The 57,671-nt window shown below is 47.6% G+C and carries 50 protein-coding genes (2 of these 50 only partly in view); 18 read left to right on the top strand and 32 right to left on the bottom strand.

What is annotated here, in order from left to right; genetic code table 11:
- Positions 1 to 646: the 3' portion of an NAD-dependent epimerase/dehydratase family protein gene (locus D0Y50_RS16120; protein WP_117317943.1), read on the top strand. It extends 167 nt beyond the left edge of the window; only the last 646 of its 813 coding nucleotides appear in the window; the start codon falls outside the window, past its left edge; its stop codon occupies positions 644 to 646.
- On the opposite strand, the gene D0Y50_RS16125 is transcribed toward D0Y50_RS16120, so the two are convergent.
- The 3 genes from D0Y50_RS16125 to D0Y50_RS16135 all read right to left on the bottom strand — a co-directional run bounded on the left by D0Y50_RS16125 (position 647) and on the right by D0Y50_RS16135 (position 3,413).
- Positions 647 to 2,086 carry a sodium-dependent transporter gene (locus D0Y50_RS16125; RefSeq protein WP_117317945.1) on the bottom strand — a complete coding sequence of 480 codons (1,440 nt, stop codon included), beginning with the start codon at positions 2,084 to 2,086 and terminating at the stop codon, positions 647 to 649.
- Between the two features lie 185 nt (positions 2,087 to 2,271).
- A complete protein-coding gene (locus D0Y50_RS16130; protein WP_117317947.1) occupies positions 2,272 to 3,009 on the bottom strand; it encodes an SDR family NAD(P)-dependent oxidoreductase in 738 nt (245 codons plus the stop codon).
- Complete coding sequence (locus tag D0Y50_RS16135; protein WP_117317949.1) at positions 3,006 to 3,413, bottom strand: thiol-disulfide oxidoreductase DCC family protein; 408 nt, start codon at positions 3,411 to 3,413, stop codon at positions 3,006 to 3,008. Before D0Y50_RS16135 ends, D0Y50_RS16130 begins: the two co-directional genes overlap by 4 nt.
- Before the next feature lie 125 nt (positions 3,414 to 3,538).
- Between D0Y50_RS16135 and msrA the strand changes: the two genes are divergently transcribed.
- The gene (gene msrA, locus D0Y50_RS16140; protein WP_117317952.1) at positions 3,539 to 4,081 is read left to right on the top strand and encodes a peptide-methionine (S)-S-oxide reductase MsrA; all 543 of its coding nucleotides are present in this window, start codon (positions 3,539 to 3,541) and stop codon (positions 4,079 to 4,081) included.
- Here the strand turns inward: msrA and D0Y50_RS16145 are convergent.
- Positions 4,078 to 5,244, bottom strand: coding sequence for a hypothetical protein (locus D0Y50_RS16145; RefSeq protein ID WP_117317954.1), 1,167 nt, complete (start codon positions 5,242 to 5,244; stop codon positions 4,078 to 4,080). The genes msrA and D0Y50_RS16145 overlap by 4 nt on opposite strands.
- Before the next feature lie 282 nt (positions 5,245 to 5,526).
- On the opposite strand from D0Y50_RS16145, the gene D0Y50_RS16150 reads away from it, so the two are divergent.
- The 5 genes from D0Y50_RS16150 to D0Y50_RS16170 all read left to right on the top strand — a co-directional run bounded on the left by D0Y50_RS16150 (position 5,527) and on the right by D0Y50_RS16170 (position 10,501).
- Positions 5,527 to 7,419 carry a DUF7800 domain-containing protein gene (locus tag D0Y50_RS16150; protein ID WP_232366288.1) on the top strand — a complete coding sequence of 631 codons (1,893 nt, stop codon included), beginning with the start codon at positions 5,527 to 5,529 and terminating at the stop codon, positions 7,417 to 7,419.
- An 11-nt stretch (positions 7,420 to 7,430) separates the two neighbouring features.
- Complete coding sequence (gene fldB / locus D0Y50_RS16155; protein ID WP_117317956.1) at positions 7,431 to 7,967, top strand: flavodoxin FldB; 537 nt, start codon at positions 7,431 to 7,433, stop codon at positions 7,965 to 7,967.
- Positions 7,968 to 7,969: 2 nt separating this feature from the next.
- The gene (locus tag D0Y50_RS16160) at positions 7,970 to 8,758 is read left to right on the top strand and encodes a CLCA_X family protein (protein WP_117317958.1); all 789 of its coding nucleotides are present in this window, start codon (positions 7,970 to 7,972) and stop codon (positions 8,756 to 8,758) included.
- Between the two features lie 143 nt (positions 8,759 to 8,901).
- Positions 8,902 to 9,309, top strand: a complete 408-nt coding sequence (locus D0Y50_RS16165; protein WP_117317960.1) for an ExbD/TolR family protein — start codon at positions 8,902 to 8,904, stop codon at positions 9,307 to 9,309.
- A 169-nt stretch (positions 9,310 to 9,478) separates the two neighbouring features.
- A complete protein-coding gene (locus D0Y50_RS16170; protein WP_117317962.1) occupies positions 9,479 to 10,501 on the top strand; it encodes a choice-of-anchor A family protein in 1,023 nt (340 codons plus the stop codon).
- On the opposite strand, the gene D0Y50_RS16175 is transcribed toward D0Y50_RS16170, so the two are convergent.
- The 8 genes from D0Y50_RS16175 to D0Y50_RS16210 form a co-directional block, all read right to left on the bottom strand.
- Positions 10,481 to 12,823: a cellulose synthase subunit BcsC-related outer membrane protein gene (locus tag D0Y50_RS16175; RefSeq protein ID WP_117317964.1), complete on the bottom strand. Its 2,343-nt coding sequence runs from the start codon at positions 12,821 to 12,823 to the stop codon at positions 10,481 to 10,483. The two genes, D0Y50_RS16170 and D0Y50_RS16175, sit on opposite strands and share 21 nt — an antisense overlap.
- The gene (locus D0Y50_RS16180) at positions 12,823 to 13,848 is read right to left on the bottom strand and encodes a glycosyl hydrolase family 8 (RefSeq protein WP_170145533.1); all 1,026 of its coding nucleotides are present in this window, start codon (positions 13,846 to 13,848) and stop codon (positions 12,823 to 12,825) included. The genes D0Y50_RS16175 and D0Y50_RS16180 overlap by 1 nt, the downstream gene beginning before the upstream one ends.
- Positions 13,848 to 16,121 (bottom strand): cellulose biosynthesis cyclic di-GMP-binding regulatory protein BcsB, encoded by a 2,274-nt coding sequence (locus D0Y50_RS16185; RefSeq protein WP_117317968.1) that lies wholly within the window; start codon positions 16,119 to 16,121, stop codon positions 13,848 to 13,850. Before D0Y50_RS16185 ends, D0Y50_RS16180 begins: the two co-directional genes overlap by 1 nt.
- A 1-nt stretch (position 16,122) precedes the next feature.
- Positions 16,123 to 18,234 (bottom strand): UDP-forming cellulose synthase catalytic subunit, encoded by a 2,112-nt coding sequence (gene bcsA / locus D0Y50_RS16190; protein WP_117317970.1) that lies wholly within the window; start codon positions 18,232 to 18,234, stop codon positions 16,123 to 16,125.
- 97 nt (positions 18,235 to 18,331) lie between these two features.
- Complete coding sequence (locus D0Y50_RS16195) at positions 18,332 to 18,817, bottom strand: hypothetical protein (protein ID WP_117317973.1); 486 nt, start codon at positions 18,815 to 18,817, stop codon at positions 18,332 to 18,334.
- A gap of 116 nt (positions 18,818 to 18,933) precedes the next feature.
- Complete coding sequence (locus D0Y50_RS16200) at positions 18,934 to 19,449, bottom strand: YgjV family protein (RefSeq protein WP_117317975.1); 516 nt, start codon at positions 19,447 to 19,449, stop codon at positions 18,934 to 18,936.
- Positions 19,450 to 19,645: 196 nt separating this feature from the next.
- Positions 19,646 to 20,320, bottom strand: a complete 675-nt coding sequence (locus tag D0Y50_RS16205) for a tRNA1(Val) (adenine(37)-N6)-methyltransferase (RefSeq protein WP_170145534.1) — start codon at positions 20,318 to 20,320, stop codon at positions 19,646 to 19,648.
- A 57-nt stretch (positions 20,321 to 20,377) separates the two neighbouring features.
- Entirely contained in the window at positions 20,378 to 21,007 is a 630-nt protein-coding gene (locus D0Y50_RS16210; RefSeq protein WP_117317979.1) for an NAD-dependent epimerase/dehydratase family protein, read from the bottom strand.
- Positions 21,008 to 21,062: 55 nt separating this feature from the next.
- On the opposite strand from D0Y50_RS16210, the gene D0Y50_RS16215 reads away from it, so the two are divergent.
- Positions 21,063 to 23,267, top strand: coding sequence for a S9 family peptidase (locus D0Y50_RS16215; RefSeq protein WP_117317981.1), 2,205 nt, complete (start codon positions 21,063 to 21,065; stop codon positions 23,265 to 23,267).
- 52 nt (positions 23,268 to 23,319) lie between these two features.
- Here the strand turns inward: D0Y50_RS16215 and D0Y50_RS16220 are convergent, their stop codons facing one another.
- A complete protein-coding gene (locus tag D0Y50_RS16220) occupies positions 23,320 to 23,691 on the bottom strand; it encodes a PH domain-containing protein (RefSeq protein WP_108568401.1) in 372 nt (123 codons plus the stop codon).
- 489 nt (positions 23,692 to 24,180) lie between these two features.
- On the opposite strand from D0Y50_RS16220, the gene D0Y50_RS16225 reads away from it, so the two are divergent.
- Complete coding sequence (locus D0Y50_RS16225) at positions 24,181 to 25,194, top strand: serine/threonine dehydratase (protein WP_176582461.1); 1,014 nt, start codon at positions 24,181 to 24,183, stop codon at positions 25,192 to 25,194.
- Between the two features lie 22 nt (positions 25,195 to 25,216).
- On the top strand, positions 25,217 to 26,863 hold the full coding sequence (locus D0Y50_RS16230; RefSeq protein WP_408640704.1) for an amidohydrolase: 1,647 nt from the start codon (positions 25,217 to 25,219) through the stop codon (positions 26,861 to 26,863).
- On the opposite strand, the gene D0Y50_RS16235 is transcribed toward D0Y50_RS16230, so the two are convergent.
- The 14 genes from D0Y50_RS16235 to D0Y50_RS16300 all read right to left on the bottom strand — a co-directional run bounded on the left by D0Y50_RS16235 (position 26,848) and on the right by D0Y50_RS16300 (position 39,946).
- Entirely contained in the window at positions 26,848 to 27,948 is a 1,101-nt protein-coding gene (locus D0Y50_RS16235) for an MBL fold metallo-hydrolase (RefSeq protein ID WP_170145535.1), read from the bottom strand. The genes D0Y50_RS16230 and D0Y50_RS16235 overlap by 16 nt on opposite strands.
- 67 nt (positions 27,949 to 28,015) lie before the next feature.
- On the bottom strand, positions 28,016 to 28,876 hold the full coding sequence (locus D0Y50_RS16240) for an MBL fold metallo-hydrolase (RefSeq protein WP_117317990.1): 861 nt from the start codon (positions 28,874 to 28,876) through the stop codon (positions 28,016 to 28,018).
- Between the two features lie 39 nt (positions 28,877 to 28,915).
- Positions 28,916 to 29,176 (bottom strand): DUF1653 domain-containing protein, encoded by a 261-nt coding sequence (locus tag D0Y50_RS16245; protein ID WP_117317992.1) that lies wholly within the window; start codon positions 29,174 to 29,176, stop codon positions 28,916 to 28,918.
- 6 nt (positions 29,177 to 29,182) lie between these two features.
- The gene (gene dinB, locus D0Y50_RS16250) at positions 29,183 to 30,259 is read right to left on the bottom strand and encodes a DNA polymerase IV (protein ID WP_117317994.1); all 1,077 of its coding nucleotides are present in this window, start codon (positions 30,257 to 30,259) and stop codon (positions 29,183 to 29,185) included.
- A 147-nt stretch (positions 30,260 to 30,406) separates the two neighbouring features.
- Positions 30,407 to 30,583: a DUF6435 family protein gene (locus D0Y50_RS16255; protein WP_117317996.1), complete on the bottom strand. Its 177-nt coding sequence runs from the start codon at positions 30,581 to 30,583 to the stop codon at positions 30,407 to 30,409.
- Positions 30,584 to 31,018: 435 nt separating this feature from the next.
- Complete coding sequence (locus tag D0Y50_RS16260; protein WP_117317998.1) at positions 31,019 to 31,522, bottom strand: GAF domain-containing protein; 504 nt, start codon at positions 31,520 to 31,522, stop codon at positions 31,019 to 31,021.
- A 1,272-nt stretch (positions 31,523 to 32,794) separates the two neighbouring features.
- Entirely contained in the window at positions 32,795 to 33,028 is a 234-nt protein-coding gene (gene nqrM / locus D0Y50_RS16265; RefSeq protein WP_117318000.1) for a (Na+)-NQR maturation NqrM, read from the bottom strand.
- 12 nt (positions 33,029 to 33,040) lie between these two features.
- Positions 33,041 to 34,066 carry an FAD:protein FMN transferase gene (locus D0Y50_RS16270; protein WP_117318001.1) on the bottom strand — a complete coding sequence of 342 codons (1,026 nt, stop codon included), beginning with the start codon at positions 34,064 to 34,066 and terminating at the stop codon, positions 33,041 to 33,043.
- 70 nt (positions 34,067 to 34,136) lie between these two features.
- A complete protein-coding gene (gene nqrF / locus D0Y50_RS16275) occupies positions 34,137 to 35,366 on the bottom strand; it encodes an NADH:ubiquinone reductase (Na(+)-transporting) subunit F (RefSeq protein ID WP_117318002.1) in 1,230 nt (409 codons plus the stop codon).
- Positions 35,367 to 35,386: 20 nt separating this feature from the next.
- Positions 35,387 to 35,995: an NADH:ubiquinone reductase (Na(+)-transporting) subunit E gene (gene nqrE / locus D0Y50_RS16280; protein ID WP_108568388.1), complete on the bottom strand. Its 609-nt coding sequence runs from the start codon at positions 35,993 to 35,995 to the stop codon at positions 35,387 to 35,389.
- 3 nt (positions 35,996 to 35,998) lie between these two features.
- The gene (locus D0Y50_RS16285) at positions 35,999 to 36,631 is read right to left on the bottom strand and encodes an NADH:ubiquinone reductase (Na(+)-transporting) subunit D (RefSeq protein WP_108568387.1); all 633 of its coding nucleotides are present in this window, start codon (positions 36,629 to 36,631) and stop codon (positions 35,999 to 36,001) included.
- Positions 36,632 to 36,642: 11 nt separating this feature from the next.
- Positions 36,643 to 37,407 carry a Na(+)-translocating NADH-quinone reductase subunit C gene (locus tag D0Y50_RS16290; RefSeq protein WP_117318003.1) on the bottom strand — a complete coding sequence of 255 codons (765 nt, stop codon included), beginning with the start codon at positions 37,405 to 37,407 and terminating at the stop codon, positions 36,643 to 36,645.
- Entirely contained in the window at positions 37,397 to 38,602 is a 1,206-nt protein-coding gene (locus tag D0Y50_RS16295) for an NADH:ubiquinone reductase (Na(+)-transporting) subunit B (RefSeq protein ID WP_117318004.1), read from the bottom strand. Before D0Y50_RS16295 ends, D0Y50_RS16290 begins: the two co-directional genes overlap by 11 nt.
- A gap of 3 nt (positions 38,603 to 38,605) precedes the next feature.
- The gene (locus tag D0Y50_RS16300) at positions 38,606 to 39,946 is read right to left on the bottom strand and encodes a Na(+)-translocating NADH-quinone reductase subunit A (RefSeq protein ID WP_117318005.1); all 1,341 of its coding nucleotides are present in this window, start codon (positions 39,944 to 39,946) and stop codon (positions 38,606 to 38,608) included.
- 37 nt (positions 39,947 to 39,983) lie between these two features.
- Between D0Y50_RS16300 and D0Y50_RS19605 the strand changes: the two genes are divergently transcribed.
- Positions 39,984 to 40,160: a hypothetical protein gene (locus tag D0Y50_RS19605; protein ID WP_170145536.1), complete on the top strand. Its 177-nt coding sequence runs from the start codon at positions 39,984 to 39,986 to the stop codon at positions 40,158 to 40,160.
- A gap of 229 nt (positions 40,161 to 40,389) precedes the next feature.
- Here D0Y50_RS19605 and fabV read toward each other — a convergent pair whose 3' ends face one another.
- On the bottom strand, positions 40,390 to 41,568 hold the full coding sequence (fabV, locus tag D0Y50_RS16305) for an enoyl-ACP reductase FabV (protein WP_117318006.1): 1,179 nt from the start codon (positions 41,566 to 41,568) through the stop codon (positions 40,390 to 40,392).
- 151 nt (positions 41,569 to 41,719) lie between these two features.
- The gene (locus D0Y50_RS16310; protein WP_108568382.1) at positions 41,720 to 42,340 is read right to left on the bottom strand and encodes an FKBP-type peptidyl-prolyl cis-trans isomerase; all 621 of its coding nucleotides are present in this window, start codon (positions 42,338 to 42,340) and stop codon (positions 41,720 to 41,722) included.
- Between the two features lie 233 nt (positions 42,341 to 42,573).
- Between D0Y50_RS16310 and ppc the strand changes: the two genes are divergently transcribed.
- From ppc to D0Y50_RS16320, 3 genes are all read left to right on the top strand, one after another.
- A complete protein-coding gene (gene ppc, locus D0Y50_RS16315; RefSeq protein ID WP_108568381.1) occupies positions 42,574 to 45,195 on the top strand; it encodes a phosphoenolpyruvate carboxylase in 2,622 nt (873 codons plus the stop codon).
- 241 nt (positions 45,196 to 45,436) lie between these two features.
- Entirely contained in the window at positions 45,437 to 46,105 is a 669-nt protein-coding gene (locus tag D0Y50_RS19805) for a phytochrome family protein (protein ID WP_232366289.1), read from the top strand.
- Positions 46,106 to 46,107: 2 nt separating this feature from the next.
- Positions 46,108 to 48,090 (top strand): hybrid sensor histidine kinase/response regulator, encoded by a 1,983-nt coding sequence (locus D0Y50_RS16320; protein ID WP_232366290.1) that lies wholly within the window; start codon positions 46,108 to 46,110, stop codon positions 48,088 to 48,090.
- An 827-nt stretch (positions 48,091 to 48,917) separates the two neighbouring features.
- On the opposite strand, the gene mdh is transcribed toward D0Y50_RS16320, so the two are convergent.
- Positions 48,918 to 49,856, bottom strand: a complete 939-nt coding sequence (mdh, locus tag D0Y50_RS16330; RefSeq protein ID WP_108568379.1) for a malate dehydrogenase — start codon at positions 49,854 to 49,856, stop codon at positions 48,918 to 48,920.
- 219 nt (positions 49,857 to 50,075) lie between these two features.
- On the opposite strand from mdh, the gene argR reads away from it, so the two are divergent.
- Positions 50,076 to 50,540 carry a transcriptional regulator ArgR gene (argR, locus tag D0Y50_RS16335; RefSeq protein WP_108568457.1) on the top strand — a complete coding sequence of 155 codons (465 nt, stop codon included), beginning with the start codon at positions 50,076 to 50,078 and terminating at the stop codon, positions 50,538 to 50,540.
- An 81-nt stretch (positions 50,541 to 50,621) separates the two neighbouring features.
- On the opposite strand, the gene D0Y50_RS16340 is transcribed toward argR, so the two are convergent.
- Both D0Y50_RS16340 and D0Y50_RS16345 read right to left on the bottom strand, forming a co-directional pair.
- Positions 50,622 to 51,308: a type 1 glutamine amidotransferase domain-containing protein gene (locus D0Y50_RS16340; RefSeq protein WP_108568378.1), complete on the bottom strand. Its 687-nt coding sequence runs from the start codon at positions 51,306 to 51,308 to the stop codon at positions 50,622 to 50,624.
- Positions 51,309 to 51,618: 310 nt separating this feature from the next.
- Positions 51,619 to 54,648, bottom strand: coding sequence for a TonB-dependent receptor (locus D0Y50_RS16345; RefSeq protein WP_117318008.1), 3,030 nt, complete (start codon positions 54,646 to 54,648; stop codon positions 51,619 to 51,621).
- A 568-nt stretch (positions 54,649 to 55,216) separates the two neighbouring features.
- Here D0Y50_RS16345 and D0Y50_RS16350 point away from each other — a divergent pair.
- The 3 genes from D0Y50_RS16350 to udk form a co-directional block, all read left to right on the top strand.
- Complete coding sequence (locus tag D0Y50_RS16350; RefSeq protein WP_232366291.1) at positions 55,217 to 55,927, top strand: phosphate/phosphite/phosphonate ABC transporter substrate-binding protein; 711 nt, start codon at positions 55,217 to 55,219, stop codon at positions 55,925 to 55,927.
- On the top strand, positions 55,920 to 56,885 hold the full coding sequence (locus D0Y50_RS16355) for a hypothetical protein (RefSeq protein ID WP_117318010.1): 966 nt from the start codon (positions 55,920 to 55,922) through the stop codon (positions 56,883 to 56,885). The genes D0Y50_RS16350 and D0Y50_RS16355 overlap by 8 nt, the downstream gene beginning before the upstream one ends.
- Positions 56,886 to 57,067: 182 nt before the next feature.
- Positions 57,068 to 57,671: the 5' portion of a uridine kinase gene (udk, locus tag D0Y50_RS16360; RefSeq protein ID WP_108568374.1), read on the top strand. 20 nt of this gene lie beyond the right edge of the window; 604 of the gene's 624 nt are visible here — the first part of the coding sequence; its start codon is at positions 57,068 to 57,070; the stop codon falls past the right edge of the window.

Genomic DNA, 57,671 nt, shown 5'->3' on the forward strand with positions numbered 1-57,671 from the left:
AGCCCTGGCCCAACACAGTGCCGCTAATCCGGTTATTTTAAATATTCCGCCCGGCGCCAGGAAACGACCGCTGGATAGGGATTTTGTCAGTAATATGCTGGCCCTTATCGATGCCTTCATGGCGGCCGGTTGTACGCAGCTCATTTTTATCAGCACCACCGCCGTGTATGGCGATAAAGAGGGTCTGGTTAATGAAAAGACACGGGTAGATCCGCTTACAGACTCAGCACACGCTCACGTCAAAATAGAGCAGCACATACTAAATCAGTATCCGGCTATTGCGACGATAGTCAGACTGTCTGGATTAATTGACAGCCACCGGCATCCGGTCAATTTTTTAGCGGGACGTCATTTGGATAAGGGTGAGCAGGTGGTAAACCTGGTGCATGAGCAGGATGTTTGCGCGGGTCTGTTCTCGCTGTTAACGAAACCTCAACCAGGTCGAATTTTTCATTTAAGTGCGTTGGAACATCCCAAACGCGGCGATTATTATCCCTGGTGCGCCCACAAAAAGGGGCTTGAAGCCCCTGTTTTTAATTCTGATTTTACCCGCCGTAGCGCAAGTGGCAAACAGATTGATGCTCAGCGAAGCTGGCACGCGCTAGGCATAACTCCCGTTTATCCCAGCCCGTACGATATGCTTTAGCTAAAACATAGCCGTGAGGCCTGAATACAATGAAAAATCAAAATATTTCAGGCACACGGTATTAATAAAAATGACCAGCAGAATAACCGGTATAAAGGTGCCCAGCGACAAGTTTACATAGCTGGCAAACATGCTTCCCTTGTAATTAGGCGCGCCTTCTTCAAGGGCTTCATTAAGGTTATGCCGCTTCCAGCGGTAAATTACAAACATACAAATTAAAAAACCATTAAGCGGTAATATTGTGTCGTAAAACACATCGTATATTACATCAAAGAAGGACTTATCTGCCCCGGCGTAATGGGTGAACAAAGTAAAGTACTCAACAAAGCCAAAAGACAACGCACAAAAGCCGCCCAGTGTGATCATAATGACCCCTAGAACCACCAGCGCCTTTTTGCGGCTAACCCCTTTCTCATCCATCAGTGCGGCCACCGGAACTTCAAAGATAGAGACCAATGAAGTAATGGCGGCGAAAAATACCAACAGGAAAAACAGGCTGGCCACAATTGATGCGCCGATATAGCCGATACTCGCTTGAAGCGCTAAGAATATTTTTGGCAAAAAGGTGAAAATCATGCCAATAGAAGACTCGCTTAATTCCGCTGGATTAGTTTGTGGATTAAACGAAAATATCGCTGGCAGAATCATTAGCCCGGCGGTAAATGCCACTGCGGTATCCGTAATTGCCACTAGCTTGGCGGAATTGGGTACATCAGCATCTTTAGAAATGTAGCTGCCATAGGTTATCAGAATCCCCATACCCAGCGAAAGCGAGAAAAACGCCTGAGACAATGCACCATTGATAACCGAAGCGGTCAGTTTGCTAAAATCCGGTATCAGATAAAAGCGTACCCCCGCCATTGCATTTTCCTGGGTGAGAACAAAACCCACCAGCAACAGCAGCATCAAAAACAAAGAGGGCATTAATAACTTAGCCGCTTTTTCAATTCCTTCTTTTACCCCACCTTGTAATATCAGGTACACAATGCCTGATACCGCTGCCATGTAAATAAACACCTTAGGCGAGTTAATAAAGTTATTGAACGTTTGTGGGTTTGCCAGCACGTCTAAATCACCGGTAACCGCTTCAAACAAGTAGCCAAAGATCCACACGGTAATCACCAGATAGAAGACGGCAATCATGAACGGGGTTAAAATAGATAACCACCCAGCTAACTTCCACGGCGCCGAATTGCCGCTTAACTGACGATAAGTTCCCAGGGGATCCTTACGCGCGCGCCGTCCAACGGTCATTTCTGCCAGCATAACCGGAAGGCAAATAGCAAAAACAAAAATGGCATACATCAATAAAAAAGCGCCGCCACCATTTTTGGCTGCGCCTACCGGAAACCCTACCAGGTTCCCAATTCCCACTGCAGAACCTGCTGCTGCAAGAATAAATCCGATGCGCGATCCGAACTGTTCTCTGGCCCCGCTCATACGCCGCTTCCCCTCAACTTATTGTTATTTGTTGTGTTTTTATCGGTGACTATTTTTTATTCAAACAACGCTAATTAAATGACCGGGGCCCTTAATGCACTGCTTTGTCACCGTTTGGCAAAATGGTAACAGCAGTGTCATAAAAAGTCTTGAGTTTAAGCGTAACTGGGCTGGTGTTGGGCGTATCACCAACTTACCACTTGATGGTCCCAGTCCAAAAAATACGGGCTTTGTTGACTATCAAGGGTGGTCAGTGCACTTAGCAGGCGCTCGGCGGTGTACTGCGCGGTAAAAAGTTTTTCGGGTTTTACATTATGTTGGAACGGTGCCGATAATCCTGTATCAACGGTGCCAGGATGGTAACACAGTAAGCTGGTTGCTTTGGCGCGCCGAGCGTATTCCACCGCGGCCGTTTTCATTAACATATTGAGCGCTGCCTTAGACGCGCGATAGCCGTACCAGCCTCCCAGGCGATTATCACTGATACTGCCTACCCTCGCGCTCAGGCACACCACTTGGCTGGGCGAAGCGCTCATAATAGAAACCAGATGTTTAAGCCATAATGCAGGAATAATACTGTTCACGGTGAAGTAAGCCTGTAACTGCGCCTGGTTAATATCCTCCAGTCGCTTTTCCGGGGCAAGCGTCACATCACCCACCTCACCATGTAATGTGCCTACTGTACAAATGGCCGTTAGCACCCACTCCCCCCCGGCTTCGCGTGCCTGGCAAAACTGTCTGATAGCCTCTTCATCGGCGGTATCCATGCTGACACTGATCACGTTATCAGGTAATCCCGAAGCATTGCCAGCCTGCCGCGATAGCGCATAGACCGTATCTGCAGGCCGCTGCCGAGCTAACTGGCTTACCAGTGCTTGACCAATGCCACCACTGGCACCAATAACAATTGCAATAGCGGTCATGATTTATCGCCGTTTTTAGACGTTGCCGAGGTGTTTCTGGCGTCACAACCGCGCCTCTGGCCCGTTAGCCAGTATGAGATCCGATAGCGATGCCGGGCAAACAAGGTATAGCCATAATCAGCAATCGGTTTGATTATCGGCCAACGTAAAGGGGCGTACAACCAGCCCTTGCCTACCGCTTTCCAGGCAGCATGGGTAGCATCCAGTCCGGTAAGTAAACTGCCATCTGGCAGTTGAACATGAATACGGTTATTTAAAGCTGCCCATTCCAACTGGCCATAACGCTGGGTAAAGTTATCCTGATGGATATCTTCAAATTGGATAACATGATGTTTGTCACAGCGCTTAAGATGAGACATTTCGGTCCGGCATAGCGGACAATGACCATCGTAAAAAATTATCATTCAAGTAGCCGATTGCTGGTGATAAAAATGCTTATTCTATCTATACGCTAAATAATTAACGCTGGATGACTTGAAGTCCGTTTTGCCCGCACCCACTTTGAGAACATCAACGACAGGAGATTTTTATGGCAAATGTACAAACAGCGACCGTTGGCGGCGGCTGCTTCTGGTGTATCGAATCCGCGTTTAATAAAGTGGAAGGGGTAATTAAAGCCACCTCTGGTTACGCTGGCGGCCACGTCGACAACCCTTCCTACGAAGCCGTGTGTAAAGGCGATACGGGCCATGTCGAAGTCGTGAAGGTAGAATTTGACGCTGATCAAATTAGCTACCGTGAGGTACTGGAGATTCTGTTTGCACTACACGATCCCACGCAAGTGAACCGTCAGGGTAATGATGTCGGCCCTCAATACCGAAGCGCCGTGTTTTACCATAACGAGGATCAACGGGCCGAAGCACAACGCATTATCGAACAAATGCGCGAAGACAATGTTTGGCCAGACCCAATCGTAACTGAAATTACACCTTTGAATAACTACACCGACGCCGAAGCGTACCATCAGGATTATTTTACCAATAATCCGCAAAACCAATATTGCGCGATGGTAGTTGCGCCCAAGTTGGCAAAATTTAAGAAAACTTTTGCCTCGCGACTGCGTAAAGATTAATCGGCCGCCGAAGTACCGGGTTGGCTGGTAAACCAGTCAGCCTGAATCGGGGTGGAAAACAGCAGCGGTGCCATTGCTTCATAGCGTTTACGATTAACCGGGCATTGGATGTTCTTCAGATAGTTTACTTTCCACGGATCGTTAATCATCCAGACCGTGTCGTTAATTACCGTTATACCTTCTATCGAGGCATTGTCCATTCGCTCGGTAGCCTCACAGTTTTCCATATCCGCATCGGCCGGTGCCGTGAAGTCCATTTTTACGCGTTTGGCGGGCTGCTCACCCTCGGTATCGATAACCCAAAGTTCGTTATCGTTGCGCGCTATAGCCAGTAAAAAACCATGTTCATCGGCTGCCCGGGTATAATATTCCAGTGCATTAATGGGGTGTGACCCCTCGGTGAAGTGTGGCAACTTCAGCGCTGGGTTGTAGACTTTGGCAAAGTCGGTAGTTTCCCAAAAACCGTCATGCAGTTTTATTGCGAAGATACGCGCGGCGCCAGCGGCGTCTTTTTCCAAACCTAGATAAAGTATATTATCTTTGCCCAGCGCCATACCTTCGATACCATCATTGGGGAAATCACCTACTTCCAGTTTCAGATCAAACTGAAGCGGTCGCACTCGGCCCATTATTACCGAACCATCTTCGTTACGTTCAAGCCTAACCAACAGAGTCGGGTAGTCAGTTGAGCCGGTCGCTTTATAGCGCTGCTGGCAACGTGCTGATAGCGCCCCGGTGCGAGTGGCATCTTCAGTTACGGTATAAAATATATTCGGATCCAGAGGATCTGCAACTAATGCTTCCAAATCAGGTTCACTGGCGAGGTAGGCTGCAAAACAACTGTTTCTAACCTGACTGCCTAAACGCATTTTTTCGGTTCTGGGTAATAGCTGTGCACTGGTGGGATCAATAATATGTAACTGTCGTTGCTGTGCCGGCTGTGCACTGGCATCAGACAGGGTTACCAACTTACCCTGCCAAGCTGACAAACCGGAAGGCTGCGAATCGACCATTAAACTGCCGTCAGACTCTGTTATCCAGCGTCCATCGACCTGCAAAACATCTGCCGCAGGCGTGGTCTGTACTATGTTTTGCTCATTATCCTTTGAACATCCGGTAAGGCTGGCTGCCAAAACCATCAAGAGTGCGGCATGTCGCTTCATATCATCCTAAATCTTTATCAATCTGCATTGAGACTAAAAATAATATCTCGCACTTTGTGTCTCGAAACAAGTCACGGTCAGCCCTAATATTAAGCGGGTTAGCGTATACTTAAACGTAACTGCATACCCGCTAACGATATGAAGTGCCACACTTTGTTGCACTTATCGCCAGTCAATCATGAGGTTTTACGGCATAATAGCGTACCCTCGACTATCTGACCGGCCAGGTTATCGGTAAAATTAGTCTTTGATGCAACGCTTATGGGCACACGTTAAGAGGAATTGGTTATTTCACAAGAAAACTTACCTACCGTCATTGCGGGCCCGTTACTGCGCCATGTTGATGAAACCAGTGTCACTTTGTGGTTGATAACCTCTGTTAAAGCTGCCCCTACTGTGAGCTTGGGACAGCAAACTCTGGCGTTGCCAGCCCAACAGACTTCAACGATACAGGTGGGCCAGCGGGCCTTTATCCAGCTTATACAGCTTACGCCTTCCCGGCCTTTGGTTACTGATACGCTGTATTACTACGCCCTAACATTCGATGAAGCGGCGGTCCAACAGCAGTGGCAACAGGCCAGACAGGATTTACTGTATGACGGACAAGAGCACTTCAGTTTTCGCTATCAGACACAGTTGTCGAATGTGCTGCATGGCTCCTGTCGCAAACCACATCATCCGGTAGATGATGCCCTACAACGGGTGGACGAGTGTATCGCCGCGGAGTTTAGCCAACAGGCAAAGCGGCCCGACATGCTGATTATGTCTGGCGACCAGGTGTATACCGATGACGTGGCCGGCCCCATGCTACAAGCCATCCAGCAGGTTATCGCGCGCCTCGGATTATTCGATGAACCGCTGTCAGGGGCGGTGGTGGATTATGCCAGCGAGCTTGCCGGGCACGAGCACAATTTTTATGAGCGTAATCAAATATTGCCTCAGGTAGATCTGAACACACCATTATCGAAACTGTTTTTCACCGCCAAACGGAAGCCTGTATTTACCTCGGTGAATGCCCACAACCATTTGATCAGTTTGTCGGAAATCATCGCCATGTACATATTGGTGTGGTCAGACGCATTGTGGGCCGGAATAAGCCTGGATGTCAGCGTGGTACCACAGCGCTATCGCGCACAGTTTAGCGAAGAGCAGCAAGCATTGAGGCCTTTTGTAGCGGGTTTAGCCACCATCCGCCGAGCGCTGGCTCATCTGCCGGTTTATATGATTTTTGATGATCATGATGTAACCGATGACTGGAACCTTACCCGTGGTTGGGAAGAAGAAGTCTATGGGCATCCATTATCCCGGCGCATGGTAGGTAATGCGCTGGTGGCTTACTGGCTATGTCAGGGTTGGGGCAATCAGCCGGCAAAATTTGCAGATATACTTTCGCAAGCGGCGACGGTCTTTACATCCGGCGGTTTACAGCAGCAAGATGCTTTTATCGATACCCTGTTTGATTTTGAACAATGGCATTATACGCTGCACACCAGCCCCCCCATCTGTGTATTGGATACCCGAACCCGACGATGGCGTTCTGAATCGAGTCTGAACAAACCTTCCGGCCTGATGGACTGGGAAGCACTGTGTGAATTTCAACAAGATATTATTGGTCAGCAAGCGGTTATTGTCGTGTCAGCGGCGCCTATTTATGGCGTAAAATTTATTGAAGCCATTCAAAAAGTGTTTACCTTTTTTGGCAAGGCTCTCACGGTGGATGCCGAAAACTGGATGGCTCATCGCGGCACTGCTCACGTCATGCTCAATATCTTTCGGCATTACCGTACGCCGCCGGAATTTATTATTTTATCCGGTGATGTGCACTATTCCTTTGTTTACGATGTGCGCCTTCGTTTTAGGCGCAACAGCCCGCATATTACCCAATTTACCTGTAGCGGGTTGAAAAATACTTTTCCAGATGGACTGTTAACCCAGTTGGAACGTTTCAACCGCTATCTATACGGCCCGGATTCACCGCTTAATATTTTTACCCGGCGCCGCAATATGTCGGTTACCGCTCGACCTGTGAGTAAATCAGACACTGATACGTTGCTGAACCATAGCGCGGTGGGACAGCTTATTATTGACCCGCAATCTGATAAGGTCATTTGCAGAGCTTTGTGTGCGGGCTCAGAAACGATAGAATTCACCGCCAAGCAACAAGACCAACAATAAAAGGGAATAACATGAGTGAACCTGCCCTGTCTATCGGCTTATTTTACGGGTCAACAACCTGTTATACCGAAATGGCAGCAGAAAAAATTCAGGCTCAGCTAAATAGCCTGTTTGATGATCAGGTAGTGAGCCTGCATAACATCAAAGACGAACCGTTAAAACACGCCGAGGATTTCGACATTCTGATTTTCGGTATTTCTACCTGGGATTTTGGTGAACTTCAGGAAGATTGGGAGTCGCATTGGGATGAAGTTTATCAGCTGGCCATGCAAGATAAAATAGTCGCGCTATTTGGGCTGGGTGACCAGCTTGGTTATGCTGACTGGTTTCAGGATGCATTGGGCATGTTACACGATGCCCTCGTCGCAGGTGGTGCTAAAATAGTCGGTTACTGGCCAAACCAAGGGTATGATTTTGCTCACTCTAAAGCGCTTACGGCAGATAAAAGCCAGTTTGTAGGATTAAGCCTGGATGATGAGAACCAGTACGATTTGACCGATGAGCGGGTGGAAACCTGGTGTAACCAATTACTTGAAGAACTGAGCTGACGATGTCCGTGCCTGGCCGGCTGCACCGGGAGTTTTACCGTAATGGGGCTTCACATCGCGATGGCGCAGATGTCAGCTTTCAGGATATACGCAAGTTATTCAATTTTTCAGCAATTACTATCGGCCGTTGGGTAACCGCGGCAGAACAACAGGTAGCGGCAAACCTGTTTTTTGATGCGTTGTATGATCTCATCGATATTTTGCAGGTCAATGAGCAGGTCATTTCGTTAAATGGTAGCTTGGCATTAGCCTTTGGAAGTGGCGGCCAGAAACACAGTAGCGCACACTACAACAGCGCCAGGCGGCAACTGGCGCTGGCAAAAAATGCCGGGGGCGGTGCGTTGGCCCACGAGTGGTTTCATGCGTTTGATCACTATATTGCGGGAAAGGTATTTGCCGGCTTAGAGCATGGCCACTTCGCCTCAAAAGCCTGGCTGGATGATGCAGATAAAATCGAACACCCTCTTAATCAACGTTTGTGTGATTGCTTTAAACTGCTGTTTTTGCAGCCTGATGGCAGCCCCAGTGAGTACTTCCAACGCTCGGTAGAAGCCGACCGGGCGCTGCAAATGTTTTATTACGCGATGCCGCAGGAAATGGCAGCCAGAGCCTTTGAAGCCTGTATCCAGGACCATAAAATAAAGAACGCCTTCCTGGTTCAGGGCACAAAAATGTCGCCTGAGGCTAGACTTGGCATTTATCCTCATGGTAATTTGCGTATTCAGGTTAACCAGCAGTTAACGGTTTACTTTAATCTGCTGGGTAAAGCGCTATCCGGTAAACAGGCCTGAACCGTATCGTAGAGGCGCGCAGCCTGGCCTTTGTGGCCGACAACACGTGTTAAACCGGCGCACACTGGTGATTAAAAAACTATATATTTTTATTACAACCAGTATACTAATGCGCTAGAACTTTAGAGAAGAAAGAATACAAGATGAAAAGAAAAAAGCATACATCTGCTGAGGACGAGGCTCAGGTTGACATGACTCCCATGTTGGACATTGTGTTCATCATGTTGATCTTCTTCATTGTTACCACGTCTTTCGTTAAAGAAAAAAGCCTTGACGTAAGCCGCCCTGAAGACAATCAGTCAAACAACAACCAGCCTTCAAAAGCGCTTTCTATCCGTATAGACGAGACCGGCACAATTACAATGGGTGGCCGTGAGGTCGATATCCGTCGGGTTGTGGCGAACGCGCAAACTTATCTGGCTGAAAACAACACCGACACTGCTGCCATTCAAGCTGATGAAAATACAGAAGAAGGTGTAGTAGTTGAAGTAATGAACCAGGTTAAAATAGCGGGTATAGACAAAGTGTCTGTATTGGTTAAAAAAGGCTAAGCCTACGCTGACCCTTTTTAGCTATGAAAAAACGCAGCCTTTTGGCTGCGTTTTTTGTTTGTAGAGTGGATTTTTCGACCCCTAGCGATTAAAATTCAATCAGATGCAGTTCCCGTTTCTTTGATTTGCTTAGTAATTGTTGCCGGGCACGACGGGAGGGAGAGCAGTGATGAAATTCATAAACCAACGGATTGTTACCGTAATCGCAGCCTGTATGGTGTCTTTACCTGCTGTTAGTGCGCCCTTTTACCTAGGTCAGGCTGCCAACTTTAATGCTTATGTATTGGAAAACATGGAAGGCAACGCCTCCGATGTAGAAGGTCGGCTAGCGGTAGGTGGCAATTTAACTCTCGATAACTATGGTCTGGGGTTACAGCTAGCCCCCGATAACCCGCATCCGGTAGTCACCGTAGGCGGTGATGTCAGTATGCGCAATGCCCGAATCTATCATGGTGACGCAGTGGCTGCCGGCGATATAGATATTGATGCCAGTGTGGGCCTGTATGGCACCGATGCTTACCATAATACCCATCAGTTCTATCAGGACAGTAGTTTTGATTTCGCCAGCACCAACGACGAACTTATGTATAAATCATCTTTATGGGGTAGCTATGACGCTACTGCACCCGTTATTGTTGAGGGTGATGGTTCATCGATATGGAACCTGACACTGGCAGGTGATCAGGAAATTAATATATTTTCCATCGATGCCGCCACATTATCAGCATCAGGCAAAGGGATATTTATTGATGTTCCACAAACCAGCTATAACATTATCAATGTGTATGGCGAGTCAGTAGAGTTATTTAATACAGGATTCCATTTAGCTGACGGTAGTAAGTTTCCCGATAACCGACCAGAAGATGGTGCGGCTGGCAGACATGATGGCAGCTATGCTAACAATTTATTGTTTAATTTTGTCAATGCTACCGATTTATCGTTACACGGCATTGGTTTTAAAGGCAGTATTCTGGCGCCATTGGCTGATACATCATTCTTCAATGGGCATATTGATGGCAACTTGATTGTAAAGAATCTAGTTTCTCCTGACGGCGAACAGACCGGACAAATAAATAACTATCGATTTGGCAATATTACTGATATCAGTGAACCAGCTACCCTATCGGTGGCGTTAGGCTTACTAGCCGTATTAGGTCTGCGCCGCCGCTCATTAAAACGCATACCCGGTTGAATGAGATCGATTACGAATTAAAGTGTCGCTGGTAAGCCCCTTAGTGGCACCCGCATGCCACCTTAATTCAATACCAGCCCAGGTACTGCGATATGCCACCGCAAAAGATTGGGTTGCAAAACCGGCTATAGACCAGTGGTTACCCAGCAGGTATTGCCCTTCCAGTGTAAGGTCTGCACTTATACCAGCACTGGTTTGGGCTGCGGTCCAATCACCATTTTGAGTTAGCGGAAACCGATAATACCCTGCTTGCCTGATAGCGTTATAACCTACATTCAGAGCCGCTTTTACCTGTCCAGGCTGCCCTTCCTGCGTCAACAGTTCACTGTATAGCCCAACAGAAAGCAGCATATCAGGACTAAAGTAGCCACCATGGCCACGGGTAAAGCCGCTCGCATTATGCTCAAAGTGCTCAACGCTAACATACGGCCCGACCCGCCAGTAGTCTAACGGCACACTAATGTTAGAAGCAATATCCTGACTTGCATCGAGGCGCAAACTGACATGGCGATTATCAATAACCTTGTCACCGCTATAGCGCTCAATCCTGCCGCTTAGGCTAAGCGCCCATTGAGCTGTTAACAAATGAGAATAAAGACCACGAGCACCGTTTTTATGTACCCCTCCCCAAGCTTGGGGGCTGTTTTCGAACCACGTTGAGCCTTGGCTAAGTAAACTATCCCCCACTCGCTGGCGATATGCCGTTACCGCTAAGGTGGCAGTATCGGTAAACCAAGCCGCGCCTAACTGTCCGGTCAGTCGGGGGGCGACAGGCTGATCTATCAAGCTGTAAGCTATTTCACCATACAAGGTGTGATTTTGCTGTTCATACTTAACATTGGCCATTATTCCGGTATCTTCAAATCCGCTAATACTGCCAAAGTCATCTTGTGTTTGACCCTCACCAAACCACTGGCCGGCATCGGGTATGCCACTGTAAAGCTGCTCATAATCCAGTTGCCCTTGCCACTGTAGCGGCCCGGTTACCTCATTTATGGCTACGTAACCATGAGTTACATCGAAGTTCCCCAGCCCCGCTTCACCACTGCGGCTACGAGCGTCAATACCGGTATACACTGCTAACCGTTGCGGATGCAAAATAGCAACCGCAGCAGGGTTTTGCAGACGCCGCGCCCGTTCAAACTGTTTACGTTGCCACGCTTGGTCAGCAAAGCCACGTCGCACCAGCTTAGCGACCCCGGGATAACGACGCGCAGCCTGCTGCCGCTGTTGGTCACTACTGAGTGATGATACGAGACCTTGTGCGTAGCGTTCATCATCGGGATAGTCTTCCAACAGTTGGGCAAATATCGAGCGCGCGCTGCGCGGTCGGCCGGCCGCTAAATAGGCCCAGCCAAGTAATGCTTGTTCGCCTTCACGCAACGCTCTGCGTTGAGCAATATGCTGGGCGGCCTGGATACTGGCGATGTATTGTTCCGCGGCGTACTCACTAGCTTGGGTCGAGGCCAGTGCGTCGGTACAGAATATGGCTAACGGGGGGCTATTGTCATTCTCACAGGCTAGCTGTTGCGCTTGCTCAGATTGTCCGTTTTGCTGGAGTGCCAACACTTTGCCATAAACAAAGTCGGCCGCAGCAAATCGTTTGTAAGCGACTGAGTATTGCTGGTTGTTGTATGCCTGCCAACCAATGGCTTCAATCGCCCCGGTTATATCGTAGCCAGGATACCGATGAACTAACTCGGCTAAACGCTCAGCATCCGGTTGGGCTGCCGCGTCGCTAACCAGGCCATCTATGCAAGCCTGAATACCGTCACGGACCTTGTCATTTGCGCGTATCAACTGAGCCTGTTCAAACTGTTGTAACGCTTTAGCGTAATATTGTTGTTGATAATACAGCCAGCCTACCTGAATGTAGTAATCTACCCGATTGGCCTGACTTGCCAGGTTGGCCGCCAAAGCTAACGTAGACTCTGCGACTGCTATTTGTTGAGCATGACTTAGCTGACTGAGTTTCCCAAACAGGTGTGCGGCAGTCTCGGTAGTGGCAGCCGGCGAATCTGGGGCAACCTGGAAATTATTGGCACGCTCCACCGTATTAGCGGAAAGCGCGGCCAAGGCTTCACGTAATTCGGAGGCAGGCTGCCATTGCGGATGAGCCTGCTGTAAACGGACCATCTCAGCTTCAGCCAGTGCGTACTGGCGCTGCCGAATATGAAACCAGATACCGGTAGTATCGGGCTGGGTGGAGAATTGCAAAGACGGCAGCGCTGACGATTGGGTGTCATAGTCAGTAATGACTTGCGCCTGACCTACCGGCAAGATAAAAAAACTGCTAACACAGCACCCGGTAATCCACCGCATTACCGGTTATCCTGTAAGCTCAAGTGACTAAGCATTATTAAGCTGGAAGAAAAATAATCTTCGTCATCATCCAGGTTAAGTTGTGGCTTATCGGAAGTATCGCCACTGCGATAATTAACCACCTCAGAGATTGCTCGCATACCGTTGGTCCATCGATAATCCGCTTCGTCGCCGGTAGCCAGGTTAAGCGTGGCGGGTACCACCTGCTGGGTTTGCCAAAACGTTTTGTAAGGTGCCAGCAAAGCGGTGCGGCTTGGATCTTGCCATACCAAATGCAGCGGTATACGACAGGCATTAAATCCGTACACCGTATTCACCGCCCCGGCCACACTCAATTCCCCCTGCTTTAACCACATCCAATCGCCGGGCAAACCCGGGCTACGTTCCGCCACCTGCGCCAGCAAAGCCATTCCGCTTTCGTTTAGTTGTTGCCATACAGGCGCCTCCGTGACCTCATAGAAGTCAGCGAAGGCAGGAAATATCCAATAAGACAGATTCAGCTGGATCGCGTTGTTGTCAACAAAACCCTGCTCAGCGGGTAACAAAAGCGTACGGCCCTGACGCTCTACAATAAGCTTGTTTTCTATTACCGATAAAATGGTCATCGCCTGCTGTTTGTAGGTTGGGCTATCCCATACCTTACTAGCCCGCAACAAAGCCCAAGCAATAAGAATATCACCATCACTGGCATTATTGGGATCATCCACACAGGCTGCATTTTGCTGTGGGCAAGGCCGATATCGCCAGCTGAATAAGCCGTCAGCGCGCTGTAGTGTCTGCTGAGTCCATTGCCAAAGCTCGTCGAAACGAACTTTGTCTCCAGCAGCGGCGGCAAATAGCATTGCATAGCCCTGCCCTTCACTGTGCGATACATTGTCATTACCGGTATCGATGATCCGGCCTTCGCTATAAAACGTTGCCGCGTACCGTTGCCAATCCTGGGCAAAAGGCGTATCGGTACGCTTGTTACAAGCTAACAGCGCGCAACAACCAATTATTACTAACAGGGCTTTTACACTATCCATTACCAATCTTCCGTCACTGCCTGATTGCGGCGTTTTAATAACACTACCGCCAGCCAGGTACATAATACAATCAGGAAGGCCACCGCTATTAGCCAGTACCAAGGATTATTGGACAACCACAAACGCAGCGACAATAAACGGTTATCAGCCTCACCTAATTCAAACTGCGGGGCCACCTGCATGGCAATCAGCGGCTGAGAAGAATTCTCCCAGCTAAAGAAATCTCCCGCTAATTGCCCCCATAGCTCCAGGCTCACTAAATCGTTTATGCGCTCAGTGAGCTGGGCCGGCGTTTGCGCGGCAATTAAGTACAAATTACCTGTACTCTCAGCCAAGGGGTTTTTCCGTGCCAGTAGTACGGCCATATCTCCCAGACTACTCTGCTGATTCGTCACCCCGCTAATTTTTAACGCATCATGACGACGGTTATCGGAAAGCTTATGAATACGATTGTGCAGTTCATTTTGCAATCGGTATGGCCACTGTTTGGTACTGGCCAGCGATGCTTCATAATGGGTCAAAAATTCATCAGACATTGTTTCAGGCGTGGCTAATACCACCGCATCGTCAGTTAGTTGCTTCGGTATATCCGCATACAGGGATAATTCAGGCAGTACTGCTCCGGCCGTTTGAGCTAACTTACCCAACAGAGTAAGCCCCGCCCCGGTTAGGCTCGGTGTACTCAAATACACGCCGGCAGGATGGTTTTGCTGGTAGCGTGCAAAAGGAAAACCTGTATCGCGAAACAATGCCAAACTTGGCTGAGTAGCTACATTGCCCGCTTCGGGTAAGTCAATTGTAGAGGTATTTCTTACCTGGAATACCATGTGTTTACCACCGACATCATCACACGGCTGGCCGGTCAGCGGCGCACGCATATTTACCACAAAATCCAGTAAGTTCAGCCCGCCCTGTAGATGCCTGGCCGGTATCGTAAGCTGATAGCGACGATAAGACTCCCCGTTGACGTTATCCAACGGCCGGCCATGCACCAACTCGTCATTTATCAGAATATTCATCATTGAGCCTGGCCCCAGCGCAGCACCATAGCCAAAATCAAGATTCAGCCTAACACTGGCACTTTCTGGGACATAAAAGTCGGCGGGTAGCAATAATGCTATCTGTTGGGTAAAACTGTCCTCGCCGCGAAACTCGATATTATCCTGGCCCATCTGTGCAAAGCTATAGGTTTGGTCGGGCCGTAATATATGGGCAGCCAATGCCGAGAAAGGTTGTTCGTTAGCCGTACGCTCGACCACAATATCAGCATCGGGATTTAACTCATCATCCATTAATGCAAGCGTAAGCGCCGCGCGGCGCACCTCATCAGCATCGCGTCCGGATACCACCAGCCGTATACCTGCAGCGACTAACTGTTGGTTGTTTACAGTCACCTCCGGGGTAGCTTCGACCCCAATATAAGCGCCGGTGATTTTCGCCTGCGTGGCACCACTAAGATACGGCGCCAGGTTGTCTTTGGTGCCTGCCAGCACATGCAGTGGCTGGGCTGCGCTGGGTTGAGTATACCAACTGCTGTTGTAGTATTGTTGGGTTAGCGTGTCATCCCACTGTGCTTCTCCTGGCAGGGCTGGCAAGGGGGTTTGTGGGGTGACTGAAGTATGGGTTACCTGTAAAGGTACGTACTGATTACGCAGTGCTAACGCCTGGGCTATCAGCGGCAGCGTCTGTTGGGTTACAAGCGGACTGCCTGTTCGGGGTGTCACCATATTTACCGTCCGCTGTCCGCCGATTCCCGGGGCAAACCAACCGGATAAAGCCTTTAGTGACAAGGCCGTCGTAACCGGCTCAGTTGTAATAGTTAATATTGAGTCATGCAGATGAATTTCGCTCCATAACTCTGGTGCATTGCCATCAACACACTGATTAGCATAATGTTGGCTTACCGCTAAAGTAAGATTGTTGAAACCCGGCCGCCAAAGTTCCGCCGGCACCGTAACAGTGGAGGTAGAACGGGTGCGTTGGGGATCAAACTGAATCTGCCCTACAGTGGCATTATTGAAACGGACGTTCAAAATGGAGCGCTTTTCAATAAGCGCGGCTGAACTCACCACTGACAGGGTTATCTGAGAGGCGACGACCTGTTGCCGGCCAGCCAGAGGTATAGACAATGTTTTATCAGCACGTTTGCCTTCGAGCCGTAAAACCGGGTCCTCGGTAGAATAATCAGAGAGTTTGATTTCTGCCACACTACCTGCGTGCGCGCTCAGACAAAATATGATTCCTGCCAGCAGCACCCCGATATTATATTGCATATTATTTTCCCTTCGTTATCACCCACTGCTGCCACAATTCTTTTATTTGCATAGCCATATGTTGGAGCACAGGTCTGAAACTAACCTTCAATACATGTCGCATGCCATACCAATAGGAAATCGGTCGAGTGCGGCGTCGCTGAAAGCTCTTCCAACGCCGACTATCGCCCATAGTATAGGCCACGACATCATCCCAAACCGCATCACTGGTCCGATCAAAACTGAAGCGCACGATACCAGAGAGCGGATCATGGAATAAAACCCAACATGGTATACTGACATTTCGGCCCAGCGAGCGACACCAGCCTATAAGCTTGACCTCGCCCGGCAATGATTGCTGGCGGGCATGAATTTTTGCTTTTCCCCCGCCTAGTGACAAGTCCAGCATACTGCCCACCCAGGCTCGCCCTGCCGAGTCCTGTAGGGTTACTTCATCATTGGCTGGCAAACGCGCTTGCCCCCTTACTTGGCGTTGCTCTATCAGCACACTTAGCACACTGAATAGCAATAATAGATTAAACGTATTCCATAACAACACGATAACCGTTAAATCGCGGGTAAGTGGCTCTGACACCATTTTGTGAAGGCCCACTATAAGCCCTAATACCACCACAGCAATTAGACCATAGAATATGCCGGCCAGAGGTGAAATATACTCACGTACCAAGCTTTCACCTTTGGGGGTTACCACAAAGGACGGCGCGCGTGGGTTCCTGAACACCTTCAGTAAGGCCTTTAATGTAAAAGTACATTGTAAAATTTCATATAATTCAGAAACTAACGGCCATCGGGTGCGGCCGAATAACAGTGTTGAAAGCTGGTAGGTGGCAATGACGTGCGGCACGGTATAAGCCAATATTTCCTGTAGAGATGCGTGGTAAATTTGTAAATCGAACAACAGATAGGTTAATGGCATTAGCAGAAAAATTATTCTGGCAAAGGGAAACAACCAAAATAGTATTGAACTTAGATAGCCCAGCCGCTGAGCCCAATTTAACCCCGCCCCCCGGTAGGGTTTTTTAAGCAGTAAAATTTGCGTCATACCCTGCGCCCAGCGCATCCGCTGCGTAACAAACGCATCGAGCGTTTCGGGGGCCAGCCCGCTGACCATTGGCCGGTTCACGTAAACCGACTCATAACCCATGGCATGCAGGTCATAGGCAGTCTCGGCATCTTCGGTAACGGAGTGGCCCGACAAACCATTGACCCGTTCTAAATGCGTCCGTCGCAACACCGCAGCCGAGCCACAGAAGAAAGAAGCATTCCAGAAATCCAGACCTCTTTGGATGGTCCCGTAGAACATATCGTTTTCCGATGGCATACGGGTGAAGGCTGAAAAGTAATTACGCTCCACCGGATCAGGGTTCGCCATAAAATGCGGCGTTTGAACCAGAAACACTTTTTCATTATCGATTAACCATGGCACGGTGCGTTCTAAAAAATCTGCCGTGGGGACATGGTCCGCATCTAAAATGACAATAAGATCACTGAAGGTATGCGGTAGTGCGCTGTTGATATTGCCGGCTTTGGCATTTACGTTTTCATCGCGGGTGTGGTAGCACACGCCAAGTTGCTGGCACATTGCGCGTAAGGTTTGCTGGCGCACCCGCGCCTTACGCGCGGCAAGGGCATTAGGCTGATGCTGTTTTTGCCGTGTCCCCCCATCATCCAGCAAGTGAATGTGCAACTTATGTTCAGGGTAATGAAGCTGTAACGCCGCACGTAGCGTGACCTCAAGGATATCAGCATCTTCGTTGTAGGTGGGCACAAAGACATCAACGCTGGGCAATTCGGCAGAGGTATAGCCAGCTAAATCCCGCTCGGGTCGGCTGAGAGGAAAAATGTTTACAATACAGCTGATAATATGGGTTATCGAAGCATACACCTCGGCCAGATAAAGTACCCATGCCGCTGCCAGCGACCACCATTCAACGGCATTAAGGGTGAAGAAGCCGCGCCACAATATGTAGCGCACAGTCAGCGCTAGCCCAAGGAGCACGGCTAAAACCCGAAAATAAAGCCGGTACCGATGGAAAAAAGAAGACTCATTGCTGGCGAAATGAATAACGGCAAGGATGGTAAATGCGACAAACAATTGGGCGAATGCATCCATCGGTGCCGCCAGCACTGCCCCCAAAATACACAGGCACAGGAGAAAGAAGCCGCTGTACCCTAAAAACCAACGTTTTGTGGGGCGAGTATTGTTCAAATTAGCGTTCCGTTAGTGACACCTGGGTAACCGCGGTATAAGTGCTACGGTTGATCAAAATCAACGCATCGTCGGTGTATTCCACTTCATGATTACTTTCATAGAATTTTCGTGAGAGTTTGTCCCTATGGCGGCGACACTCTTTACTGAACAATAATATGAATGGCAGAAAACCCATAGTCATCAGTAACAATGTCACCTGCGCAATGAACAGCCAACCAGCAGTGACGGGCGCGACATACAGCGAAAACCCAGTTAATAACGCAAAAACCACTATAATCGCGTACCCGACGGCACGCAATCGCTGTGCACGGTGCAGCTGTTTTTCCGCATCGCGTAATAATCGCAAGCGCGAATTCCAGCGCAGTTCCAAGCTATAGGCACTGGTTTGGCCATTGTGAAGGCGGATTTGTTCACGACCAAACAGCGGGGTTATGTTCGGCTGGGCATAGCGAAAGGCTAAAAGCGCGGTATCATCAGGCGGCATAGCGACATCTCAAGGTCTGTGACCTATGAGTGTATAAAATCAATGTCCGGCGTTAAATCGCACAACAAATACCCGGTTATGCTATAAAATACCGTTTGTATACTTTGGTATAAATTTTACGCTTTTCGCCATACCGGCAATTCACCCGCCTGGTACATTTTAACAAAGATACTGATTAAATTACTGATATTAAAAATAGTTCCAAATATACTGCCGACCGACACGGCATAAATGAGCCCTAGTATTTCGGCCAGTACAAACCATCTTCTTATCTTAGCCGCATCCTGTATTACAATAGACCCGACGGTAAAGATAAGCGACGATGCATAGGCAATAAAAATCATCGGGCCGTGGTGTAATACAAACCATTCAAGCAGTAAAAATACAATGTTTAGGGCAACAAAAAAGTACACTATGGCGTTGTTACGATAACGCAGGGCGATGATATTCCGTATACTGGCCATAGCACACCCCACGCCGGCGGCCATAGCGTCCAGCATAAAAAAATGCAGGCTTACACTGCACAATGCTATTGCCGAAAGAAGCCGATAATGATTAACCTCATTTTGACGATACCCGATAAAATTAAACACTACGGCAATAGCGCCCAACGCTTCTGCAACCAGTTGCATATAATTCCTGCAATAAATAATAAAATAACGGTAAACAAGCCGTTAGGGCTCGCTGATTAGTTACCCACCCTACGTTACAGGCATCGTACCTGGGCAATGTAAAACAATACGTAACCGGGCCGGTTTAGTGCACTGCCATATGTGGTGCCCTAAGCCAATGCGTTGATTTAGTAAACTTCCCATGTTTACGGCCAGTTTAAAACGCCAGATAAAACGGTTGGCATAAGGCTTTGTACTGGTCGGTGTACTGATTCTGGGCGTCGCGAATGTTCAACTCCTCACTACTAAGGCGGTAATGGCGGGCAAAAACGAAGGTCAAAGCAATTACATGGGCCGGCTTTGTGAACGTACTTTTAAGCGCCAACCTGGCTTTTACCGCTAACCCATACTGCGCGGCTACGGCGGTAATTTGGGCTTCCTGTCCGGCCGGGTATAGGCAACTAAAATGTCCTGCCTGGTCCAGTAAGCCAGCTACCGCAGTAAAGAGCTGCGTGGGCGGTAAGGCTGTTTGTTGGCGCGCGGTTTGCCGCTGCTTAGTTTGTGGCAGGTGGCTATGCTCACCCACGCCACTGGAAGTAAAATAAGGGGGGTTACACACAATACTATCGAATTTTTCGCTGCTGGCATACGCGTCCAGCCCACGATGAATAATCCTGATATCTTCCGGCCACGGGCTCTGCGCCACATTTTGCCAACTTTGCTGCACAGCGGGTTCATCTATATCAATACCAATAACCTCGCTGCCCGGGCCGGCGCGCTGACGTAACATCAAACAGAGCAACCCACTGCCACAGCCAATATCAAGGTGCCGCCCGCCCTCGGCTACCGGCGCCCAGCTGCCCAGCACTAAAGAGTCTGTCCCTACTTTCATGGCACACAGGTCATGACCGACAAAAAATTGCTTACACTGAAATCCTTGTGGCATAGGCTAAAACAGCTGTAAGGAGATCATTTTAGCGGCCACTTCACGAGCGTAAACCGGCCGATATTTACTTAATGACCCCACTAATACTCTTCGCAATAGCGGTGCCAATTTCTGACCAAATTCCTCGAGTGGACGCGAAGATGCTCGTGAGCCTAATAAAAGGGAGGGCCGGACCGCGCTGGCGTGCGTAAGTTGAGGCATTCGCATTATGGCGTTTTCCAGTTCGCCTTTAACCCGTAAATAAAACTGTTTGCTATTAGCATTGGCCCCCACACTTGAAATCCACACAAAACCATCGCATCGTTGCGCCCGGCTAAGTTGTGCAGCTACATGTACATATTCAAAATCAACTTTACGAAAAGCAGCCCGGCTTCCAGCCTGTTTTAAGGTAGTGCCTAAACAGCAATACACGTGATTAACATTAAAATAACCCTGATAATCCTGCAGTTGATCGTAATCAATCACCATCGGTTGTAATTTTCTGTCAGGATCATCAAACAGGTTAGCCGCCACCGGACGACGAACCAGACAGATTACAGCGCTATATCGCGCATCTGTTAACAATTGTTGCACCAGTGCTTGGCCAACCAAACCAGTGGCACCAAGAACTAAAGCGGTTTTATTGCCTGTCACCTTGTGTCATCCTTTTAACAACAGATAACTATCACAGCCTAAAGCGTAGATAATAATGAAAAAAGCGTTAATGATTGGAGCCATGATGATGCTCAGCAGCGCCGTATCGGCCAACACACTTACTATAGAACGAATTTTTGAATCCCCTTCTTTGGAAGGTAACGCCCCGCGTAATCTTAAAGTATCTCCTGACGGACAGCGAGTGACATTTCTTAAAGGTAAAGAAACTGACTACGACCAGCTGGATTTGTGGGAATACCATATAGCCTCTGGCACGACACGAATGCTATTCGACTCAGCTGACCTTGCCGCCACCGATGAAGAGTTGTCAGATGAAGAAAAAGCGCGCCGTGAACGCATGCGGCTGTCTGGCAGCGGTATTGTCAGTTATGAGTGGTCACAGGACGGTTCAGCCTTGTTGTTCCCACTTGGAGGTGATGTTTACTATCATAAACTAGGTGAAAAAGGGGCCAAGCAGTTACTCGATACTGACACGTTTGAAACCGATATACGGCTGTCTCCGCAAGGTAATTTCATCTCGTTTATACGCGATCAAAACCTATATATAAAAAATATTAAAACCGGCAAAGAGCAAGCTATCACCACTGAAGGTGGTGGGCCGGTGAAAATGGGTATGGCCGAATTTGTTGCCCAAGAAGAAATGGGCCGCATGACTGGCTACTGGTGGGCCAACGACGAAAGCCATATTGCGTTTACCAAAGTTGATGAAACGCCGGTAGATATTATCACCCGGTCTGAAATTTACGCCAACGAAATCAAAATGATTGAACAGCGCTACCCCATGGCGGGCACAGCGAACGTTGATATAGCGCTAGCCGTACAAAACATCGATACAGGCAAACGCCAGTGGGTCGATTTAGGCAAAGATAAAGATATTTATCTAGCTCGGGTAGACTGGATGCCAGACAATCAAACCCTGACCTACCAGTGGCAAACTCGCGATCAGCAAAAACTGGCATTAAAAGCCTACAATATTGCTACCCAAGACCAGCGAGTGCTACTAACGGAAAACAGCGATACTTGGGTGAATTTGCATGATGATCTGACTTTTTTGGCAGGCGGTGAACAGTTTATCTGGGCCTCTGAGCGCGATGGGTATAAGCACCTGTATCTATTTGATAAAACAGGCTCTCTAATACGACAATTAACTTCTGGTGACTGGGTTGTAGAGGCTGTAGAAGCGGTCGACGAAAAGAATGGAAAAGTTTATTTTACCGGCCGCAAAGACACGCCGCTGGAAAGCCACCTATATCAGGTAGGTATAAAAGGCGGTGAGATAAGCCGTATATCCAAACGTGAAGGCTACCACCATGTCAGTTTTGCCAAAGATGCCTCTATCTACGTTGACCAGTTTTCTACCGCTAACCATCCGGCACAGGTTAGTCTGCATCAGTCTAGCGGTCAGCAAATTACCTGGCTTGAAGAAAACAAGGTAGATGAAAACCACCCCCTATCGCCCTATATGGAAAACTGGCATGAGCCAGAATTTGGCACACTTACCACCGCTGACAATACCACCCTACACTACCGCCTATACAAGCCCGACAATCTGCAGCAAAAGCATCCGGCTATTGTTTACCTGTATGGCGGGCCACATGCTCAGATGGTAACAAACAGCTGGGGCGGCAACCGTGGGCTGCTAATGCAATACTGGGTGAGCCAGGGTTACGTGGTATTCACTATTGATAACCGCGGCTCAAACTACCGTGGGAAGGCATTTGAAGACCCTATCTACAAAAAAATGGGCACTGTGGAAGTAGATGATCAGGTCACTGGGGCTAAATTTTTGCAAAGCCTGCCTTATGTAGATGGTGAGCGAATAGGCGTACACGGCCATAGCTATGGTGGATATATGACATTGATGACTATGTTTAAAGCACCAGACTACTTTAAAGCAGGTGTTTCAGGCGCGCCTGTAACCGACTGGCGTTTATATGATACCCATTATACGGAACGCTACATGGGCAATCCGCAAACAGACGAGAAGGCCTACACCGACTCATCAGTCTTTCCCTACGCCAGCGATTTGCAGGGCGATTTATTGATTTACCATGGCATGGCCGATGATAACGTACTGTTTACTCACAGTACGCGTTTGTACAAGCACCTGCAGGATGAAGCTATTACGTTCGATACCATGGATTATCCAGGTAAAAAACACAGTATCCGGGGTAAACAAACCGGCATTCATTTGTACAAGACTATCACTAATTTCTTCAACCGCACGTTGCAGCCATAGCAATAACACCACAGGGGCCCCAGGCCCCTGTAATTTTTTATCGGGTCAAACCCTAAAACATCATATTGGCCAACGTCTTCTGTACACCGGTAGCAGCTTTTTTACTCAGCTCAACTTTTTGCGCCTCGTCTTGACCGGATACCCATATTCGCAATTCGGAATCCGTATCAAAATGGCCTGCGGTTTCGACACTAAACTGGGTTATCGACTTATAGGGTATAGATAGATAATGGACTTTTCGTCCGCTCAGCCCTTGTTTATCGATAAGAATCACCCGCGCCGAAGTAAATACAATCAAGTCACGGATTAGCCGATAAGCTGTCGTTATATTTTCCGCATCGCCCAGCACCGGCTCAAGCTGTTCGCGAACCTCTTCAATATCGACTTCACTAGCATTACCCATCAGGGTGTCTAACAGTCCCATGGTATTATCCTTTTCATAATTAGCCTGGCTGGGCTCATCTTAGTCCTGTTTGAACCCTTTACGCCACTATCATTTGGTTAAATGCGCTATTCCACCCTAACATACAGGTGGCGCTGATGTGACAATCGGTCTTGCGCCAAAACATGTGCATGGCTTTTAGCGGTTGGTCTTACTTCCGAAGACCTAGAGCCTTTACCTTCCGCTTCATTTTCGCCGGCGTTAGCCTATAGAACTTGGCGGCGCCGCCAGATTTTAACTGCTACCCTGGCGGCGAAACTAGCTGGCCAGAGCGCTGCCCAGGGCATTTATGGCGGGTTTTAAAACCCTCGCTTTATATAGCCACTATATTAGTGTCAACGCGGTTTTGGTTTACCGTGCCGGGCCATTGATAATGCAGGATAAGCCTCGGCCAACGCTTGCACCGCGGGGCTGAAAAGACTATGTTAGGCTGCTTAAAATAAACTCCCGATACAGGTATCCTGACCCTTGATGGCACAGCCAAACTTCGATGATATTCTTGCTGCGGCGCGCCGCCTTGAAGGCAAAGTAAAACGTACACCACTATTGGAATCCTCGCTGCTAAACAAGTGGCTGGGCCATCGCATATTGTTTAAAGCGGAATGCCTACAAACGATCGGCGCCTTTAAGTTGCGCGGCGCCCTTAATGTATTAGCCAAGTGTGCAGAAAACGATTGTCTGCCTACTCGAGTGGTGGCCAATAGTTCTGGTAATCATGCACAGGCTGTCGCCTATGCTGCTACTCTGTTTAAGATTCCGGCTACTATCTTCGCCGCGGACACCATCTCCCCGATTAAAGCAGCGGCAACCCGCAGTTATGGCGCCCAGCTTAAGCTATTCGAGAACCGCGTGTTGGCAGATGCCGCTGTGCAACAGGCGGCTAGCGAGCCAGGTACCTTATGGATTCCGCCGTTTAATGATAACGATGTGATAGCAGGGCAAGGCACGGCAACTTATGAGGCGTTGCAAGATGCCGGACAGGTTGATGCGGTATTTGGCCCCTGTGGCGGTGGTGGTCTGCTTAGCGGAGCACTTATCGCCACCCGGGCGATGCAACCTGAAGCCGTGGTTATTGGCGCCGAACCAGAACAGGCTAATGATGCATCCCGCTCTTTACAAAGCGGAATTATCGAGCATTTGCCTAGACCAGCAAAAACGCTGGCAGACGGCGCCGCCACGCCTAGTGTGGGTGAGCTTACCTTTACCTGGCTACAACAATTGGACGATTTTTACGAAGTTAACGAAGTGCAAATAGCATACTGGACTCAGTGGCTACAACACTTACTAAAAGTACATGTAGAACCTACCAGCGCATTGTCGATGGCAGCAGTTACGGCGTGGGCGGTGGAGAACCCTACGCCCAAAACGGCGTTGGTGATGTTATCTGGCGGCAATATAAGTGCCTCAGGTATGCAACAAATCTGGCAACAGGATTATTTGTTACAACCCCCTAATTTAACTGAACAGGATGATGCGAATGCGTAAGCTTGGACGCTCACTATTGGCTATGGCTATGGCCGCGATAATCAGCGCGCCAGTTAGTGCGGCCAGCTCGGTGCTGGTGAAAAATGTCAATGGCTACACGTTAGACACTAGCGGCAATCTTGTAAGATTTAAAAGATTACTGATAGAAGATGGCAAAGTCGTTACGGTCGATCCAAAGCCGCAGATGGGCACAGACGGCGTACGGGTATTAAATGGCCAGGGCAAAACCTTATTGCCCGGCATGATTGATGCCCATGGTCACCTGCTGGGCCTGGGCAGTAATCTGCTTGAAGTTGATCTGCGTAGCGCCACCAGTGCGGATGATGCTGCCCAGCAGGTTGCCGCCTACGCCTTAGGCCATGGCGAGCAGGCATGGATAACTGGCCGGGGCTGGAACCAGGAACAGTGGCCCGACCGGGCTTTCCCGGTAGCTGCCCAACTGGACAAACATATCAGCGATCGCCCGGTGTGGTTGGCCAGAGTTGATGCCCATGCAGGCTGGGCGAACACCAAAGCTTTAGAACTCGCAGGGATTACCAAAGAAACGCCTGATCCCGAAGGCGGCCAAATTATCCGCGATGAGCAGGGTAATGCTACCGGCGTGTTAATCGACAATGCCAAAGATCTGGTTGAACAGGTGATGCCCACCACCACCACAGCGCAGCTTAGTCAGCAATTAGATGCCGCTTCAGCGCACCTGTTAGCAAATGGCGTCACGGCCATGCACGATGCTGGAATCAGCCATCGGGTATACGACTTTTACCTGGCTAAAGCCGTAGAGGGTGACTTGCAGGTGCGTATTTACGCCATGCTTAGCGCGACGGATCCGGCCCTGGACCAACTTCTTGATAATGGTATCGTACGCGATGCAAACGACTTTTTATTTATTCGCAGCGTTAAAGCTTATGGCGACGGTGCATTAGGCAGCCGCGGTGCCGCCTTACTCGCCCCCTATAGCGATGCTCCTCATCAACAGGGTTTAATGCTAACCCCGCCGGACGCCTTCGCGCCCCTGTTTAATCAAGTTATCCAAGCCGGTTTTCAATTAAACTTCCATGCCATTGGCGATCGGGCTAATCATCTAGCTCTAAACCAATTTGAGCAAACATTTGCTAGCCACGGTGGCGCAGAACTACGCAATCGAATTGAGCACGCGCAGGTAATTGCGCCTGAAGATATTGCTCGATTCGCGCAATTAAGCGTATTGCCTTCGATGCAACCTACCCACGCAACCAGCGATAAAAACATGGCAGAAGATCGTATTGGTAAAAAGCGCATGGAGGGCGCCTATGCATGGCAATCATTACTTAAATCTGGCATTGCTGTGCCGCTGGGGTCTGATTTTCCAGTCGAGCTGGCTAACCCATTTTATGGGCTCCATGCGGCGGTCACCCGGCAAGATCGTAACAACCAGCCGGTTGCCGGCTGGTATCCTCACGAGGCCATGTCTCTCAAGCAGGCGTTTCGGGGCTTTACGCTGGACGCCGCCTATGCTGCCCATATGGAAGAAGCATTAGGCACCCTGACGCCGGGTAAATGGGGCGATTTTATTTTAATCGATCAGGATATTTTTGCCATTGAGCCTCAAGATATCTGGAAAACTAAGGTTCTGGAAACCTGGGTAGCCGGTGAGCAGGTATTCTCCCAACCAGTTCAATCGGTGGATTGAACATAAGGCCGCCACCATTGAGAGGTGGCGGCCGGTTCCGTTGCGCTCATGATTTTACCAAATTGTGGCGTCAATAGGGCAACGCCTTGTTGAGTACTCAGTTGATCAAGGGCCTCAAGGGGGGCATACCAGGCATGAAAGGCCAAATCAAAGGTGCTGTTATGTATCGGTACCAGGTATCGCCCTTTTACATCGTTAAATGCCTGAACAGTTTGCGCAGGCTGCATGTGCACCTGGGGCCAATCTTTCGAATAGGCGCCGCTTTCCATAAATACTGTATCGAAGGGACCATAACGACGGCCAATTTCGGCAAAGCCATCGAAATAGCCAGAGTCTCCGCTAAAATATACCGCCGCGTTTGGCGTACGCACCACCCAAGACCCCCACAACGTACTGTTACGATCGGTAAGAGCCCGGCCGGAAAAGTGATGTGAAGGGGTAAAAACCAAAGTGGTTTGTGCATTAGTGGTGGTTTGCCACCAGTCAAATTGCTGTATCTGGTCTGCGGTAATTCCCCATTCTACCAATTGGGCTTTTACCCCCAGTGGAACATAAAACATTGCAACTTTTGCGGCTAACTGGCGGATTGAGGCTTCATCAAGATGGTCGTAGTGGTTATGCGAGATTAAAACCCCGGCTAAGGGGGGGAGCGCTTCAATACTCAACGCCGGCGCGTGAAACCGCTTTGGGCCCATAAAGCTAAATGGAGAGGCGCGCTCAGAAAACATGGGATCGGTGAGCCAGTATCGACCATCAATTTTAAGCAACACGGTAGAATGGCCTAATTTGACATAAAACACCCCATTGTTAGGTAATGCATCAAGTTGGTGGTGTGTTAAAGGCGTGAGCGGAAGAGGCGCGACAGGGGTCGCCGCGGTTCGCTCTTCGGTCAGACTTCGGTAAAGGATATCGGCCAGTTTTGATCCTGTCTCAGCGGCAATTGGCTGGGTATTTTCAAACACACCTTGCTCATAATGCACAGAGTTAATCGGACCGATATCGGCCGCCGCTAACTGATAGTTAATCCAGCTTAGTGCCGCTGCCGCCCCGGCTATTAAACACAGCAATATAACCAATACTCTCACACTCACCTCATCGGTAACAAAAAAGGGAGCTTAATTGCAGCTCCCGTGTCGTAATTTTGCTGTTTATTTAGCCATTGTACAGGGTATTTATCCATTTCTCCTGGGTGATAAAATCCCATTGCCACGACGCCCACTTTTCTTCCAGACCTTTATCCACGATTTCCTGCGCGGTCGCGCCCTGAGCTTTATGCTTGTCGACATAGGCTTTGGTTTGCTCAATCATTTCCAAAAAGGTTTCATAGTCTGCTTTTTTAGCCAACGGGCCGTGGCCAGGGACGATAATGGTTTTATCATTGGTTTTTTCGATCAGTTGTTTCACCGAGCGGATATAGCCATCGACGGTGCCGCCCGATGCTAAATCAATAAACGGAAAGCGTTCGTTGAAAAATAAATCCCCCGTGTGCAGAACATTAGGTTCTTCAAACCATACCGCTGAATCCCCATCTGTATGGCCTGCAGCTAAGTGCATGATATGCAGAGTTTCGCCATTAAAATGCATTTTGATGCCGTCAGCATAGGTAATAACAGGTAATGCGGCTGGTTTTACCTCACTGTCCTTAGCCAACCGTACACGTACATTGTCATGCGCCACAATAGTGCTATCGGCATGTTGGGAAAACCAGGCATTCGCTCCTGTGTGATCCCCGTGAAAATGTGTATTAATAATAAATTTTGGCGATGCGTTACCCAACTCGCCCAGCGCAGCGGAAATTTTATCTGCCAGCGGCTCAAATTCATCATCAATAATTAACACACCGTCTTTACCTGCCGACACGCCAATATTGCCCCCGGCGCCCTGCAGCATATGCACTGCACCGCGTAATGGCGTGTCTTTAATCTGCACATCGTCAAACTTACCCTGAGCGTGAACACTGGTATGTATCGTCAATGCCAGCACGGCTAACGACATAATACGACCTGTTTTCATGGTGCTTCCTTATCAGTTCATGTGCAAACCATTATGCGGTCATTTATCAAACAGATCATTTAAATTTTCGTTAGTCTCGGGGGCTGGCCCGATATAGCGAAAACGTGGCACCCGCTTGCCATCTCTTTCGACACTCTCCAGAAACATAGTTAATGGCCTGACCCACAGCGCCTGTTCTCCATAACACGGCCGATACAATACCAGAGTGCTTTCATCCTCACTATGGGTAGCCACATCGTATACCATGTACTGATGGCCTTTGTAATGTTCGTATAGTCCCGGTTTAATAGATGCTGTCATAGTAATTTATTGTTCCAATGGTAACGTTAATTGTTCAACCGGCGCGGCATCTGCTAAGCCAATATGCAGGCCCAACAACCGAATACCTCGGCCATTTCCTCGGGCAAAGGCCTCTAATAATAAAGTTTCGAAATACTCAGGGTCGAGCTGATGATGCCGATGCTCTACCGTAGTCAGCTGAAAATCACTGAATTTTAATTTTATCCCCTGGGTACGAATCCGTACCGCCTTCCCTTTTGTGTGTTTATTTTCGTGGGCAGCAATGCGCTCATGAAGTTTCTCTAACAAGGTGGGCATAAATGCCCGACAGGCTTCAAGTGTATGGATATCTTCATTGAGGGTGCGCTCTACACCAATCGATTTGCGCTCTCGAGTGACATTGACTTCACGTTCATCAATACCGTGCGCCCGGTCCCATAACACTGAACCAAATTTACCTAATTCTTTTTGCAAACGTTCGAAGGGATACTTGCGGATATCGGCGCAAGTGGCCAGCCCCATACGCTGCAACTTTTGCATAGTGACTTTGCCCACCCCGGGGATTTTCTCTAATGCCATATTACGTACAAAAGCATCCAGCTTATCCGGGGTAATTACACATATGCCATCTGGCTTATTCTCATCACTGGCAACTTTTGCCACAAACTTACACGACGCTACGCCGGCTGAGGCAGTCAAACCAAGCTCTTGTTTAATACGCTGGCGAATTTCTTCAGCAATAAGCGTGGCACTCCCGCCACAGTGTGCAGAACCAGACACATCCAAAAATGCTTCATCTAATGACAAAGGCTCAATAATATCGGTGTAATCTGCAAAAATCGCGCGTATACGCAACGATTCTTTGACGTAGACATCCATTCGCCCCCTGACCATGACTAAATCCGGGCACAAACGCATTGCATAGGCTGTCGCCATGGCCGAGCGCACCCCGTATTGGCGGGCTGGGTAATTGCAGGTCGAGATGACTCCGCGTTGGTCTGAGCTACCGCCGATAGCCAGCGGTACGTGCTGTAATGACGGATTATCGCGCATCTCTACGGCGGCGTAGAAACAATCCATGTCTACATGAATAATTTTACGCATGGGAAAAGAAAGTACCTGTATACATAAACAGGCGTAGTGTACCGCGTTTCATTCGTTAAATTATAGTGGTGCCAGCATTAAATTTAACCGTTATAGCGCTATGACTCTCCAACTGAAGATTTTGTTGATGGCATCATCAGCCGATTGCTATCGCGGCGCCTTCGACAAAGTTTCAATCTCTGCCCATAGCGCTTCAGCCTCAGCCGTTAGATTTGAATAGGTTTTAATATCACCATTACGCTGCGCGTACATGGCTTGCTCTAATAACGCATCATAACGTTTACGTTGCTTTTTTATCGGGTCACGCCGAAAAAGTGTAAACATAGCGTATCTCCTGGCTATTATCTCAACCAACAGTGTGCGGCCGGCTTGGGCAAAATAACAGTGAAATTGCTGTCATATTGATAACGCCGCTACAAGACCGGTAGTAAATTAGACGCCCCTATCCAAGGCAATGGCGAGCTTCAGTAAGCTAGTAGGTGCACATAGCTAACCTTGAGCAAACTGCACAAGTATCCGGAGCCGGATGTTATCATTCTGCGGCGCTTATTAGGAAAGCTGTATATGAGGACTCAAGTTACTGGCAACTATTGTATAAATGAAAGCTTGCTTGATGTTTTCTTGCGTTGTCTTGGAATGGTAAAGGAATTATTGCAGGCCCAAACCGCTGCTGGCATATAGAAAGTTACGGTTAACAAATCAAATCGCAGACACCATCGTGGCTATTAAAGTACAACGATGGTGCAGCAAATGTTACAGCTACTGCCGTCCAAACTCCTCAGACAACACCAGTTCCTGCTCCACAATTTTGGCGTAATGTTTTATGCGCTGGATATCCTGTTCATCGTAATGTTTTACTTTGTCGTGCAACAGGCAGAATGTCCCCATCTCATATCCTTCGGTAGAATACAAAATGACCCCTGCATAAGAACGAATGAATGGCTCGCCTTTAACCAGCTTATTATTTTTGAAGCGAAAATCTTGGTGGGTGTCAGGCACAATCAAATATTCCTCTTCTGCAATCGCGTAGGTGCAAAAAGAGATATTCCTGGGCGTTTCCCGCTTATCCAGACCTTGGCGCGATTTAAACCATTGCCGATCTTCAGCAATCAGGCTGATAAGCACGGTTTTACACTTAAATTCGGCTTGTGCTTTGCGGGTAATCGCATCAAACCGCTCTTCTGGTGGGGTATCCAGAATGTTTAAATCAAGCAAGGCTTGTAACCGGGCTGCTTCATGGGGAAGTTCAGGTATATTCGCCATAGTGGCTATTCCTACAATAAAAAACGTGAGTCACTGTAAATGGTAAGCTGACTAATATTGTCCCTAAACCGGCCAAAGCCAGTCGCTGCTATAATACTGTACTAATAGCCAGTTAGGCTATGTTTTAATCTGGGTCAAAGTAAAAATAATACCCAATTAACAATAGGTATATACGCAATCTGGCGATACCCTCCAAATAGGGGTCAGGGTGTGGTATTTCGATAACCAGCAGTTTAGCGGTTAAACCTGCCGCATTGAGCTACCCGCCCAGCGACAGTGGGCATGCGCAAAAGCGACCCTTTTTATTATATAGTTAATATAAAGATAGTTTTTACCAATACTGCACTACGATAGCACACCTTGGCACAATAAGATAAAACGCGGTGCTTATAGCAAATAGTTTTGACAATACTAATAATTAAACGAACTTCGCGCACAACGTGGTGCTAGGTAGAGCAGCCAAAAAGAACCATGGTAGACGTGAATTTATAAGGCCCTGAAGCTAGCGTAGCAGTGTATCGAGATACTACGGGGTATGTGTATCGCAATAGTAAATAGCAGTATGAGGGGTCATTAAAGTGGCGCAAAAAGCGTTAATTCAATCAAGCATAAACCTGGCAATCCGTCACATTGGCAGAAGCTAGAATATTCAGGGCCCAGCGCTATTCGCTACACAATGTTAGTTCATCGATGCACTCCAAAAAACAACAGGTTTTGACCTGACTTTGACCCAGATGCCTGCAGTTAGCACGCTGTCGCCGTGAGTGATGTATGTTTTCCGTGCAAAAATATGTCCCAATCAAAGTACCACAGCTGCGATCCGGGGAAAATGTAGAAAGCGCAACGTATAGGGAATGTGGAGAGATACTAAGGCTAATAACATAGCTAGGCACAACATAGCGTCATTTGGCTTAATCGGCTTACTTGGCTCTATCGCAGCGTGGTGTGCTAAATAGCCATACATTCGACTCAGGTACGCCCTGGACCTGCCCTAAAGGGTGTTATGCCTTTTCAAGCTACATCAGGTAAAGCATCAAAGGAGAGAAAAGTAGGCGAAGTAATATGCTTGAAATAAACACAAAGCGGCCTGAGCCGCTGTGTGTTGGATTATAAACTGAAGTTATATGCTTGAAATAAACACAAAGCGGCCTGAGCCGCTGTGTGTTGGATTATAAACTGAAGTTATATGCGAGTGCGATTACACCCAGATAAAGCGCTACGACATTCGCCGAACGGCTTTATTAATCTATTCTAAGCTGCTCACTATAATGCTTACAATATTTGGTTTTCTTTCCACTCGGCTAATTTCTTCTCACGCATCATCGCTTTTTCTTCGCGTGCTTTTTTACGGTCGCAGGGTTCTGGGCAATCACAGGCCTTTTCTATCCCCAAAGCGCCTAACCCACCACAGCTACCGGATATCGTTTTGCGCTGAACCATATAGCCTACGGCCATGGCCAGAACCATTGTCAGAAAGAAAACAAAGGCAAGAATAAATGTACTCATGTTACCACCTCACTAATTTTTAATATCAACAGTGTCGTTAAACGCTGCAGATGTATATTCTTCAAACTCGCCATCCTGGTGTCTGATTAGCAGTACCGCCAGGTTTTCCTGTTCAGCAAGCGCTATGGCGGCGTCCCATCCCATTACTATCAATGCGGTAGCTAACGCATCTGCGGTCATAGATGATGGCGTAACAACAGTAACAGCTACCAAATTGTGCTGAATTGGCTTGCCGGTACGCGGGTCGATTAAATGCGAGTACCTGACCCCGTCTTGTTCATAGTAGTTACGATAATCACCTGATGTTGCTACCGCGTTAGTACCTACCGACAAAATCTTCTGCACTGAGCGATTCCCTGCTACCGGCTTTTCTACTGCTATAAGCCAAGCATCGCCATTACCGCGCTGCCCTTTAACCCGCATTTCACCGCCAATCTCTACCAGATAATCTTCAATACCATGCTCTTCCAGTATCGCGGCAACTTCATCCACCCCATAGCCTTTTGCTATTGTCGACAGATCTACGTATACCAGCGGATGTGATTTACGTAAGCCATCCTCGGTAACCGTTAACTTATCTAAGCCAACGTAGTCGCGAACCTCAGCAATTTGGGCTTCACTAGGTACTTTTTCCGGCCGTTTGTTAGGCCCGAACCCCCACAGGTTGACCAATGGCCCCACAGTGATATCCAGCACCCCTTGACTTAGCTTACCCAGGCGTAATGCCTCGGCTACTACCTTTTGAGTTTCGGCGGATACCGGGTAAGGCTCAGTAAACCGATTTTGATTAAAGCGGGACAATTCAGATTCAGGATCATAGGTCGACATTAGCTGGTTAATCTTCAACAATCGCTCATCAAGCTCTTGCTGCAGATTTTCAACTGGCTGCTCGCCTTCCTTTACCACATATTTAACATTATACGTGGTTCCCATTGTATCGCCATGCAAATGAACTACCGGGAGCTTCTCGCCACCGCATGCAGTTAGCCATAGAACTGCGATAACTAACGCTATTTGCCTTACGCTGTTTTTTACCAAAACGGTACCCTCACACCATCAAAAAAAGGGGCGAATAATCGCCCCTTTGCTCTTTTGTTACTATCAGCTGTTAGCCACCGAAATCATCAAGCATGATGTTTTCGTCTTCAACACCTAAATCTTTCAGCATGTTGATTACCGCCGCATTCATCATAGGAGGCCCACACATGTAGAACTCACAATCTTCTGGCGCCGGGTGATCCTTAAGATAATTCTCCAGCAACACCTGGTGGATAAAGCCGGTGTCCCCTTCCCAGTTATCTTCTGGCTGAGGATCAGACAGGGCAACATGCCAGGTAAAGTTTTCGTTTTCTTCGGCAAGTTCGTCAAAATCTTCTACATAGAACATTTCGCGTAGTGAACGAGCGCCATACCAGAAAGAAATCTTACGGTCTGTTTTCAGCCTACGCAGCTGGTCAAATATGTGCGAACGCATCGGCGCCATACCTGCCCCACCGCCAACGAAAACCATTTCCGCTTCGGTTTCTTTCGCGAAGAACTCTCCAAACGGACCGGAAATTGTTGCTTTGTCGCCCTCTTTCAGGCTCCAGATGTACGATGACATTTTACCCGCAGGCAGACTAAGGTTATTAGGCGGCGGCGTAGCAATACGCACGTTCAGCATAATAATCCCTTCTTCTTCGGGATAGTTAGCCATTGAATAAGCGCGGATCGTTTCTTCATCCACTTTTGATTCAATATCGAAGAAGCCAAAACGTTCCCAGTCACCGCGGAATTTTTCCGGTACTTCAAAATCTTTATACTTAACGTGGTGAGGTGGCGCTTCGATTTGTATATAACCACCAGCCTGGAATGGCACGCTTTCACCATTTGGAATTTTCAGTTTCAGTTCTTTGATGAAAGTGGCTTTGTTATCGTTAGAAATAACTTCACAATCCCACTTCTTGATACCAAACACTTCTTCCGGTAATTCTATATCCATATCTTGCTTAACGGCGACTTGGCAAGAAAGACGGCAACCTTCACGGGCTTCACGCTTCGTAATATGGTCAAGTTCGGTAGGTAGGATTTCACCACCACCAGACTTGATATCTACCCGACACTGACCACAAGAGCCACCGCCACCACAGGCAGAAGATACGAAAATACCTGCTTCTGCTAGCGCACCTAACAGCTTGCCGCCGGGTGAGGTCTTAATTGCTTTTTCAGGATCGTCATTAATCGTAATGGTAACATCACCAGTAGGCACAAGTTTCGACTTGGCGAACATAATGATGAAAACCAGTGCCAGTACGATGACAATAAACATGCCAACGCCCAGGAAAATTTCTACATTCATCTATAAGCTCCTTAGGCCAGTTATAGTGCTATACCAGTGAACGACTGGAAGCCCAGCGCCATCAGACCAGCAATCATGAACACTGCGCCCAAGCCGCGAACACCATTAGGCATATCAGCGTATTTGAGCTTCTCACGGACGGCAGCCAACAGCACAATAGCTAATGCCCAGCCCACACCTGAACCAACACCGTAAACGACACTTTCGGCAAAGTTGTATTCACGTTGTACCGCAAACGCAACACCACCAAAAATGGCGCAGTTAACTGTAATCAGAGGCAAGAAGATACCCAACGCGTTGTACAACGCAGGGAAAAACTTATCTAAGCTCATTTCAAGTATCTGTACTAGTGCGGCAATAACGCCGATAAACGTCAGAAAGTTAAGAAAGCTTAAATCGGCATCAGGAAAACCAGCCCAGGCTAGCGCTCCAGGGGCCAATACATTGACATAAATGATTTGGTTAACCGGTACTGAAATACCCAATACAACAATTACTGCTGCACCCAAACCCATCGCTGTTTTAATTTTTTTCGACACAGCCAGGAATGTACACATGCCTAAAAACAGTGACAGGGCCATGTTCTCAATAAAAATAGAGCGAACAAATAGGGAAATATAATGTTCCACGTCTTACTCCTTAGGCTCTACTTGCTCTGGGCGAATAGTTCGGATTAACCACACCATGCCACCAATTAAGAAGAAAGAGCTAAATGGCAGAATTAACAAGCCATTACCCTGATACCAGCCACCGTTCTGCACTACTGGCAAAATCTCAAAGCCTAAAATAGTACCAAATCCAAACAACTCTTTAATGGTACCGATACAGATAAGGATAAATGAATAACCTAATCCATTACCGATGCCGTCGAGGAAGCTCAGTAGCGGTGGACTTTTCATTGCATAGGCTTCAGCACGGCCCATTACAATACAGTTAGTGATAATCAAGCCTACGAATACCGAAAGCTGTTTAGATACCTCGTAGGTGTAAGCACGAAGGATCTGGTCAACAACGATTACCAGTGAAGCGATAATAGTCATCTGAATGATGATCCGTACGCTTGATGGAATCTGATTACGAATTAACGATATGAATAAGTTTGAAAACGCTACAACGGTGGTAAGTGCGATTGACATTACCAGGGCGGTCTCTAACTTAGTTGTAATTGCTAAGGCTGAACAAATCCCCAATACCTGCAGGGCAATTGGGTTGTTGTCCATAATCGGCCCAAACAGGACCTTTTTCATTTCTTTAGTGTCTGCCACGATAATACCCCTTATGAACGCCAGGCCTGATTCTTCAGGAATGGGCCAAAGCCTTGCTCACCGGCCCAGTAGCGAATGGTGTTCTGTACACCGTTACTCGTCAGTGTCGCACCTGAAAGTGCATCTACTTCGTATGGGTCATCCGGATTGGCGCCTTTTGTTACATCAATAGCAACATCGCCATTTTTGTATAGCTTTTTACCATCCCACTTCGCCTGCCAGCTAGGATTTTGTACTTCACCACCTAGTCCTGGTGTTTCAGCTTGCTGGTAATAGATAAGTTCACGTACTGTTTCGCCGTCGGCATCAACAGCCAAAAAGCCAAACATTAAATCCCACAACCCGCTACCATGAACTGGCATGATAACGCGTGTTACTGCGTCGTTATCGTCTTTTACCAGCCAAACGCTGGCTACATTAGCCCGACGCTGGAAACCAACGTTGCTGTTCACCACACGCTTGCTCATTTCAGATTGTTTAGCCGCTTTGTACATATCATAATCCGGCGCCGGTTGTTCAGTGAACTCACCGGTATCCAAATCAACATAGCGACGCTCTACTTTATTTTCATAAGTATCGCGAATCGTGTCACTGCTCATGCCCATTTCATAAAGGCCGGCAGCAGTTAGAATGTTGGTTTGCTTATCCAGCTCTTTATTAGCCTGCTGAATTTGACGCAAACCTACCGCTGCGCCTGAAACCACAATAGAACATACTAAACAGACAGCAACAACAACACCGACTGTTTTACCAAAAGAGTCTTTCTTAGCTGACACGAGCAACCCTCCGCTTGATATTACTCTGAGCGACAAAATAGTCGAACAAGGGTGCCCACAAGTTAGCAAACAAAATCGCTAACATTACACCTTCAGGAAAGGCGGGGTTGAGCACACGAATCAAAACTGTCATGAAACCGATAAAAATACCGTACCACCACTTTCCTGTATTGGTGAAAGAGGCTGATACCGGGTCGGTTGCCATAAAGAACATACCAAAGGCCAAGCCACCGATAACAAAGTGCCAATGCGCCGGCATCGCAAACATCGCGTTGGTATCGCTACCCACCATATTAAGCAGCGTGGCAAAGAAAGCGGTACCAATTACCACACCAGAGACTATGCGCCAGCTTGCAATACGCATGTACATGATGAACAGGCCACCAATAAGAATAGCCAGCGTAGAGACTTCACCCGCGGAACCAGGAATTGCGCCGAAGAACGAATTCCACCATAACTCCATGTCAGAGTAGTCCATCTCGCCCGCTGCGGCCTTGCTTAACCAGGTTGCACCTGAATAACCATCTGCTGCAACCCATACCTGGTCACCAGAAATTTGCGCTGGATAAGCAAAGTATAAGAATGCCCGACCTGACAGTGCAGGGTTAAGGAAATTACGCCCGGTACCACCAAACACTTCTTTGGCAATAACAACACCAAAGGTAATACCCAGGGCTACCTGCCACAATGGTATGGTTGCCGGTAGCGTTAAGGCAAACAGAACTGACGTTACAAAGAAACCTTCGTTAACTTCGTGCTTACGCACAGAGGCAAACAGCACTTCCCAAAAACCACCTACAATAAATGTAGTGGCATAAATAGGTAGCCAGAAACACGCGCCGTAAAACATCATGGCGCCCCAGCCTGAATCAGGGCCTAGTTCTCCGCCTAATGCAGAAAACAGTACCGCTTGCCATGAGTCTGGTAATGTACCAGCGCCCGCTGCAATCGCTTCGTTAGCCTGAAAACCGATGTTATACATACCGTAAAACATGGCTGGAAAGGTGGCCGCCCACACTAAAATCATAATACGCTTCAGATCGATACTGTCACGTACGTGTGTGCTAGCTTTATTCACTTTACCTGGTGTATAAAAAATGGTCGCAGCGGCTTCATACAACGCATACCATTTTTCGTGTTTGCCACCTGGTTCAAAATTAGGTTCAATTTTTTCCAGATACGCTTTTAAACCCATGACTTAACCCTCTTTCTCAATCGTGGCCAATACGCTGCGCAGAATTGGACCGTAATTGTATTTGCCTGGGCACACATAGGTACACAAAGCCAAATCTTCTTCGTCCAGTTCCAAACAACCCAACTGCTGAGCACTGTCTGTATCACCTGAAATCAGGTCCCTAAGCAATAGCGTAGGAATGATGTCCAGAGGCATAACACGTTCATAATTACCAATTGGCACCATTGAGCGTTCGGAGCCATTTGTGGTAGTGGTCATATCGAACTTTTTATTACCGCCTAAATGGCCCAAGTAAGCACGTGTTACAGAGTGCTTATCAGAGCCTGGCGTAATCCAGCCAAGGAATTTCTTCTCGCGGCCTTCTTTGATAATCGATATTTGTGTATGGAAACGACCCAGGAAGCCATGCACACCCTGAGCAGTAATACCATTGAGCACCGAACCGGAAATAACCCGAACTTCGCCGCCATCAATTTCGTTAGCCGTTAGCTCTTCAATATCAGCACCTAGTAAGGTACGGACCAGACGTGGCTGTTTCGCTGCGGGTCCGCCTAAAGCAACCACGCGTCGGTTGTCCAATTCACCGGTAGTTAATAATGCGCCAATCGCCATCACATCCTGATAATTAAGATGCCAAACGGTTTTTGCGTTACTGACCGCATCCAAATAATGAATATGGGTGCCTGGTAAACCTGCCGGATGTGGACCACCGAATTCAGCCACCTCAACGTTGGCATTACCCGTGGCCACGTCAGAACCCGCTGCTTTACACACAAATACCTTGCCGCCACTTAGTACGGTCAGCGCGTTAAGACCACTAACGAAGTCATCTTGACGCTCTTTGATAATAAGTGTGGGATCAGCCGCCAGTGGATTTGTATCCATGGCGGTGACAAAGATTGAATGCGGGGTTGAACCCAGTGCCGGCGCCTTGCTAAATGGACGTGTGCGCAGCGCAGTCCATAGCCCAGAATCTACCAGTTGCTGTTCAATTGTTTCTCTTGACGCACTGGTAATCTGATCTGCTGCAATTTTTTCAAACGCAACACTCTCGTTACCTTCGATTTTCACTACTACAGACTGAAGAACACGTTTGGCGCCACGGTTAACCTCTACCACTTCGCCGGAAGCTGGCGCAGTGAATTTAACGCCAGGATTCTTTTTATCTTCAAAAAGAATCTGGCCTTTTTTCACTTTGTCACCAACCTGGACGTGCATGGTAGGACGCATACCCACATATTCTTCTCCCAGAACGGCAACGCGCGTCACAGCATTTCCTTCAGAAATTTGCTGCTCTGGCGCCCCCTTGATAGGGAGGTCGAGACCTTTCTTGATTTTTATCATATGTAATCGCACTACTCTAATAGAAGAACCCTTTTGCATGACTGCACAAAAATGTGTCCGCCAGCATGCAAAAAAACTCTTTGTTATCTCGCTTTACTACGCCCGTATGACGCAACATATTGCAAGCTTTGGCGGCAAGCGTAATGACGCCCGCAACCAAGCTAGTGCTGTTGATGTTTTACCTGTAGAGCCGACGTTCAGCCGAACTTGGTAAGCATTATTATCGGGTGCTTTTCAAGGCCGAAGTCGTGATGCGTGGGTAGAATGACCCCCGCCTAATTTCGGGATTTTAACATTATCTACCCGCTTTTCGCTATGCAAATAATGGATAAACCAGAAAATTTGTTGGCAAACCTACAAAACATCTCGCTTATGGATTATACAACACTGTTAGCAAAACGAAAAAAAAGCCGTCATCTATGACGGCTTTTTAATCTATTGCTTTACCAACTGACCTGAGGGTCAACATCGGCATCGTAATCAACGCCATCAATATCAAAACCAAACAGTTTCAAAAATTCATGATGATATCCTGAGTAATCGCTCAGCTGATGGAAATTTTCCTGCGTCACTTGATCCCATAGGGCTTTAATTTTAGCCTGGGTCTCATCATTGGTTTCTTTGCCATCCATACGGAAGCGGTTCGCTTCGTCCAAGGTCGGCGTAGTACCATAAAGACACTGGCTGAACAAACCTTTGATTTGTTCGATACAGCCTTCATGAGTGCCCTCTTCTTTCATTACTTTATAAATCAGTGAAATATACAAAGGCATCACGGGAATGGCTGAACTGGCTTGGGTAACTAATGCTTTAAGAGAAGATACATGGGCTTCTACCAGTAAGTCAGCATGCTTACCAATAATAGCCGCTGCGGCGCGGTCCAGATCTTCTTTAGCTTTACCAATGGTAGCCTGGCCGTAGATAGGCCAGGTTAGTGCTTTACCAATGTAAGTATAAGCGGTGGTTTTACAACCTTGGGCAAGTACCCCAGCGTCTGCCAGTGCATCTAACCATAGTTCCCAGTCTTCCCCACCCATAACTTTAATGGTATCGCGAATCTCTTCATCGCTGGCTGGTTCCAGCGTTATATCGTGGACTTTGTCTTTATCGGTATCATATGTCTTGGTGGTATAAGCTTGCCCTACCGGCTTTAACGTCGACTTGTAGGTAATACCACTGCCCGGTTCTGTACGGCGCGGCGAAGCCAGACTATAAATCACCAGATCGACTTTCCCCATGTGGGCTTTGATGCGCTCGATAGTCTCGGCTTTAAGTTCATTTGAAAACGCATCACCGTTAATTGTATCTGCGTATAAACCCTGCTCATTAGCGAAGCGATGAAACGCCGCTGTATTATACCAACCTGCGGTACCGGTTTTGCGCTCAGTAGGTGCTTTTTCGAAGCAAACACCTAGCGTATTGGCACCGTAACCAAAGGCTGCGGTTATCCGAGATGCCAGACCATAACCGGTGGAGCTGCCAATAATAAGTACATTTTTGGGGCCATCACCGAGCTCGCCTTGTTGACGCACGTAGTCGATTTGTTCTGCTACCGAGGCCTCACAACCCACAGGGTGCGCGTTGGTGCATATAAACCCTCTGACTTTTGGCTTGATAATCATCTTTGTCTATCCTTTGCTATTTGTGCCCGTATTGTAATCATGCTTTTGCTGATAACAACTCTGAACACTTGCCGGCCATTGATTTTTTTGCCCTACCCGCAGGCATCCATACAAAAACGGCCTGGTGATAATGCCAGGCCGCGGGTGCGGTTTACGCTAAAATGTCGAGCAACTCAACATCGAAAACCAGGGTAGTAAATGGTGGGATGGCGCCGCCTGCACCTTGCTCGCCATAAGCAAGTTCGCTAGGTACATACACCTTCCACTTTGAACCGGCAGGCATCATCTGCAATGCTTCGGTCCAGCCTTTTATGACGCCATTAACCGGAAATTCTGCAGGTTGTCCGCGGTCATACGAACTATCAAATACTTTACCGTCGATAAAGGTGCCGTGGTAATGCACGCGCACAGTGCTATCTGCAGCGGGCTTTTCACCGTCACCGGTTTCCAGCACTTCATATTGTAAGCCTGAATCGGTAATTTTCACTTCGCTGCGCTCGGCGTTTTGTTTAAGAAAGGCTTCGCCTTCCTCAATTTGGGCTTTGCTTTCTTCCGCTTTTACGGCCTGCATCCGTTGATGAATTTCACCAAACGCATTACGTAGCGTATTGGTGTCTACTTTGGCGGTATCACCGGTGAACGCATCGCTCAGTCCCTCTAACACAGCATTGATGTCTAAGCCGTCAAACGGATTGGATTTAAGCTGCTCACCCATTTGAAAACCAACCCCATAGCTGGCCTGAGTTTCGACTGTAGTATATTTATCGGACACAGTATCTCCTGAAAGTTAATTACATTTTTTGTTCAAAATTCGACCTTTCGGCGTATACCTTCAAATCGAATTTATATCGCACCTGGCAGTGTAACATACCCTTTATTTACATGCTCTACACAGCACATTAAGGTTTTTAATACGCTGGAAAAGGTGTAATTTATAACTTAAAGACGTTAGACAACAGAATCACCAGACAGTATGGTGATCGGCATGCAAGCAGGAGGATGCCAATGCAATCACACTATGATGCAGAACTAAAAGATACTGTTAGATACCTGGGAAAAGTCCTTGGGGAAACGATCAAAGCGCAACTGGGCGACGAATGGCTGGAGCGGATTGAACAAATTCGTAAAGATGGCCGAGCGTCTTATCAGGGTGATACCGATTGTAGCGAAAATCTGAAACAAACTTTCACATCGTTATCTGATTCTGACCTGTTAACTGTCGGTCGTGCCTTCGCCCAATTTCTGAATTTGGGCAATATCGCTGAACAGGAATATAACAGTGCAATGAATGTCGATGCCTCTATCGACACCCTGTTTAATCATTTAGATAAAGCGGAACTCACCGCTGATAATGTGGCTAAGGCCGTTAGCAAACTCAATATTGATTTAGTGCTGACCGCCCACCCTACTGAAGTTACCCGCCGCACCCTGATACACAAACATAAAGAACTGGCAGATTGTCTGCAATCGGTACATCAGGAAACACTGAGTGATGCTGAACGCAGCCGTATCGAAACGCGGATTGCTGATTTGATTAGCCAGGCCTGGCATACCGAAGAAATTCGTTCCGAACGTCCTACACCAGTGGATGAAGCTCGCTGGGGTTTTTCGGTCATTGAAAATTCGCTATGGGAAGCTGTTCCTGAATTTCTTCGCGAGCTGGATGAACGGTTGCAAAAAGACTACAACATCAGTTTGCCGTTGGATGCCGAACCGGTACAGTTCAGTTCATGGATGGGTGGCGACCGTGATGGCAACCCGTTTGTCACAGCGAAGCTTACCGAGCAGGTATTGTATTTAGCCAGAAAACGCGCGGCGAAGCTGTTTGCTGCAGACTTCGACCGGTTACAGGTTGAGCTGTCGATGTTCGATTGCAGTGAAGCACTGCGCGAACGTGTGGGCGAAGCGAATGAACCTTACCGTGCGCTGCTACGCCCGCTGGTGCGCCGCTTACATATTACCCGCGATGGTATTGCAGATTATCTGGTAGGTAAAAATGTAGACCAAAGCCGCTGGATTGCTGAAAACGACGAACTGCTAGAACCGCTGCTGATGTGTTACGAATCACTGTGCGAATGTGGCATGAAAGTCACTGCTGATGGTTTGTTACTGGATACTATTCGCCGGGTACGTTGTTTTGGGGTGCATTTATTGCGCCTGGATATTCGTCAGGACTCTGAACGCCATGCTGATGTATTGGGCGAAATTACCCGTTATCTTGGTCTAGGTGATTATGCGCAGTGGAACGAAGCCGACAAGCAGGCGTTCCTGCTACGGGAACTGTCGTCAAAACGGCCGTTGTTTCCTGCCCAATGGGGCGCCTCTGACGATGTTAAAGAGGTTCTGGATACGTGTAGAGTTATTGCCAAGCATAATCGCGAAGGTTTCGGCATTTATATTATCTCGATGGCCAGCCAGCCATCCGATGTAATGGCGGTTCAACTGCTGTTACAAGAAGCCGGTGTAGACTGGCCGATGCCGGTAGCCCCTTTGTTTGAAACCCTGGATGATCTTAACAATTCACCAGATGTTATGCGCAATCTGTTGTCGGTGGACTGGTACCGTGGTTATGTGAAGGGCCGTCAGTTTGTCATGATTGGCTATTCTGATTCAGCGAAAGATGCCGGCGCATTGGCGGCAGGCTGGGCGCAGTATGAATCACAGGAAGCCCTGGTCAAATTAGCTGAAGAATTCGGAATTACCCTGACCTTGTTCCATGGCCGTGGTGGCACAATTGGCCGCGGTGGCTTGCCAGCCCATGCAGCCATTTATTCACAGCCGCCAGGGTCACTGGAAGGAGGCTTCCGGGTAACTGAACAGGGTGAAACTATTCGCTATAAGTTTGGCATGCCGAAACTGGCCAAACGCAGCCTGGGAATTTATGCCAGTGCTATAATTGAAGCTGTTTTGTTCCCACCACCGGAGCCAAAGCCTGAATGGCGCGAGTTGATTGGCAATATGGCTGCAAAAGGCCGTGACAATTATCGTCAGACAGTACGTCACGATGAAGACTTTGTTCCCTATTTCAGAGTGGCCACACCAGAACAGGAATTAGGTAAACTGCCATTGGGCAGCCGTCCGTCAAAACGTAAACCGCAAGGGGGCATCGAAAGCTTGCGCGCTATCCCCTGGATTTTCGCCTGGGCTCAAACGCGTTTGGTGTTGCCCTCCTGGTTAGGCGTAATGCGGGCTATTGATGAGGTTAAAGCACAGTCAGATGAAAAAGTGGTAGCAGAGATGTTCGCCGACTGGCCATTTTACCGTTCACGCTTATCAATGTTGGATATGGTTTTCCACAAAGCCGATCCGCGCATCAGCGAAGCGTATGATGAGCGTCTGGTACCTGCCGAGTTGAAGCATTTTGGTAAAGCATTACGCGAAGAGCTTGATGAAAGTATTCAATCACTGCTTAAACTAACCGGCCAACCGGATATTATGCATAAAGACCCGCAGGGCAAAGAGTCCATGAATATTCGGGCTTCGTACCTGCAGCCGCTCCATTATTTGCAGATTGAATTACTGGATCGGGTGCGAAAAGCGGGCGATGAGGTACACAATACTGAGCTTGAACGCGCCATGATGGTCACCATTGCAGGTATTGCGATCGGGATGAGAAATACCGGTTAAACCTATGTGATACCGTTTTAGGGCGTGGTTACTGCCAATTGCCATCATTAAAACCGGTCTTTGGACCGGTTTTTTTATAAATCACTCACCAAACATCTCGCATTCAGTTGAGGCTAGCCCCTCCGTAGCAATTGTTCAGATTAAATGAACAATTCGGGTTAAATTTCGTTTAATACTATTATTGGGCGGCTCATGCTACTTTGCCTGGCTTGCCCTGCCGTAAATTTTTTTCAGGAAGCCTATGCAATACGATCCGCAAAATATGCCTTTCGACAAATGTGAGGATGAGCCCATTCATATCCCTGAAAGTATCCAAGGCTATGGCTTTTTAATTGCATTTGATTATGAAGATTTAAAAATTACCGTCGTGAGTGAAAACACGCAGGAAATCTTTAATGAGCAGTTGATTGGCAAACATTTTCTGGATCTTCTGTCTCCCGAAGCGGATGAACGCAACTTTCTTAACGAAACCTTCGAGCGAGTCACCAAAAATAAGATTCGGCTTCCTATCAAGCTGCATCTGAAAGCTGATGTTTTAAAGCCTGACACCGAAAGCGATTATCTGGCCGTGGTCTACGACTCCGGCGAACGCTACGTGGTCGAACTGGAGCCGGCCACGGAATTTCGTGATACCTACAGCGCCGAGCAATTCATTAAATTGTACGCGATGACGGTGGCCCCGCGGTTCAAAGAAATGACCACGTTGGAAGAAATGGCTAAGGAAATGGTGTCTACCATTAAGTATCTGACGAATATGGACCGGGTGGTACTGTACAAGTTTCAGGAAGACTTTTCTGGCAAGGTCATCGCCGAGGCGAAAAGCGATGACCTGGAGTCCTACAACGAACTGCATTTTCCAGCCAAAGACATCCCCCCCAGGCCCGGGAGCTGTATAAAGTCAATTGGGTAAGATTGACCCCCGATACGGAACTGCCGCCTTCTAAGCTTATTCCTACTACCGAGGAAAGCCACCGGCAGCCACTGGATTTGACCCGCTCCTTATTACGTACATTTTCGCCTATCCACTTGCAATACGTCAGGAATCAGGGGCAGCGCGCGACGTTTTCTATCTCGTTGGTCACTGATGGCGAGCTGTATGGACTTATCACCTGCCATAACCGGGAACCCAGCTACATCCCTCAAAATGTTCGATTGCAGTGCGAGAATCTCAGTCAGTTATTCAGCTGGCACTTAAAAGCAAAAGAAGAAGAGCTGGCGCGTTTACGATTTGAAAAAACCGAGCAGGCAGTAGATGCCATGCTCAATAGAATCGGTCCTTCAAACCCGATTGGTAAAGTTATTAAAAATGCCGAGGGCGATTTTCTGGAAGCTCTGGATACCCATGGTTTTCTGTACTATTCAGAATATGAAACTATCACCCTGGGCCAGCATCTTCCCGTGGAGCTGACCAAAACAATTTTTAGCCGCGCCCGCCATAACGAAGGCTTTCCTTACGTCAGCGATAACCTGTATGAAGAATGGCCCGAAACCAAACAATACGGCATTGCAGGCATCATGATTATTCCGTTGTTTGAGAAGAAGAAATACTTTACCGCCTGGTTTCGTAAAGAACGGCCTATGAAGCAAAAGTGGGTTGGCGCGCAAGAGGAAGTTAACGAAGATTCGCCCAAAGCGAAGCGGCTGGAGCCGCGGACCTCGTTTACTGTCCATGAACGCACTATCACTGGCCACTCGAAAAAATTCGAGAAGGCCGATATTAACACTGCCCACCGGCTTAACCGTATGTTCCTTGTCTACGCCCTGGAAGTTCAGGAGCGTATGCATATCAGTATTAAAGAACTGGAAAAACAGGACCAATACCGCAATGAATTTCTGGCCACCCTGGCCCATGAGCTGCGTAACCCTCTTGGACCTATTATGTCCGGCGCCAGTATCCTGGAAACCGTAGATGACGAGGGCACCCGCAAGCGAGTCACCTCTATCATTAATCGGCAAGCTGAGTATATGTCAAAACTGATTAATGATTTGATGGATGTGTCGCGTATCACCCGGGGTAAAGTAAAACTCGAATTTGAGAAGCTGAATATCCACGATGTGATTTCCGAGTCGCTGGAAATTGTCGATCAGCATGTGAAAGCCAAACACCATACGCTGGATGTCCAGTACCTGAGTGAAGGGGCAACCGTGTTCGGCGACAAAGCCCGCTTAAGCCAGGTATTTTCCAATATTATTCACAATGCTGCTAAATACACCAACGAGCAGGGCCAGATTAATATAAATATTAAACAAGAAGGCTCAATGGTGGTAGTGCACATTAGTGATAATGGTATGGGCATTCCTCAAGACCGTCTGAAAGATGTCTTTAATATGTTCACGCAGATTGAAGCACATTCTACTCATACCAAAGGCGGTCTGGGCATTGGCTTGACGTTAGTAAGCAAATTGGTTGCATTACACCATGGTAGTGTTGATGTAACCAGCTCAGGCGAGGGAAAAGGTAGTACCTTTACGGTTAAACTACCAATCTATGAACTGGCTTTTGGTGATCAAGAGAGCACCGAAGAATCCGATACCAACTTATCTGGAAAACGGATAATGTTTGTGGACGATAACGAAGATCTTGTAGATATGTATTGTCTTTTAGCCACCACAATGGGTTTTGAAACCCGCGGTATTAGCGTTCCGCGTGATGCTATCGATGAGTTCAAAAACTTTAAACCTCATTGCGTCTTTTTGGATATCGGCATGCCAGACATTGATGGTTATGAGCTATGCAAGATATTAAAAGCATTGCCTGGGGCCAATATGGTTAAGTTTTATTCGCAAAGCGGCTGGGGAACGGATAAATACATCGAAAGCTCAAAGCAGGCTGGCTTTGATGATCATTTTGTTAAGCCCTTGTCCAAGGAAATCATTAAAAAGGTTATGGATTAACATATTCCCCAAGGCCGGCCTATTCTTCTGCAGGTTGGCCTTGGTTAAAGCCTGCACCAGACTTCGCGTGGAAAAGCCGGTAAGATTAGCTCTCCCCCTAAGTTCAGATTTTTCTTTTATCCTCTACTAATGCATAACACATGGGGGCGAACACAAGCTCAACCTCCCTGTACCTTTATCCAATACCGTTAAATCTTTGATAGATAGATGCATATCAGCAGCATGTGTAGGTTTTCTATTCTATGGAAAATCCCGCTAGCGACCTATTCGCTGATGAGCTATAGCACTTTGCATAAAGGTTTGTATCGCGGGGTGGGTCACATGGCGTCGCAAATTGTCGTTATAGCTTATGAAACCACTGGAATGACGTCGGTGCGAATATATCCTGGGGAGCCAAAGGCCTGGCAACCTATCATGCCAAAAACAGAAAAAAAGTTACAGAGGAAAGTGGAGCTGCCTGCGGCCGATTTACGCGATCCATCGCTACAGAGAAAATTAAATTGCGATAAGACCAGCCAATAGAAGTTTTTTATAGTGCGGGGCCCCAGAAATGCCGGGCATCATTGCTATTGAGTGAGTGTCAGGAAAAAACGGTTATTAAACTGGATGATACGACATCAGAACACTATGCCGATAGGCTGAATTTTATATAAAAATATAAAATTAAATAGGTCACTCAAACGTACTTCTTTGATAGAGGATTCATTCCCATTGCCGGCTTGTGCAACGTAACACTTCACTAAAATACGCCATTTAATACCTGCAATAAACAATAGAACTGGGCCGAAAAGAAGCCCAGTTCTATTTAACTGTACGTGCTTCGATAATTAGCCGTTAACGAAATCAACGCCCATTTTGATGTCGCCACGCAAACCTTCCAGCATGTCTTCTTTCGCTTTTTGCTCAAAATCGCTCAAGTCGCCATAAGGCAGAATTTCTTCTACGCCATTTGCGCCCAGGCGAACTGGATGAGCAAAGAAGTCTGCGTCTTCGCCATCGTCAATTTGAACATAGGTGTATTCCACCACATTTTCGCCTTGCATAGCGGCAGCTAAAGACAAGCAGAAGCGAGCAGCAGCCTGGCCCATCGATAGGGTTGCTGAACCACCGCCAGCTTTGGCTTCCACAACCTCGGTACCTGCGTTCTGAATACGCGTAGTCAGGCTGGCTACTTCATCATCAGAAAAGCTTACGCCTTCAACCTGGGACAGTAATGGCAAGATAGTAGTGCCTGAGTGGCCGCCGATAACCGGTACGTGCACATCAGCAGGATCCATATCTTTTAGCTCGGCAACAAATGTTTCTGCGCGGATAACATCCAGCGTAGTTACCCCAAACAATTTGTTTTTATCGTATACGCCTTTTGCTTTTAAAGTTTCTGCAGCAATGGCTACCGTAGTATTCACCGGGTTGGTAATAATACCAAGACATGCGCTTGGGCAATGTTCTGCAACACCTTCAACCAGTGTTTTCACGATACCGGCATTGATATTGAACAAGTCAGAACGATCCATACCTGGCTTACGTGGAACGCCAGCCGGAATCAATACAATGTCAGCACCTGTCAGCGCTACGCCCAAATCGTCTTTACCGTGACCGGTTACTTTTACCGCAGTGGGGATATGACTTAAATCGACAGCAACACCCGGAACTACCGGTGCCACATCGTAAAGCGCTAATTCTGAACCCGCTGGCAGTTGTGTTTTTAACAACAACGACAGCGCCTGACCAATACCACCGGCAGCACCTAACACGGCTACTTTCATTTCATTTCTCCTATGGAAATTTCACGTTTGTATAACGGTACGTCACCCTATAGTAACGCTTTGGAAAAAACAATCACCGGTTAGTCTTACTGCACAACCGCTGACTATCTCATCATTTATGCATTTGGCTGCATGATTATGCAATTAAATTGCATCGCTGTGGCCTCTACGGCACAATAATAACCCTTTGTGAGTTTAATACCAATAATGGCAGGCGCTATGGCAAATCTAAAACAAGAACAATTAATCAAAGCGTTTAAAGAAATTTTAAAAGCCGAAAGCTACGGCTCTCAGGGCGACATCGTAGAGGCCCTGAAAACCCAGGGCTTTGACAATATCAGTCAATCAAAAATATCCCGTATGCTAAGTAAATTCGGAGCAGTAAGAACCCGTAATGCCCGCGGCGATATGGTGTATTGTTTACCCCCGGAACTGGGTATGCCTACGGCTAAAAGCCCGTTAAAGCAGCTGGTACTCGACATTGTTCATAACAATGTGATGGTCATTATCCGTACCAGCCCGGGCGCCGCGCAGCTAATTGCCCGCTTGCTCGATTCGCTCAGTTCAAAAGATGGCGTATTAGGCACCATTGCTGGTGACGATACGATTTTCATAGCGCCAGCAGATGTAACCCAAATTGAAGATTTACGACAGCGCGTGGAAGATCTGTTCGAAAATGTATAGTACCGGACGCGAATAGTAAAAAAGCCCGGCTATACCGGGCTTATATTACGTTTGGCATCCAGAAGATACGCTTATTAAGCGCTATTTAGCTAATTGCTTAATTAAGGCTTCTGCTGCAGGCCGTGAAGAAGGCGGATTCTGGCCGGTAATTAGTCTTCCGGCTTCTACCACATAAGATTCAAAATCACCTTTTTTCGAATACTCGCCACCCGCTTTAACTAATTCGTCTTCCACCAGATAAGGCACTACATCGGTAAGCCCCACTGCATCTTCTTCAGTATTAGTAAAACCTGTCACCGCGCGACCTTTGATGTAGGGCTCGCCCGAACTATCTTTGACATTTTTTAATACGATTGGCGCATGACATACCGCAGCCACCGGCTTGCCGGTATTTAGCATATCTTCAATCAGGGTTTGCGAATGCACATTATCGGACAAGTCCCACAATGGACCATGACCGCCTGGATAGAATACAGCATCGAATTCATCAGCTTTAACATCTTCCAAAGCGATGGTAGACGCTAATGCCGACGATGCCAGATCATCGTTGCTAAAACGCTCAGTATCATCAGTAAGCGCATCTTTTTCTAAACTCATTGGGTCTATCGGAACCTGCCCGCCCAGTGTAGAAGCCAGCGTAATTGTGTAGCCTTCGTCAACAAAGGCATAATAGGGGGATGCGAACTCTTCCAGCCAAATGCCGGTTTTCTTGCCTGAATCACCCATGATGTCGTGCGATGTCATTACCATTAGCAGACGTTTACTCATATTGCCTCTCCTGATTGTATCAAAGTCTTATGTACAGGCAGTGCGGCGAATAAGTTTATATTCAAGTCTGTAAGGCAGGGTAATAAGCTGAATTAACAACAGATATAGATAAGCAGCCGGTAAGCGACAAGGCGCAAGTATTAGTGTCGGACCTAACCTGTACTCTATGTGTTGGGTAAAACACCGTTGCGGTAACCAGCGGCGTATATTTAGACATAAAAAAGCCGGTAGCTGTTACACCACCGGCAAGTACCTTCACTTTACGTGATTGTTATGCATCACTGCATGTTATTTTTAGAATCAGTTGTGTTTAGAATCTGTAGTTAACACCTACCCGAATTTCCCATAATGACGCATCACCTTGGCGACTTTCAGGGTTAGCTGTTCCCAAGGTAGATGTGTTGAAAGAAACTTCTTCCAGAATACCCCAGTCGTCATTTACCAGGTTGGTAAAGTTATCAACCACTAGTGTAACCTGCGCGGTGTGTTCTTCCATGAAGGCAGGGATTTCCTGTCTTACGGCTAAATCTACTTTTGTCCACCAGCTGCTTTCTTCTTCGTTACGCTCAGCGCCTATTGGCAACACGTTGTTGCTGTCTAAGAACGGCGTACCAAATCTTGCACGGCTATCGCCTGTGGAGTAGGTAAAGCTGTACGGACGGCCAGACTGTGCTACTGCAAAAGCTGAGAACGAGGTGGCATAACCGGCAATCCACTCAACATCGTAGCGGATATCGGCGGTTAAACGGTGCTCGATGTTCCAGTCTGATAATGAAGAAACTTCTTCATTCGGATTGGTAAAGGCACGGTACTGGTAGTTAGAGAACGCTACTGAACTGGTCATAGGCTGTAAATCTTCAGCGTGGCTGTAAGAGTAACCACCCGTTAACGTAATACCGTTGTCCCAGCTTTTGTTCATCGTACCGGTTAATGAATACGACGTTGAGTCTTCACTAGAGTTCGTTAATTCAAGAGAGCCATAACCATTTCTATCATATTCAATATAGCCTTCATCAGTCACGCCAACTTCTTCTATACCAAGGTATTTAATCATCGCCTGGTCTTGCGTCACACTAACCAACAGGTCAAGATTGAAAACGTAATCTTCGTTGGTAATGTGGGTCAGTCCGGCTGAAATTTTCCACTCGCTTGGCATCTCAAAGTCAGGGTCCAGGTTATTACTTTCGTAGTTACCGCCCTCACCTGCATCCATTAGCTCATCGAATGAAGCGGGTACAGAATAACCCGGCCCTGCAGTAACACCCTCTTCGGTATTAACCCAGGTAATGCTGCCATCAAATAAGCTAGGTAGCAGACCTTTTACTTCACCACCGGTAACGTTTGTATTTTGATAATTATTTGTCATCCAAACGTTCGGGTTACCGCCTGAGAACAGCCCCAGGCCACCACGAACTTCGGTACTATCACTTACTGTGTAGTTAAAACCAACGCGCGGCTGTAATAAGCTGATGCCATCCAGGTTTGCTGTATTGCTATAACCATTTTGAGCAGTGAATTCAGTATTTTCTACCGGACGGTCTGAGGTGGTGTACCAGTCGTAGCGAAGGCCAGCCACAATTTTCAAATCGTCAGTCAGGTAGAACTCATCCTGTGCATACGTTGAGTGCGCGGTATAACCCCAGCTTGCAGCGCGGTCGTTTAGATCGCCGGAGTAAGCATAACCATACTCTGCGTATGCGTTCGTACCGGTTTCGAAGTCGGCAATGCTGCTAAATGACAAACTGGTTTCTGAATGCTGTACGAACTGGTTGAAAATATCCAGGTCATCGCTTTCATAACCGAAAGTCACAGTATGGCCGTTATCGAAGTAGTAGTGACCACGTAGCAAGATGCTGGTGCTTTCCCAATCCAGGTCGTTAGCTTGACGGCTATCATCTGAACCCAGGTAAACGGTTAAGTCGTCGCTATCGTCACCAATTAACTCGTTATCAAGGGTGATCTTGATTTCACCAAAGTCATTGCCGCCGATAGTGCCGTCGCTATAAAGTGAATTTTGACGGTTATCCAACTCTGTGCGAGAAATACGGATTTCAGTAGAGAAGTTGTCTGTCCAGTCTGAATACAGTGCACCAGTGTACGAGTTTAGCTCTGCGCCGCGCTCATATAAATGGCTGGAGAACTCAAACTCATCAGAGTCGCCATCTGATTCCGCAAAATTGTTACCATCGTTATAGTTATAGGTAAAAGCGAAACGGTGAGAGTCGTTAATATTCCAGTCTAGTTTTACCAACAACTTTTCGTCTTCGTTTGGTAAGCTGGCAGGAACTGAGCCGGCATCGAAGCCATAAACATTTTGTGAAATTGCTGCTATCTGAGCAATTTCTTCAGAAGTGATGGCCACTTCGTTTATCGCACCTGAACCAATAGCACCACGGTCAAAGGTATTGGCGCCTTCAAGTTTTTCATAGGCCGCAAAAATAAACAGTTTATCTTTGATAATTGGCGCGCCTACTGAGAAGCCATAGCGACGTTCTGTATACGAACCCAATGTAATGTCTTCACCTTCCAGTGAATCACCTTTCAGGCTATCGCTACCGAAGTCGTAGAACGCAGTACCATGAACTTCATTTGTACCAGTTTTACTTACTGCACTGATATTACACGCAGAGAAACCACCATAGATTACATCGAAAGGCGCGATTTCTACCGAAACCCCTTCAATAGCATCAAAGGAAAACGGCATTCTTTCTGTTGGGTAACCGTTGGAATTCAGACCAAACAGGTCGTTCATACGAACGCCATCTACAGTCAGGCTGTTGAAACGCGGGCTTTTGCCCACACACTGAATACCGTTGCTGCCACCTTCATCAACATAGATGCGCGGGTCCATACGAACGATATCAGTAATATCACGGTTAATTGCAGGCGCTTCTTGCAGGGTTTCCAAATCGAAGCTAGCCGATGGACCCACCTGGCCAAACGAGAGGCTGCTAACCTGAGAAGCTGTTACTACGATATTTTCAACGCCGCCCTGTGGTTCAAGCATACGTTGTATAGAAGAGGCTTCACCCAGTTGCAGGTAAACATCGTTGATCGTTTGGTCAGCATACTCATCAGAGTCGATTTCAACGGTGTAGGGACCGCCCACGCGCAGGCCGCGCATGCTGAAAGAACCCGCACTGTTTACGGTAACTGTTTTTACTGCACCTGTGGGTACGTGCGTTACCTTAATCACCGTGCCAGGCGCCGGATTACCTTTAGGGCCGAAAATCTGACCATTTAAGTCAGAAGAGGTTACCTGAGCCAGTGCGGTCGATGACATCCCTACCGACAGCGCAACTGCAACCGCGACGCGGCTGAACTTAGATTTAGAGATCATGTGTGTGTTTCCCTTTTTATTCGTAATATGGAGGTATCTTTAAGCTAAAACTTTTCTTCTTATACTTTCTTGCTGAAAGTTGTTGCGGCAGATTGTTAGAAAATTATGTTTCATTAAGATGACAGTTTTTTATTATTGTTGTCATACAAACTTCTGAAATGGTTATTTTTTTAATTGTCACCAGAAGCTGAAACAGGAAAATTTACCCAACTGCCCTGTCAGCGCCGCACTGTTTTCAGCGCGGTTTATTCTTTACACAATGCGCATGAATAAACAGCGTTTAACGTGATTCAGAATAAATAATGAAATATTATTATTAAACAAATAGTTACCCTATTCAAGTAAGATTACCTGTTGCATTAAATAAGGTTAACTGGTGAAATCGGCGCTACAAATAAGGCTATGACCTTCTCTCAATTTTCAATCAGAGTCTATGCTTACTTACGGAAAAACACTAATAGTTACGATAGCCATTGCGCTGTGCTTTCTGTTGGGATTTTTTCAAAAATATTCTGTCCTGCCTGCTGTCCCCCCTCAGATTGGTCAATACTTGACCTGTGCAAGCCCGTTGTCGACTAATCGAGATGTGCTTAATGTCTACCTGACAGAAACCGCGATGGCGAACACTCTATTGTCTGCGCTTTGCGCTAATCGCATTGTTAACAAACAGTTTGGCGATGTGCATCTTATTATCGGCCAAAATGATTACGATACCTTTCGTTATATTAACCACGGCGTGAGTGATTTAGCTTTGGTGAAGAGCAATGTTGTAAAGGCGTTTGGGGCTAATGTTATTTATGGCTATGAAGAAATCGCCGCGCACGACAATTACAGCGCCTACTTCATCGCCTTACGCGAAAAACCCGAGTTATCCAAAGAGTACCTGTTAGGTAAACGTATCGGGATCCTGGACTACCCGAGTAGCCGCTCGGGCCATATCGTGCCGAAAACTATATTACAGTCGCTGGGACTGAATGAAGGGAATATGAGCTTGCAGTTTTACAGCTCTCATAAAGAGTTACGCAGGGCATTAATGGCCGGCGAAGTTGATTTGATTTCATCTTATTGGGGTCAGTCTGACGAACAGACCTTATCGAAAAACTACATTACTGCCCTGGAAGAAAATGTCAGCGGAATGCGCTGGTATTTGAAGATGCAAACCCGCAATACTGATTTGCGCTGTGCTTTACAAAACGTGGTGAAAACCGTGACTGAAAAAAGTGCTAAAACGTATTACCAGCGGGTTAATTTGCTTGATGAGTGTGCCCCCCATGACTGACCATACATTAACCCTGCTCAAGCCATGGCTCAAAGGGGCAGGCGTGGCGATTGGTTTGTGCCTGTTGTTTCAGTTAGTGATTACCGCAGGGCAATTATTGGCATATCAATTTACCTATCATCAAGCGCGAGATCATGTCGAACGCCGGGTAAGCCTGGACTGCGCGTACCTGGACATAGGCAATCAAACGTTAAATACGCCGGTTAATCACTCTGCTGTGGCCCGCTATATTGATAAACTGAATCAACAACTGCAAACGATGGGCTACCCTATTCGATTAGCAGCGTTACAGAATGTCGGCGGGAGTCTTGCCTTACCAGAGACCTTAACCGCCCGCACTACAGTGAAGATGCAAAGCGCTGAACAGGTATTAGAGGTTTCGCTGGCTATTGCCCCCTGGTGGCAGGTCGCAAAATTCAGCTTCGCGAGTATTCTTGGCGCCCTGATTATCGCCCCGATGCTAGTCAGATTGCGTCAGACGCAAAAGGCCAGGCATCAGCTTATTAGCGGCGCCGATGAAGCAGAGCCGCAGCCCCGGCTGGTTATAGATTTGCATAATAAAACTATTGGTAACGGCGTGGATGATACCCATCCACTAGTGCAAAATAAGCCGTTTTGTTTTTATGTAGCATTAGTCCGCTATTGTATTGATCATCCCGATAGCCAGCTATTACACCATAAAGACGTCCCCCCGGAGCTGATTAACGCCGCTAATAGTGTATTCAGCCGGCTGATAGAATTGGGCCATAGTAAACGCAAGCGCCCTGATTTTAATGCGAATCTGGATAAAACATTGAGCGAAATTCGCTCAGTGCTGGAGGAAGTGTTCAGTCAGTACAGTGAGGCCAAGGAAAAATATTATCCGCCCCGTGCCCAAGGCGAAGGCTCCCGGTCTAAACAGCATTCTTTTGCCCTTACCAACTTAACCGAGCAAGATGTTGAAATTATTGGAAACTAACTGCCGTTGTAACAGGTAACGGGGCGCTAATGACGAGCTCAATACACGCCTTGGGTTGACCAAACATTCTGTCCTGATGGCCCTGTGCACGGCGGCCTGATTATAGATAAATATAAACTTAATATTGATTCATTGGGTTCAATTGCGTATCTTTGCACGAGGAAAATCAGCCCCAAATCGATATGCAATCTCCATTAATTATAGCTATCTCCGGAGCCTCAGGCTCTGGCAAGTCACTTTTTACCAAAAATTTGTTAAACGCGTTTGCCGTTCAGGGGCAGCCGGTGCAAATCCTGCGTGAAGATCATTATTATCGCGCCCAGGACCACCTGCCAATGGAGTCTCGTGAAAAAAACAATTATGACCACCCAAATGCGTTTGAGCATGAACTGCTAAAAGCGCACTTGCAGGCATTGCGTCACGGGGAGCCCATTGACTACCCGCATTATTGTTTTAAAACCCACACACGCCTGCCTGACACAGAACGACTCAACCCTGCTCCGGTCATTATTCTTGAAGGCATCATGCTACTGGCGCGGCCGGAACTGCTGCCACTTTACGATGTGAAAATATTCATTGATACGCCGCTGGACATCTGTTTGATGCGCCGCATGATGCGAGATGTTAAAGAGCGCGGCCGTACCCTGGAGTCAGTAGCAAAACAATATGAATCAACCGTAAAACCTATGTATCATCAGTTTATAGAGCCTAGTCGCTTTACCGCTGATGTTGTGGTTACGCAGGGTGGCAAAAATCAAATCGCCCTGGATGTTATTAAATCGCACA

The sequence above is a fragment of the Salinimonas sediminis genome (assembly GCF_003429285.1).
In the GTDB taxonomy this organism is placed as follows: domain Bacteria; phylum Pseudomonadota; class Gammaproteobacteria; order Enterobacterales; family Alteromonadaceae; genus Alteromonas; species Alteromonas indica.

Bases quoted from the DNA above. Each gene is read 5' to 3' on its own strand.
- D0Y50_RS16255 (WP_117317996.1), bottom strand. From the start codon at position 30,583: ATGTTTACACTTTTTCGGCGTGACCCGATAAAAAAGCAACGTAAACGT.
- bcsA (WP_117317970.1), bottom strand. From the start codon at position 18,234: ATGGATGCATTCGCCCAATTGTTTGTCGCATTTACCATCCTTGCCGTT.
- D0Y50_RS16175 (WP_117317964.1), bottom strand. From the start codon at position 12,823: ATGCGGTGGATTACCGGGTGCTGTGTTAGCAGTTTTTTTATCTTGCCG.
- D0Y50_RS16170 (WP_117317962.1), top strand. From the start codon at position 9,479: ATGAAATTCATAAACCAACGGATTGTTACCGTAATCGCAGCCTGTATG.
- D0Y50_RS16260 (WP_117317998.1), bottom strand. From the start codon at position 31,522: ATGGCGAATATACCTGAACTTCCCCATGAAGCAGCCCGGTTACAAGCC.
- D0Y50_RS16135 (WP_117317949.1), bottom strand. From the start codon at position 3,413: ATGATAATTTTTTACGATGGTCATTGTCCGCTATGCCGGACCGAAATG.
- mdh (WP_108568379.1), bottom strand. From the start codon at position 49,856: ATGAAAGTAGCCGTGTTAGGTGCTGCCGGTGGTATTGGTCAGGCGCTG.
- D0Y50_RS16345 (WP_117318008.1), bottom strand. From the start codon at position 54,648: ATGATCTCTAAATCTAAGTTCAGCCGCGTCGCGGTTGCAGTTGCGCTG.
- msrA (WP_117317952.1), top strand. From the start codon at position 3,539: ATGGCAAATGTACAAACAGCGACCGTTGGCGGCGGCTGCTTCTGGTGT.
- D0Y50_RS16145 (WP_117317954.1), bottom strand. From the start codon at position 5,244: ATGAAGCGACATGCCGCACTCTTGATGGTTTTGGCAGCCAGCCTTACC.
- D0Y50_RS16205 (WP_170145534.1), bottom strand. From the start codon at position 20,320: ATGAAAGTAGGGACAGACTCTTTAGTGCTGGGCAGCTGGGCGCCGGTA.
- nqrM (WP_117318000.1), bottom strand. From the start codon at position 33,028: ATGAGTACATTTATTCTTGCCTTTGTTTTCTTTCTGACAATGGTTCTG.
- D0Y50_RS16300 (WP_117318005.1), bottom strand. From the start codon at position 39,946: ATGATAAAAATCAAGAAAGGTCTCGACCTCCCTATCAAGGGGGCGCCA.
- nqrF (WP_117318002.1), bottom strand. From the start codon at position 35,366: ATGAATGTAGAAATTTTCCTGGGCGTTGGCATGTTTATTGTCATCGTA.
- D0Y50_RS19805 (WP_232366289.1), top strand. From the start codon at position 45,437: ATGCAATACGATCCGCAAAATATGCCTTTCGACAAATGTGAGGATGAG.
- D0Y50_RS16200 (WP_117317975.1), bottom strand. From the start codon at position 19,449: ATGCAACTGGTTGCAGAAGCGTTGGGCGCTATTGCCGTAGTGTTTAAT.
- D0Y50_RS16185 (WP_117317968.1), bottom strand. From the start codon at position 16,121: ATGCAATATAATATCGGGGTGCTGCTGGCAGGAATCATATTTTGTCTG.
- D0Y50_RS16130 (WP_117317947.1), bottom strand. From the start codon at position 3,009: ATGACCGCTATTGCAATTGTTATTGGTGCCAGTGGTGGCATTGGTCAA.
- D0Y50_RS16295 (WP_117318004.1), bottom strand. From the start codon at position 38,602: ATGGGTTTAAAAGCGTATCTGGAAAAAATTGAACCTAATTTTGAACCA.
- dinB (WP_117317994.1), bottom strand. From the start codon at position 30,259: ATGCGTAAAATTATTCATGTAGACATGGATTGTTTCTACGCCGCCGTA.
- D0Y50_RS16230 (WP_408640704.1), top strand. From the start codon at position 25,217: ATGGCTATGGCCGCGATAATCAGCGCGCCAGTTAGTGCGGCCAGCTCG.
- D0Y50_RS16225 (WP_176582461.1), top strand. From the start codon at position 24,181: ATGGCACAGCCAAACTTCGATGATATTCTTGCTGCGGCGCGCCGCCTT.
- D0Y50_RS16245 (WP_117317992.1), bottom strand. From the start codon at position 29,176: ATGACAGCATCTATTAAACCGGGACTATACGAACATTACAAAGGCCAT.
- D0Y50_RS16195 (WP_117317973.1), bottom strand. From the start codon at position 18,817: ATGCCGCCTGATGATACCGCGCTTTTAGCCTTTCGCTATGCCCAGCCG.
- argR (WP_108568457.1), top strand. From the start codon at position 50,076: ATGGCAAATCTAAAACAAGAACAATTAATCAAAGCGTTTAAAGAAATT.
- D0Y50_RS16340 (WP_108568378.1), bottom strand. From the start codon at position 51,308: ATGAGTAAACGTCTGCTAATGGTAATGACATCGCACGACATCATGGGT.
- fldB (WP_117317956.1), top strand. From the start codon at position 7,431: ATGAGTGAACCTGCCCTGTCTATCGGCTTATTTTACGGGTCAACAACC.
- D0Y50_RS16165 (WP_117317960.1), top strand. From the start codon at position 8,902: ATGAAAAGAAAAAAGCATACATCTGCTGAGGACGAGGCTCAGGTTGAC.
- D0Y50_RS19605 (WP_170145536.1), top strand. From the start codon at position 39,984: ATGACTGCACAAAAATGTGTCCGCCAGCATGCAAAAAAACTCTTTGTT.
- D0Y50_RS16355 (WP_117318010.1), top strand. From the start codon at position 55,920: ATGACTGACCATACATTAACCCTGCTCAAGCCATGGCTCAAAGGGGCA.
- fabV (WP_117318006.1), bottom strand. From the start codon at position 41,568: ATGATTATCAAGCCAAAAGTCAGAGGGTTTATATGCACCAACGCGCAC.
- D0Y50_RS16220 (WP_108568401.1), bottom strand. From the start codon at position 23,691: ATGGGACTGTTAGACACCCTGATGGGTAATGCTAGTGAAGTCGATATT.
- ppc (WP_108568381.1), top strand. From the start codon at position 42,574: ATGCAATCACACTATGATGCAGAACTAAAAGATACTGTTAGATACCTG.
- D0Y50_RS16215 (WP_117317981.1), top strand. From the start codon at position 21,063: ATGAAAAAAGCGTTAATGATTGGAGCCATGATGATGCTCAGCAGCGCC.
- D0Y50_RS16180 (WP_170145533.1), bottom strand. From the start codon at position 13,848: ATGGATAGTGTAAAAGCCCTGTTAGTAATAATTGGTTGTTGCGCGCTG.
- D0Y50_RS16125 (WP_117317945.1), bottom strand. From the start codon at position 2,086: ATGAGCGGGGCCAGAGAACAGTTCGGATCGCGCATCGGATTTATTCTT.
- D0Y50_RS16240 (WP_117317990.1), bottom strand. From the start codon at position 28,876: ATGAAAACAGGTCGTATTATGTCGTTAGCCGTGCTGGCATTGACGATA.
- D0Y50_RS16160 (WP_117317958.1), top strand. From the start codon at position 7,970: ATGTCCGTGCCTGGCCGGCTGCACCGGGAGTTTTACCGTAATGGGGCT.